Origin of the sequence: Yoonia vestfoldensis DSM 16212 (genome assembly GCF_000382265.1) — a bacterium.
Taxonomy (GTDB): Bacteria; Pseudomonadota; Alphaproteobacteria; order Rhodobacterales; family Rhodobacteraceae; genus Yoonia; species Yoonia vestfoldensis.
In genome coordinates this window covers 1-44,937 of the sequence record NZ_KB907994.1, presented here as the reverse complement: position 1 = coordinate 44,937, position 44,937 = coordinate 1, and the positions used below count along the sequence as shown (strand labels likewise).

49 protein-coding genes are annotated in these 44,937 nt (G+C 62.2%); 21 read left to right on the top strand and 28 right to left on the bottom strand.

The window, feature by feature from the left end; translation table 11 throughout:
* Both tuf and H147_RS0117295 read right to left on the bottom strand, forming a co-directional pair.
* The coding region (gene tuf / locus H147_RS0117305) for an elongation factor Tu (RefSeq protein ID WP_026352648.1) at positions 1-1,094 on the bottom strand (1,094 nt) is incomplete at its 3' end.
* A 154-nt stretch (positions 1,095-1,248) separates the two neighbouring features.
* Positions 1,249-3,552, bottom strand: coding sequence for a DNA topoisomerase IV subunit A (locus tag H147_RS0117295; protein WP_019956657.1), 2,304 nt, complete (start codon positions 3,550-3,552; stop codon positions 1,249-1,251).
* 97 nt (positions 3,553-3,649) lie between these two features.
* On the opposite strand from H147_RS0117295, the gene H147_RS0117290 reads away from it, so the two are divergent.
* From H147_RS0117290 to H147_RS0117270, 5 genes are all read left to right on the top strand, one after another.
* Positions 3,650-4,477, top strand: a complete 828-nt coding sequence (locus H147_RS0117290) for an SDR family NAD(P)-dependent oxidoreductase (protein ID WP_019956656.1) — start codon at positions 3,650-3,652, stop codon at positions 4,475-4,477.
* A gap of 60 nt (positions 4,478-4,537) precedes the next feature.
* A complete protein-coding gene (locus H147_RS0117285) occupies positions 4,538-4,744 on the top strand; it encodes a twin transmembrane helix small protein (protein WP_019956655.1) in 207 nt (68 codons plus the stop codon).
* Between the two features lie 4 nt (positions 4,745-4,748).
* Positions 4,749-5,321: a cob(I)yrinic acid a,c-diamide adenosyltransferase gene (locus H147_RS0117280; protein WP_019956654.1), complete on the top strand. Its 573-nt coding sequence runs from the start codon at positions 4,749-4,751 to the stop codon at positions 5,319-5,321.
* 153 nt (positions 5,322-5,474) lie between these two features.
* The gene (locus H147_RS0117275) at positions 5,475-6,233 is read left to right on the top strand and encodes an electron transfer flavoprotein subunit beta/FixA family protein (RefSeq protein WP_026352646.1); all 759 of its coding nucleotides are present in this window, start codon (positions 5,475-5,477) and stop codon (positions 6,231-6,233) included.
* Positions 6,233-7,159 (top strand): FAD-binding protein, encoded by a 927-nt coding sequence (locus H147_RS0117270; RefSeq protein WP_019956652.1) that lies wholly within the window; start codon positions 6,233-6,235, stop codon positions 7,157-7,159. Before H147_RS0117275 ends, H147_RS0117270 begins: the two co-directional genes overlap by 1 nt.
* 55 nt (positions 7,160-7,214) lie before the next feature.
* On the opposite strand, the gene H147_RS0117265 is transcribed toward H147_RS0117270, so the two are convergent.
* Entirely contained in the window at positions 7,215-8,063 is an 849-nt protein-coding gene (locus H147_RS0117265; RefSeq protein WP_311135628.1) for a DUF6473 family protein, read from the bottom strand.
* Positions 8,064-8,216: 153 nt separating this feature from the next.
* On the opposite strand from H147_RS0117265, the gene H147_RS0117260 reads away from it, so the two are divergent.
* The gene (locus H147_RS0117260) at positions 8,217-9,092 is read left to right on the top strand and encodes a 3-hydroxybutyryl-CoA dehydrogenase (protein ID WP_019956650.1); all 876 of its coding nucleotides are present in this window, start codon (positions 8,217-8,219) and stop codon (positions 9,090-9,092) included.
* A gap of 75 nt (positions 9,093-9,167) precedes the next feature.
* Here the strand turns inward: H147_RS0117260 and H147_RS0117255 are convergent, their stop codons facing one another.
* From H147_RS0117255 to H147_RS0117230, 6 genes are read right to left on the bottom strand one after another with little or no spacing between them, the layout of a single operon-like run.
* Entirely contained in the window at positions 9,168-9,437 is a 270-nt protein-coding gene (locus H147_RS0117255; protein ID WP_019956649.1) for an HPr family phosphocarrier protein, read from the bottom strand.
* Positions 9,434-9,829 carry a PTS sugar transporter subunit IIA gene (locus H147_RS0117250; protein WP_019956648.1) on the bottom strand — a complete coding sequence of 132 codons (396 nt, stop codon included), beginning with the start codon at positions 9,827-9,829 and terminating at the stop codon, positions 9,434-9,436. The genes H147_RS0117255 and H147_RS0117250 overlap by 4 nt, the downstream gene beginning before the upstream one ends.
* Entirely contained in the window at positions 9,826-10,728 is a 903-nt protein-coding gene (gene rapZ, locus H147_RS20030) for an RNase adapter RapZ (protein WP_019956647.1), read from the bottom strand. The genes H147_RS0117250 and rapZ overlap by 4 nt, the downstream gene beginning before the upstream one ends.
* Positions 10,725-11,150, bottom strand: coding sequence for an HPr kinase/phosphorylase (locus H147_RS0117240; protein WP_019956646.1), 426 nt, complete (start codon positions 11,148-11,150; stop codon positions 10,725-10,727). Before H147_RS0117240 ends, rapZ begins: the two co-directional genes overlap by 4 nt.
* 9 nt (positions 11,151-11,159) lie before the next feature.
* A complete protein-coding gene (locus H147_RS0117235; RefSeq protein WP_019956645.1) occupies positions 11,160-12,893 on the bottom strand; it encodes a sensor histidine kinase in 1,734 nt (577 codons plus the stop codon).
* A gap of 3 nt (positions 12,894-12,896) precedes the next feature.
* A complete protein-coding gene (locus H147_RS0117230) occupies positions 12,897-13,598 on the bottom strand; it encodes a response regulator transcription factor (RefSeq protein WP_019956644.1) in 702 nt (233 codons plus the stop codon).
* 296 nt (positions 13,599-13,894) lie between these two features.
* Here H147_RS0117230 and H147_RS0117225 point away from each other — a divergent pair, with 296 nt between their 5' ends.
* Together H147_RS0117225 and H147_RS0117220 are read left to right on the top strand one after the other, a co-directional pair.
* Positions 13,895-15,493, top strand: coding sequence for a phosphoenolpyruvate carboxykinase (locus H147_RS0117225; RefSeq protein ID WP_019956643.1), 1,599 nt, complete (start codon positions 13,895-13,897; stop codon positions 15,491-15,493).
* 71 nt (positions 15,494-15,564) lie between these two features.
* Positions 15,565-16,098: a DUF3859 domain-containing protein gene (locus H147_RS0117220; RefSeq protein ID WP_019956642.1), complete on the top strand. Its 534-nt coding sequence runs from the start codon at positions 15,565-15,567 to the stop codon at positions 16,096-16,098.
* On the opposite strand, the gene H147_RS0117215 is transcribed toward H147_RS0117220, so the two are convergent.
* Complete coding sequence (locus H147_RS0117215; RefSeq protein ID WP_019956641.1) at positions 16,095-16,865, bottom strand: sulfite exporter TauE/SafE family protein; 771 nt, start codon at positions 16,863-16,865, stop codon at positions 16,095-16,097. The two genes, H147_RS0117220 and H147_RS0117215, sit on opposite strands and share 4 nt — an antisense overlap.
* Positions 16,866-17,012: 147 nt before the next feature.
* On the opposite strand from H147_RS0117215, the gene H147_RS0117210 reads away from it, so the two are divergent.
* Both H147_RS0117210 and H147_RS0117205 read left to right on the top strand, forming a co-directional pair.
* Positions 17,013-18,698: an acyl-CoA dehydrogenase family protein gene (locus H147_RS0117210; RefSeq protein ID WP_019956640.1), complete on the top strand. Its 1,686-nt coding sequence runs from the start codon at positions 17,013-17,015 to the stop codon at positions 18,696-18,698.
* A gap of 54 nt (positions 18,699-18,752) precedes the next feature.
* Complete coding sequence (locus tag H147_RS0117205) at positions 18,753-19,772, top strand: NAD-dependent epimerase/dehydratase family protein (RefSeq protein WP_019956639.1); 1,020 nt, start codon at positions 18,753-18,755, stop codon at positions 19,770-19,772.
* Here the strand turns inward: H147_RS0117205 and recO are convergent.
* The 11 genes from recO to folK form a co-directional block, all read right to left on the bottom strand.
* Entirely contained in the window at positions 19,769-20,500 is a 732-nt protein-coding gene (recO, locus tag H147_RS0117200) for a DNA repair protein RecO (RefSeq protein ID WP_019956638.1), read from the bottom strand. The genes H147_RS0117205 and recO overlap by 4 nt on opposite strands.
* A 222-nt stretch (positions 20,501-20,722) precedes the next feature.
* Positions 20,723-21,049, bottom strand: a complete 327-nt coding sequence (locus H147_RS0117195; RefSeq protein WP_019956637.1) for a DUF1491 family protein — start codon at positions 21,047-21,049, stop codon at positions 20,723-20,725.
* On the bottom strand, positions 21,046-21,963 hold the full coding sequence (gene era / locus H147_RS0117190) for a GTPase Era (protein WP_019956636.1): 918 nt from the start codon (positions 21,961-21,963) through the stop codon (positions 21,046-21,048). The genes H147_RS0117195 and era overlap by 4 nt, the downstream gene beginning before the upstream one ends.
* Positions 21,960-22,640 (bottom strand): ribonuclease III, encoded by a 681-nt coding sequence (gene rnc, locus H147_RS0117185; protein WP_019956635.1) that lies wholly within the window; start codon positions 22,638-22,640, stop codon positions 21,960-21,962. The genes era and rnc overlap by 4 nt, the downstream gene beginning before the upstream one ends.
* The gene (lepB, locus tag H147_RS0117180; RefSeq protein ID WP_019956634.1) at positions 22,637-23,473 is read right to left on the bottom strand and encodes a signal peptidase I; all 837 of its coding nucleotides are present in this window, start codon (positions 23,471-23,473) and stop codon (positions 22,637-22,639) included. The genes rnc and lepB overlap by 4 nt, the downstream gene beginning before the upstream one ends.
* Positions 23,474-23,524: 51 nt before the next feature.
* Positions 23,525-23,926 carry a holo-ACP synthase gene (acpS, locus tag H147_RS0117175; RefSeq protein WP_019956633.1) on the bottom strand — a complete coding sequence of 134 codons (402 nt, stop codon included), beginning with the start codon at positions 23,924-23,926 and terminating at the stop codon, positions 23,525-23,527.
* Positions 23,923-24,669: a pyridoxine 5'-phosphate synthase gene (locus tag H147_RS0117170; RefSeq protein ID WP_019956632.1), complete on the bottom strand. Its 747-nt coding sequence runs from the start codon at positions 24,667-24,669 to the stop codon at positions 23,923-23,925. The genes acpS and H147_RS0117170 overlap by 4 nt, the downstream gene beginning before the upstream one ends.
* A 26-nt stretch (positions 24,670-24,695) precedes the next feature.
* On the bottom strand, positions 24,696-25,343 hold the full coding sequence (locus H147_RS0117165) for a DUF2062 domain-containing protein (protein WP_019956631.1): 648 nt from the start codon (positions 25,341-25,343) through the stop codon (positions 24,696-24,698).
* 23 nt (positions 25,344-25,366) lie between these two features.
* Positions 25,367-27,499 (bottom strand): RelA/SpoT family protein, encoded by a 2,133-nt coding sequence (locus H147_RS0117160; protein WP_019956630.1) that lies wholly within the window; start codon positions 27,497-27,499, stop codon positions 25,367-25,369.
* A gap of 40 nt (positions 27,500-27,539) precedes the next feature.
* A complete protein-coding gene (gene rpoZ, locus H147_RS0117155; RefSeq protein ID WP_019956629.1) occupies positions 27,540-27,893 on the bottom strand; it encodes a DNA-directed RNA polymerase subunit omega in 354 nt (117 codons plus the stop codon).
* Between the two features lie 93 nt (positions 27,894-27,986).
* Entirely contained in the window at positions 27,987-28,559 is a 573-nt protein-coding gene (gene folK, locus H147_RS0117150) for a 2-amino-4-hydroxy-6-hydroxymethyldihydropteridine diphosphokinase (protein ID WP_245541173.1), read from the bottom strand.
* A 125-nt stretch (positions 28,560-28,684) separates the two neighbouring features.
* Here folK and H147_RS0117145 point away from each other — a divergent pair, with 125 nt between their 5' ends.
* Positions 28,685-29,257, top strand: coding sequence for a LabA-like NYN domain-containing protein (locus H147_RS0117145; RefSeq protein WP_019956627.1), 573 nt, complete (start codon positions 28,685-28,687; stop codon positions 29,255-29,257).
* Here H147_RS0117145 and H147_RS0117140 read toward each other — a convergent pair.
* On the bottom strand, positions 29,254-29,871 hold the full coding sequence (locus H147_RS0117140; RefSeq protein WP_019956626.1) for a TetR/AcrR family transcriptional regulator: 618 nt from the start codon (positions 29,869-29,871) through the stop codon (positions 29,254-29,256). The two genes, H147_RS0117145 and H147_RS0117140, sit on opposite strands and share 4 nt — an antisense overlap.
* 70 nt (positions 29,872-29,941) lie before the next feature.
* On the opposite strand from H147_RS0117140, the gene H147_RS0117135 reads away from it, so the two are divergent.
* The 6 genes from H147_RS0117135 (at position 29,942) to H147_RS0117110 (ending at position 34,426) form a co-directional block, all read left to right on the top strand.
* Positions 29,942-31,276: an MATE family efflux transporter gene (locus H147_RS0117135; RefSeq protein ID WP_019956625.1), complete on the top strand. Its 1,335-nt coding sequence runs from the start codon at positions 29,942-29,944 to the stop codon at positions 31,274-31,276.
* Between the two features lie 67 nt (positions 31,277-31,343).
* Positions 31,344-32,294: a 4-hydroxy-3-methylbut-2-enyl diphosphate reductase gene (ispH, locus tag H147_RS0117130; protein WP_019956624.1), complete on the top strand. Its 951-nt coding sequence runs from the start codon at positions 31,344-31,346 to the stop codon at positions 32,292-32,294.
* Positions 32,294-32,908, top strand: a complete 615-nt coding sequence (locus H147_RS0117125; protein ID WP_019956623.1) for a LysE family translocator — start codon at positions 32,294-32,296, stop codon at positions 32,906-32,908. Before ispH ends, H147_RS0117125 begins: the two co-directional genes overlap by 1 nt.
* Positions 32,905-33,354, top strand: a complete 450-nt coding sequence (locus H147_RS0117120) for a DUF3429 domain-containing protein (RefSeq protein ID WP_019956622.1) — start codon at positions 32,905-32,907, stop codon at positions 33,352-33,354. Before H147_RS0117125 ends, H147_RS0117120 begins: the two co-directional genes overlap by 4 nt.
* Positions 33,354-33,806, top strand: a complete 453-nt coding sequence (gene rnhA / locus H147_RS0117115) for a ribonuclease HI (protein ID WP_019956621.1) — start codon at positions 33,354-33,356, stop codon at positions 33,804-33,806. Before H147_RS0117120 ends, rnhA begins: the two co-directional genes overlap by 1 nt.
* The gene (locus H147_RS0117110; protein ID WP_019956620.1) at positions 33,803-34,426 is read left to right on the top strand and encodes a trimeric intracellular cation channel family protein; all 624 of its coding nucleotides are present in this window, start codon (positions 33,803-33,805) and stop codon (positions 34,424-34,426) included. The genes rnhA and H147_RS0117110 overlap by 4 nt, the downstream gene beginning before the upstream one ends.
* A 45-nt stretch (positions 34,427-34,471) precedes the next feature.
* Here H147_RS0117110 and H147_RS0117105 read toward each other — a convergent pair whose 3' ends face one another.
* On the bottom strand, positions 34,472-35,446 hold the full coding sequence (locus tag H147_RS0117105) for an NAD(P)H-quinone oxidoreductase (protein WP_019956619.1): 975 nt from the start codon (positions 35,444-35,446) through the stop codon (positions 34,472-34,474).
* Positions 35,443-36,141, bottom strand: a complete 699-nt coding sequence (locus H147_RS0117100) for a COQ9 family protein (protein ID WP_019956618.1) — start codon at positions 36,139-36,141, stop codon at positions 35,443-35,445. The genes H147_RS0117105 and H147_RS0117100 overlap by 4 nt, the downstream gene beginning before the upstream one ends.
* 107 nt (positions 36,142-36,248) lie before the next feature.
* Here H147_RS0117100 and rpsU point away from each other — a divergent pair, with 107 nt between their 5' ends.
* Positions 36,249-36,455 carry a 30S ribosomal protein S21 gene (gene rpsU / locus H147_RS0117095; protein WP_007206547.1) on the top strand — a complete coding sequence of 69 codons (207 nt, stop codon included), beginning with the start codon at positions 36,249-36,251 and terminating at the stop codon, positions 36,453-36,455.
* A gap of 76 nt (positions 36,456-36,531) precedes the next feature.
* On the opposite strand, the gene H147_RS0117090 is transcribed toward rpsU, so the two are convergent.
* The 4 genes from H147_RS0117090 to H147_RS0117075 form a co-directional block, all read right to left on the bottom strand.
* A complete protein-coding gene (locus H147_RS0117090) occupies positions 36,532-36,987 on the bottom strand; it encodes a hypothetical protein (protein WP_019956617.1) in 456 nt (151 codons plus the stop codon).
* 139 nt (positions 36,988-37,126) lie between these two features.
* Positions 37,127-40,051, bottom strand: a complete 2,925-nt coding sequence (locus tag H147_RS0117085) for a DNA translocase FtsK (protein ID WP_019956616.1) — start codon at positions 40,049-40,051, stop codon at positions 37,127-37,129.
* Positions 40,052-40,061: 10 nt separating this feature from the next.
* On the bottom strand, positions 40,062-41,240 hold the full coding sequence (locus H147_RS0117080; protein WP_019956615.1) for an aminotransferase class I/II-fold pyridoxal phosphate-dependent enzyme: 1,179 nt from the start codon (positions 41,238-41,240) through the stop codon (positions 40,062-40,064).
* Between the two features lie 166 nt (positions 41,241-41,406).
* Positions 41,407-42,735, bottom strand: a complete 1,329-nt coding sequence (locus H147_RS0117075; RefSeq protein ID WP_019956614.1) for an amidase — start codon at positions 42,733-42,735, stop codon at positions 41,407-41,409.
* 44 nt (positions 42,736-42,779) lie between these two features.
* On the opposite strand from H147_RS0117075, the gene H147_RS0117070 reads away from it, so the two are divergent.
* From H147_RS0117070 to H147_RS21425, 3 genes are all read left to right on the top strand, one after another.
* The gene (locus H147_RS0117070) at positions 42,780-44,027 is read left to right on the top strand and encodes a UbiH/UbiF/VisC/COQ6 family ubiquinone biosynthesis hydroxylase (RefSeq protein ID WP_019956613.1); all 1,248 of its coding nucleotides are present in this window, start codon (positions 42,780-42,782) and stop codon (positions 44,025-44,027) included.
* On the top strand, positions 44,024-44,296 hold the full coding sequence (locus H147_RS0117065; RefSeq protein ID WP_019956612.1) for a putative quinol monooxygenase: 273 nt from the start codon (positions 44,024-44,026) through the stop codon (positions 44,294-44,296). The genes H147_RS0117070 and H147_RS0117065 overlap by 4 nt, the downstream gene beginning before the upstream one ends.
* Positions 44,297-44,734: 438 nt before the next feature.
* A partial coding sequence (locus tag H147_RS21425) for a transposase (RefSeq protein WP_019956610.1) occupies positions 44,735-44,937 on the top strand: 203 nt, incomplete at its 3' end.

Here is a 44,937-nt window from a genome sequence, read left to right as displayed (position 1 = left end):
GCGATCGGTGCGATCAGCTCGACTTCGAACTTCAGGTTGTCGCCCGGCATCACCATTTCGGTGCCTTCAGGCAGCACAACCGTGCCGGTCACGTCCGTCGTGCGGAAGTAGAACTGCGGGCGGTAGTTCGCGAAGAACGGCGTGTGACGGCCGCCTTCTTCCTTGGTCAGGATATAGGCCTCGGCTTCGAACTTGGTGTGTGGTTTGACCGAACCGGGCTTGCACAGCACCTGGCCGCGCTCCACACCTTCACGGTCCACACCGCGCAGCAGCGCGCCGATGTTGTCGCCAGCCTGGCCGCTGTCCAGCAGTTTGCGGAACATTTCCACGCCCGTGCAGATGGTTTTCTTGGTGTCGCGGATCCCGACGATCTCGATCTCGTCGCCGACGTTGACCACACCGCGTTCCACGCGACCGGTCACGACCGTACCACGGCCGGAGATCGAGAACACGTCCTCGATCGGCATCAGGAACGGCAGGTCGACGGCGCGGGCCGGTGTCGGGATGTATTCGTCGACAGCCGCGATCAGCTTGCGGATCGATTCCTCGCCGATGTCTGGCCGGGTGCCGTTCATCGCATGCAGGGCCGAGCCGGGGATGATCGGAATATCGTCGCCGGGATAGTCGTATTTGGACAGCAGTTCGCGGATTTCCATCTCGACCAGTTCGAGCAGTTCGGCGTCATCCACCTGGTCGACCTTGTTCATGTAGACGACCATGTAGGGAATGCCGACCTGACGGCCCAGCAGGATGTGCTCGCGCGTCTGCGGCATCGGGCCGTCAGCGGCGTTCACCACCAGGATCGCGCCGTCCATCTGCGCGGCACCGGTGATCATGTTCTTCACATAGTCCGCGTGGCCGGGGCAGTCGACGTGGGCATAGTGACGGGATTCGGATTCGTATTCGACATGCGCGGTCGAGATCGTGATGCCGCGGGCCTTTTCTTCGGGCGCGCCATCGATCTGGTCGTAGGCACGGAAGTCGCCGAAATACTTCGTGATCGCCGCCGTCAGCGTCGTCTTGCCGTGGTCAACATGCCCGATCGTGCCGATGTTCACGTGCGGCTTGTTACGTTCAAACTTTGCCTTTGCCATTCTTCAGGACCTTAATTTCAGAGGGGCCGACGCGACCCGTTTCAACATCGCGGGCGATGTATTGGGAAACGGACGGGAAATCAAGCGCAATGCGGCCTGTGCCGTGCTTTTGACTTTCAGGCCTCCGGCGGGGATATTTGAACTCGGAAGATGATCAGGTGAAACGGTTGTCCCGCGGGAAGCCGCGTGGCGCCATCCGCCCGGCGGTGGCGCGTTTGCCGATCCATTCCTCGAGGTCGGTTTGCGTACGCGTGCGCCCCGCGGGATCAAGCCATGTCAGCCCGTCCGCCAGCGTGAATGTCGTGGCATCCGACAGCCCGCCGTCCTTGTATTTTTGCAGGCGCACGCCTTTGCCACGAGTCATTTCGGGTAACTCGTCGATGCCAAAGACCAGCACTTTACGGTTTTCGCCCACCACGGCGACATGATCGCCGGTGATGCGCTTGCACAGCCGCGCGGTGCTGTCGCCAAGGTTGAGAACCTGTTTGCCTGCGCGGGTCTGGGCCACCACCTCGGTCTCGGGTACGACAAAGCCGTTGCCGTCGGCAGAGGCTATCAGCAGCTTTTCACCCGGTTTGTGGATCAGGATGTCGATGATTTCCGCCTCGTTCGGCAGGTCGATCATCAGGCGCAGAGGCTCGCCCATGCCACGCCCGCCCGGCAGGTTGGCGGCAGAGACCGTGTAGAACCGCCCATTGGCACCGAAGACCAGCAATTTGTCGGTGGTTTCGGCGTGAAAGGTGAAACGGGCGGCGTCGCCGTCCTTGAATTTCAAGTCGCGGGTCAGGTCGATATGGCCGGTCATCGCGCGCACCCAGCCCATTTGCGAACAAACGACGGTGATGGGTTCGCGGTCGATCATCGCCTCGATCGGGACATCGGCCACATCGGCGGCCAGCGCGAATTGCGTGCGCCGCACGCCACCGGGGCTGGAGCGGCCGAATTGTTTGCGGGTTTCGCGCAATTCATCCGCGATGCGCGCCCATTGCAGCGCCTCGTCAGCCAAAAGCGCGACGATGGCCTTGCGTTCGGCGGCAAGCGCGTCGCGTTCGGCGATCAGTTCGAGTTCTTCCAGACGTCGCAACGACCGCAGGCGCATGTTCAGGATCGCCTCGGCCTGCACTTCGGTCAGGGCGATTTCGGGGTCCGTGGCTTTTGGCCCGACATAATCCTTTTCGGATGTCGCGCGGATGTGCGGATGCGCCCAATCCTCGGCCATCAGGGCGGATTTGGGGTCGTCGTCGTAGCGGATGATGTCGATCACCCGGTCCAGATGCAGGAAGGCGATGATGAAGCCTTCGAGCACTTCAAGCCGGTGGTCGATCTTGCCCAGGCGGTGACGCGAGCGGCGCTGGAGCACGTCGCGGCGGTGGTCCAGAAAGGCGCGCAGCACCTCTTTCAGCGAACAGACCTTGGGCGTCAGCCCGTCGATCAGCACGTTCATGTTCAGGCTGAACCGGATTTCGAGATCGGAATTGCGAAACAGCATGCCCATCAGCATTTCGGGATCGACGGTTTTGGAACGCGGTTCCAGCACGACGCGCACATCCTCGGCGGATTCGTCGCGCACGTCAGCCAGCAGGGGCACCTTCTTGGTCTGGATCACCTCGGCCAGTTTCTCGATCAGTTTCGACTTCTGCACCTGATAGGGGATCTCGGTCACGACGATCTGCCACTGGCCGCGGCCCAGATCCTCGACCTCCCATTTGGCGCGCAAGCGGAACGACCCGCGCCCTGTGCGATACGCTTCGGCCATGTTCTCGGGCGGCTCGACGATCACGCCGCCGGTGGGGAAATCGGGGCCGAGGATATGGGTCAGCAGGCTGTCATCCGCTGCACCGGGCGATTTGATCAGATGCAGGCAGGCGTCAATCAGTTCGTGCAGGTTATGCGGCGGGATATTCGTGGCCATGCCGACGGCGATGCCGCTGGACCCGTTGGCCAAGAGGTTGGGGAAACTGGCGGGCAGGACGCTGGGTTCGGTCAGGCGGCCATCGTAATTGTCGCGAAAATCGACGGCATCCTCGGACAGACCTTCGAGCAGCGCCTCGGCGGCGGCGGTCATGCGCGCCTCGGTGTAACGAGAGGCGGCGGGGTTGTCGCCGTCGATATTGCCAAAGTTCCCCTGCCCGTCCACCAGCGGATAGCGGACGTTGAAATCCTGCGCGAGACGCGCCATCGCATCATAGATCGCGGCATCGCCGTGGGGGTGGAAATCGCCCATCGTGTCGCCGCTGATCTTGGCGGATTTCAGGAAACCGCCAGTCGGCGACAACCGCAGCCGCGACATCGCATAAAGGATACGGCGGTGGACCGGTTTCAGCCCGTCGCGCGCATCGGGCAGCGCGCGGTGCATGATCGTGGACAGCGCATAGGTCAGATAGCGGTCGCCGATCGCGCTGCGCAGCGATTCGGTCACGTCATTGGGGCCGGGGGCGGTCTCGTTCTCATCATTCATGTTCTGTCGTGTAGCGATCAAGGATTCACCCGTAAAGCGGGGAAATGGGGATGCGGGGCCGCTTGCCCTTTCGTCCGGCATTCGTCAAAGCTGCGCCATGGTGCAGAAATCCATCCTGATCACAGGTGCCTCTTCGGGTATCGGGCTTGACGCGGCGCAGGGCTTGCGGGCTGCGGGCTGGCGTGTGTTCGCGTCCTGCCGCAAGGCCGAGGATTGCGCGCGGCTGGCGGGGCTCGGCTTCGAGAGCCCGCGCATCGACTATACCGACGAGGCCAGCATCGCCGCAGGTCTGGCCGAGGTGCTGGCGGCGACAGGCGGCACGCTCGATGCGCTGTTCAACAACGGTGCCCATGCGCTGCCCGGTGCGGTCGAGGACCTGCCCGTCGACGGATTGCGCGCCTTGTTCGAGACGAACTTCTTCGGCTGGCACGCGCTGACCCGCGCGGTCATCCCCGTGATGCGCGCGCAGGGACACGGGCGGATCGTGAATTGTTCGTCCGTGCTCGGGCTGGTCGCGATCCGGTGGCGTGGCGCCTATGTCGCCAGCAAATTCGCGCTCGAAGGGTTGAGCGATGTGCTGCGGCTGGAAATGGCGGGCACCGGGATCAAGGTGATCCTGATCGAACCCGGACCGATCACGTCGGACATCCGCAAGAATGCGATCCCGCATTTCGAACGCTGGATCGACTGGAAAGCATCCGCACGGTCCGGTGAATATGAAACGCTCCTGTCGCGGCTTTACACTGACAGCGGACCAGATCGGTTCGAGCTGCCCGCCAGCGCCGTGACCGCGAAGCTGTTGCATGCGGTAACGGCGGCCAATCCGAAACCGCGCTATTATGTCACGCGACCCACCTATCTGGCGGGGCTGATGCGGCGGATGCTGCCGACGCGATTGCTTGATGCGGTGCTGTTGCGCGGATAGGGGTTTGCCAACAGGTCAGGCGGCGCTAGGTCGCGCTGACAAGATCAAAGGAAGACACTCATGGCCAACGACCCTCTTTTCTGGCTGGTCGCCGTTGCGGTGCTGCTGGTGCTGGGCATCCTGCTCCTTGGAATCGGGTCCTTCGGCAAAGGCGGCGAATTTTATCGCAAGAACGCCAACAAGATCATGCGCTGGCGGATCGGCGCGCAATTCGTCGCGGTGATCCTGATTGTGCTATTCGTTTATCTGCGCGGACAAGGGGGCTGACCACATGGTGGTGCTGAACAAGATCTATACGAAAACCGGCGACGCAGGCGAAACGGCGCTGGGCAACGGCGACCGCGTGGCGAAATACGCGTTGCGGGTGAATGCCTATGGCACGGTTGATGAAACCAACGCCACTGTCGGCATGGCGCGCCTGCATGCGACCGGCGAAATGGACACCCATCTCGCGATGATCCAGAACGACCTGTTCGATCTGGGCGCGGACCTGTGCCGCCCCGACATGGAAAAGGATGGCGAGGCTGGCTATACCGTGCTGCGGATGAGCGATGCACAGGTCGCGCGGCTGGAAAGCCAGATCGACGCGATGACCGGCAAGGTCGAACCGCTGCGCAGTTTCGTGTTGCCGGGCGGGTCGGCGCTGGCGGCGCATCTGCATCTCTGCCGGACAGTGTCACGCCGCGCGGAACGGCTGACGGTGGAACTGGCACGCGCCGAGGCGGTCAATCCGGCGGCGGCGAAATACCTCAACCGGCTGTCGGACTGGTTCTTTCAGGCGTCGCGCATCGCCAATGACGACGGGCGTGCCGATGTGCTGTGGATTCCGGGGGCGAACCGCTGACGTAGGGTGGGTTCAAACCCACCTGACTTGACGTTCGCGTCAAGAACGTGGCGTCCCTGACACCTGCCGCGTCGATTTTGCACTGTCGCCACCGGGCTGCAGCCGCTAACTACTGCATCAGACCGCATGAAGAATTCTATGGGAGAAACGCAGATGAAGGTGCTCGTACCTGTCAAGCGCGTGATCGACTATAACGTGAAGGTCCGCGTCAAGGCGGATGGTTCCGGTGTCGATCTTGCCAATGTCAAAATGTCCATGAACCCTTTCGACGAAATCGCCGTCGAAGAGGCGATCCGCCTGCGCGAAGCCGGCAAGGTCGAAGAGGTCGTGGCCGTGTCCATCGGCGTCAAGCAAGCGCAGGAAACGCTGCGCACCGCGCTTGCGATGGGGGCCGACCGCGCCATTCTGGTCGTGGCCAGTGAAGACGTGCATCAGGATATCGAGCCTTTGGCCGTCGCAAAAATCCTTGCTGCGATCGTCAAGGAAGAAAACCCCGGTCTGGTGCTTTGTGGCAAGCAGGCGATCGACAACGACATGAACGCGACGGGGCAGATGCTGTCCGCACTGCTAGGCTGGTCACAGGCGACCTTTGCATCGGACGTCAGCATCGACGGCGATCATGCGACCGTGACACGCGAAGTCGACGGCGGCCTGCAGACCATCAAGGTCAAGATGCCGACGATCATCAGCGTCGATCTGCGCCTGAACGAACCGCGCTATGCGTCGTTGCCGAACATCATGAAGGCCAAGAAAAAGCCCTTGGATGAAAAGACGCCTGCCGATTACGGCGTCGATGTCACGCCGCGGCTCAACGTCGTCAAAACTGTCGAACCGGGCACGCGCAAGGCGGGTATCATCGTGAAATCCGTGGACGAACTGGTTGCGAAACTCAAAGAAGCGGGGGCTGTGTAATGGCTGTTCTTTTACTTGCAGACGTGACCAATGGGGCGCTGGCGACCGATGCCGTGGCCAAGGCCCTTGCGGCGGTTGTCCCGCTGGGTGACGTGCACGTGCTGGTCGCAGGACAGGGCGGCGATGCCGCCGCCGCAGAAGCAGCGACCCTGACCGGCGTCAGCAAGGTGCTGTTCGCGCCCGATCACGGGTTTTGCCATACGCTGGCTGAACCTGTCGCCGATCTGATCGTCGGGATGGGCGCGGATTACACCCATATCGCTGCGGCAGGCACTTCGGATGCAAAAAACGTGCTGCCCCGCGTCGCCGCCTTGCTGGATGTGATGATGATCTCCGAAGTCGTCACCGTGATCGATGCAGAGACGTTCGAGCGCCCGATCTACGCGGGCAACGCGATCCAGACCGTGACCTCGTCCGACAAGGTCAAGGTGATGACGATCCGCACCGCCGGGTTCGAAGCTGTGGCGGCAGGCAACGCGGCACCCGTCGAAACAATCGGCACGGCGGCCAGCACCGGCCTGTCCGAATGGGTCGAGGACAAGGTCGCAGCCTCTGACCGGCCGGAACTGACGTCGGCGGGCGTCGTTGTGTCGGGCGGGCGCGGGCTGGGTTCGCAGGCCGATTTCGCCCTGATCGAGAAACTGGCGGACAAGCTGGGTGCGGCTGTCGGTGCGTCGCGCGCCGCCGTGGACAGCGGCTATGCGCCGAACGACTGGCAGGTCGGGCAGACCGGCAAGGTCGTCGCGCCCAATCTTTATGTCGCCGTGGGCATTTCCGGTGCGATCCAGCACCTTGCCGGGATGAAGGACAGCAAGATCATCGTCGCCATCAACAAGGACGAGGAAGCCCCGATTTTTCAGGTCGCCGATTACGGCCTTGTCGCTGATCTGTTCGACGCCCTGCCGGAACTGACCAGCAAGCTTTGATACGGCGGAAGCCTGATCAAGAAAGGGTCGGCAGCGATGCCGGCCCTTTTGCCGTTCAGATCTTGAACATCTCGTCGCGCAAGGCGGTAATCAATTTTGCAGCGGCTTCGGCATGGCACCGCACGCCCAGCATTTCCGCAGCGATGGATTTCTGCGATGGCGGGTAGTGCATGCCCATGGTGCCCTGTCCAAGAGCGAGCTCTGACGGATTGGCCACAACCACCGTCCTGACCAAGGGCCGCAATGTATCGATCATTGTGGCCGTGACGAACAATGGATCGGTCTGGAGCTGCCCCGGCCGTGCAGCCCAGTCGGTATCGTCCAGCGGTTCATCGGAAAACCAAAGCAACATGCTGTGCGGACCGATCTGCCGCAGCATGTTCTGCATCCGGGCAAGCCAGGCCTGGCGCAATTCATGCACGACGATGTCGAACCTTTCCGGCGAAATCTCGAACAGGCGGCCGAGCAGGTGACGGGTGAATGAAAATTCGGTGAAATCCACCTCTGGATAGATGGCTTGCAGGACGGTGGATGCGCGCAGAAACCTGTCGTTGCGGCGCGGATGCACGGAATAAAACCGGTTCGACAGGTTGTTTGCCCCCAACACCTGCACCACCGTCATATCGGCAGCGTGACATATTTCCATGATCGTCGGGTCGTTGACAAAGGCATCAATGCCGCCGTTCACGCAGCCGAAATTCACGCAGATCTGCCGCAAGGCTGTTTCAACCAACGACGGAAACGGTTTTTCGATGAATTTACCATAGGTTTCAGTGCCGCCGATGAACGCGATATAGGGTCGATCAAGCGGCTTGCGCGGTCCCCGGAACAGGATCCGCGAATTGCCATAACGACATGGCGCATAGGACAGATCGCCCATATCAATCGATTCTTGCCGCATCATCGGTCCCGGTGCTGTCATTTCACCCGGAGATTCGCGCAATTGTTTTGCCAAATCGCTAATGATCGGATTTCAGACAAATTTGCTGCATCTGTCCGGCTTGAAGCCTGCCCATGCAGCGGCCTATGGTACGGCGGAACCTGTAAAGGAAAAGTCATGGCGATCGAACGTGTGGGAATTGTGGGCGCGGGTCAGATGGGCAACGGCATTGCTCATGTGTTTGCCGTCGCGGGCTATGACGTGTTGCTGACGGATATCAGCGCCGATGCACTGGCAGCCGCCCTTGCCCAGATCGACCGCAACCTTGAACGGCAGGTTACGCGCGACATCATCACCGCCGATACCAAGGCGCAGGCGATGCGCCGGATCGCGTCCACCCAGACGCTGACAGATCTGGGCGACAGCGACCTGATCATCGAGGCCGCGACCGAACGCGAAACGATCAAGGCCGCGATTTTCGAGGATCTCGTGCCGCATCTGAAACCGCACACGATCCTGACGTCGAACACCTCGTCGATCTCGATCACGCGGCTGGCGTCGCGCACCGACAGGCCCGAACGATTCATGGGGTTCCATTTCATGAACCCCGTGCCGATCATGCAACTGGTCGAATTGATCCGCGGGATCGCCACCGACGAACCCACCTTCCGCGCCTGTCAGGAGGTCGTGGAAAAGCTGGGCAAGACCAGCACCGCATCAGAGGATTTCCCCGGTTTCATCGTCAACCGCATCCTGATGCCGATGATCAACGAGGCCATCTATACCCTATATGAAGGCGTGGGATCGGTGCAGTCCATCGACACATCGCTGAAACTGGGGGCGAACCATCCGATGGGGCCGCTGGAACTGGCGGATTTCATCGGGTTGGATACCTGCCTCGCGATCATGAACGTGCTGCATGACGGGCTGGCCGATACCAAATACCGCCCCTGCCCCTTGCTGACGAAATATGTCGAGGCAGGCTGGCTGGGCCGCAAGACACAGCGCGGGTTCTATGATTACCGCGGCGAGACACCGGTGCCGACGCGCTGAGCCGCGCGGTTCCAGAAAAGATTCTATGCCTCCGGCGGGGATATTTGGGCTCGAAAGATGACTGGTTTTAGGCGGTCAGTCGCCTTCGCCGAACTTGTCCGCGACAAGTGCTGTGATCGCCGCCAGCAGCGGTTCCGCGTCCGGCCCACGGGTTTCGACCTCGATATAGGTGCCGATGGACGCGGCAAGCATCAACAGACCCATGATGCTGTCGCCGCTGGCGGTTTCGCCATCCTTGCGCACGGTAGCCTCAGCGTCGAAACCTTCGACGACCTCGACCAGCTTGGCAGAGGCGCGGGCGTGCAGGCCCTTGATATTCTCGATCTTCAGGACTGCTGTCGTCATTCGGACATGCCGCCGTTGTGGCTGTTGATGTATTTATGCGCCGCCGCAATCGCCGCCTCGGCGGCATCGGGCACCGACCGTTTGCGCGATTTGGCGAGCTTGATCAGCATCGGCAGATTCGCCCCGTAAAGGATCTTGCGATTGGCCGGACTGCAGGCGCGCAGCGACAGGTTCGACGGTGATCCGCCGAACATGTCGGTCACGATGATCACGCCCGCGCCGGTATCGACGGCATCGGCGGCGTCGCAAATCTCGGCCTGTTTGAGGGCGCGGTCATCCTCTGGCCCGATAGCGACACTGACCATGCCGGGCTGACGCCCGACGACATGTTCAACGGCGGACAGGTATTCCTGCGCCAGACCGCCATGCGCGACGATGACTATCCCGATCAAGCCTGTCGTTCCTTGCTGACCAATGTATCGTGCCTTTCCAACTCTCGATGCCGTTTAGACACATGCCACCCGTCTTTCGCAAGGGCCTGTGCCATGCGTTCGACGATCATGACGGAACGGTGTTGCCCTCCGGTGCAGCCAAAGCCGATGGAAAGGTGGCTTTTGCCTTCGTCCTTGTGGGCGGGCAGGACCAGATCGATCAGCGCCTTCACCCGACCGAAGAAGTCTTCGAATCGCGGATCGGCGGCGACATAGGCCGCGACATCGGGGTCGCGCCCGTCTCGCGCGCGCAGATCGGCATCCCAATGCGGGTTGCGCAGGAACCGGCAATCCATGACGATATCCATGCCGCGCGGCAGCCCGCGTTTGTAGGAAAACGAATGCAGCGTGACCCCCAGATTGCGCCCCTCGGCAGTGGCGAACCAGCGGTCGATTTCGGCGCGCAGATCATGCGGCGACAGGCCTGTGGTGTCGATCAGCACATCGGCGCGGCTGCGCACGGGCACCAGCAGGTCGCGTTCGCGGGCGATCCCTGCGAGCGGCGGCCCAGCCGGGGCCAGCGGATGCCGCCTGCGGGTTTCGGAATAGCGTTTGACCAGCTCTTCCTCGGCGGCGTCCAGATAGAGGACCTGCATCACCTGATCGCTGCGCGCGGCCAGCTGGTCGATGGTCGCGATCAGCGCGTTCGTTCCGAAATCGCGGTTGCGCACATCAAGGCCAAGCGCCAGCGGGCGGCTGGGCGGCGGGCCATCGAGCAGGCGCGGCAAAAGCGAAAGGGGCAGGTTGTCGATGACCTCGTAGCCCAAATCCTCCAGCGCGTTGATCGCGGTGGACCGGCCTGCACCGGACGGCCCGGTCACAAGGACCGTGGTCGGCACTGTCCGGGAATCTTCGGTCATCGGTTGCTCCAGCCTGCCCTGAGGATCTGAACGATTATTGCGGCGAAATGTGGTCCGTCGATGCGTTTTATCAAGGGAATGTCGCAGCCACAGATCCGTGTCTTGATCAGCGCAGGTAGGCGCTGGTCCTCGGACTGGTCAAGATCGACGACAAGACTGACCTGCGCGCGCGCCTGGCAGGCCGCGTTCAGGATACCGGCGCCGCGCGCCTCGATCATTCCGACAATGGAGGGCGGACATTCCGCCAGCACTCCATCGCTGACCGGACGCAGCAGCACCCGGTCATCAGCCACCAGCGTGCAGCCCAGCGCCATCAACTGCAACGCGAGGGCGGATTTGCCACGGCCCGAGGCACCGATGATCAATGCGGACCCGTCGCCCCATGCCACACAGGTGCCGTGGCGCGTTTCGGGCTGTGTCATGGCGATCCCTTACAGTGGCAGACCGACGACAAATCTTGCCCCAGCAGGTTCGGAGGTAGGATCGGCGTCGGTCGGGCGGATATTTTCAGCCCAGATCACGCCGCCATGCGCCTCGACGATCTGTTTCGATATGGCCAGCCCAAGACCCGAGTTGTTGCCGAACTGCCCGGCTGGCCGTTCCGAATAAAAGCGCTGGAAGATCTTGCGCAACGCATCATCGGGGATGCCCGGCCCGGTGTCTTCCACGACGACAAGCACGCGGTTTTCGCGGGTACGGGTCCAGACGCGGATCGCATCCCCCTTTTCGCAGAACGAAATGGCGTTGCTGATCAGGTTGACAAAGACCTGCGCCAACCGCCCTTCGAGTCCTTGCACCATGATCGGCGTGCGGGGCACGTCCGCCACGAATTCGATGCCGCGCGCTTCGGCATCCTTGCCAAGATAATCGTTCACGTTCCGCAGCATGTTGATCAGATCGAAGGTCTCTTCGTCCTCCTTGACCAGTTCACTGTCCAGCCGCGACGCGTTGGAAATGTCGCTGACCAGACGGTCGAGGCGTTTGACGTCATGTTCGATCACCTCGAGCATGCGTTCGCGCTGGTCGTCACGTTTGGCAATCCGCATCGTGCCGACAGCAGACCGCAAGGATGCCAGCGGATTCTTGATTTCATGCGCGACATCGGCGGCAAATTGTTCGTTGCTTTCGATCCGTTCGTAAAGCGCCGATACCATGCCGCGCAACGCCCCTGACAAGCGGCCGATCTCGTCGGGGCGCGCTGTCAGGTCGGGGATCCGCACGCGGACGGGCGACATCTTGCGCGCGTTCTTCTGGTGGCTCGCTTCGGCGGCTGTCGCAAGATCAGCAAGCGGGTTCGCGATCGTCGACGCCAGCACGAGGCTCAGCCCGATACTGACGGCGATACCGACGAACAGCAGGCGCAGCACCTCTTCGCGTTCGCGCCGGACAAGGTCGTCGACTTCGCCAGCGGCGGTGGCCGCTGCGATTACGCCGATGGGTTCATCGTTGCGCATGATCGGCGTAAAGACGACATAGATCGAGTTGCCCCCGACCTCGGTGATATTCAGTTGGGTGTCGCCCTGCATCGCCGCCGCGACCAGGGCGGGCGACACGGTGGCCAGCCCCTGCTGACCGGGCTCTGCCTCTGCCCGTTCGAAAAGTCCAAACAAACCGCCTGTCACAGATCCCAGAAAATCGGTCAGAAACGTCTGGCCGATCTGTTCGTTGAGTTCCGCGATCTCGTTTTCGGTCAAGGGGCCGGTCGTGCGTGCAACAAGCGTGGCGTCGGGCGCGAAGACCGACACCTCCAGACCACCGCGCAGGTTCAGGCCCGCGAGGGTCGCGGCGGGGTTGATTCCATCTGCAGTCACAAGATTGACGGGCGCAACGCTCGGCATCTGTGCTTCGAACACATCGGCAATCAGCTGGGCCTCGTAGACCAGACCGTTGGCGCGTTGAAACGCCAGACTGTCGCGCGCGGAGTTGAGATACAGCACCCCTGCGATCATGATGAACATGGCGATCAGGTTGAAGACAACGATCTTGCGCGCGATCGGGGATTTTCGCAGAGCGATGATCCCGCGTTTGGGTGCGTTGATATAAGTGGCGCTGTCGCGTGCCGTGTCCGGGTCGACCCAGTCTTCGCCCAAGACAAGATCGGGCGACAGCGCCGCCTTGCGCACGGACCGCAGGTCGCGCACGTCGATCTTTGGGGCAGAACTCATGCCCTATTCTTCGTTGTAACGGTAACCAATTCCATACAATGTCTCGATCGCGGAAAACTCGTCATCGGTGTTACGCATCTTTTTGCGCAGGCGCTTGATGTGGCTGTCGATCGTGCGGTCATCGACATAGACCTGATCGTCATAGGCCACATCCATCAACTGATCGCGGCTTTTGACAAAGCCCGGACGCTGCGCCAAGGCCTGCAGCAAGAGAAACTCTGTCACAGTCAACGACACGTCGCGGCCTTTCCATTTCACGGCGTGGCGCAGCGGGTCCATGACCAGATCACCGCGGACCATGATCTTGGTCTCTTCGGTTTCCTCGATCTCTTCGCCGGCGATGGCATCCTGCCGCCGCAACAGCGACCGGATGCGTTCCACCAGCAAACGCTGTGAAAACGGCTTTTTGACGTAATCGTCCGCGCCCATCCGCAGGCCGAGAACTTCGTCGATCTCGTCATCCTTGGAGGTCAGGAAAATGACTGGCATCGAGGTTTTCTGCCGCAGCCGCTGCAACAGGTCCATGCCATCCATCCGGGGCATCTTGATATCCAGAACTGCCATGTCCGGCATGCGTTTGTTGAATGCGTCCCACGCCGCTTGACCGTCATTGTAGGTCTCGACCTCGAACCCTTCCGCTTCCAGCGTCATCGCCACAGAGGTCAGGATATTGCGGTCGTCGTCAACCAGAGCGATTCTCGACATGGGTGTCTTACCTCTATTCATTTCACGTGGACTCTTAACAACTACATGATTTGCCGCCCTTTATCTAGGCGAATCAATCCCCAAAGAGTCCTCCGCCACAAATTCGCCGCAATCGGTTCAATTTTGCACCGCCGATCCGCCATGCCGGATGCTTCGAGGGACGTAGGGTCGCAATGGTTGCGCTAACATGCATTTGGTTGCGCTAACGCCCGTTCCTCCCTCTATCAAGGCATGAAAACTTGATGATATGGAAACCTATGTTTGGCTAGATTGCCCTTTTGAAAAGGAACGAACCCATGGACCAAGGTACGGTCAACCCCACGATGAAGCTTGAAGATCAAGGCATCACAGGGCTGGGTTTTGTGTATTACAACAGCTCTGCCTCGGAATTGCACGATGCGGCCATCGCGGCTGGCGAAGGCGTCACGGGCAAGGGCGGAAGCCTGCTTGTGACGACAGGCAAGCATACGGGCCGGTCGCCCAAGGACAAATTCGTCGTGCGCACCCCGTCCGTCGAAGACAGCATCTGGTGGGACAACAACGCCCCGATGGACCCGGCGAAGTTCGACCTGCTTTATGCCGACATGCTGGCCCACATGCAGGGCGGGACCTATCACGTGCAGGACCTGTTCGGCGGTGCCGACCCCGCACACCGGCTGGATGTGCGTGTCGTGACCGAGCTTGCGTGGCATGGGCTGTTCATCCGGCACCTGCTGCGCCGTCCGGATGCAACAGAACTGGCAGGATTCACCCCGGAATTCACGATCATCAATTGCCCGACCTTCAAGGCAGATCCCGCGCGCCACGGTTGCCGGACCGATACGGTGATTGCGCTGAATTTGGACCGCAAGCTGATCCTGATCGGGGGCACCGAATACGCGGGCGAGAACAAGAAATCGGTGTTCACCCTGCTGAACTACCTTTTGCCCGAAAAAGGCATCATGCCGATGCATTGCAGCGCCAACCATGCACCCGGCAACCCTGTCGACACGGCAGTGTTTTTTGGCCTGTCGGGCACCGGAAAGACGACGCTGTCCGCCGACCCCAGCCGCGTGCTGATCGGGGATGACGAACATGGCTGGTCGGATCGCGGCACCTTCAACTTTGAGGGCGGCTGCTATGCCAAGACCATCAACCTCAGCGCCGAGGCAGAACCGGACATCTATGCGACATGCTTTATGCCGCATACGGTGATCGAGAACATGGTGTTCGACCCCGAGACGTTCGAGCTGGATTTCGAGGATGACAGCCTGACCGCGAATATGCGCTGCGCCTATCCGCTGAATTACATCTCGAACGCGTCTGAAACGGCACTGGGCGGGCACCCCAAGAACATCATCATGCTGACCTGCGATGCCTTCGGCGTGCTGCCGCCCATCGCGCGGCTGACACCGGCGCAAGCGATGTACCACTTCCTGTCGGGCTTCACGTCCAAGGTGGCGGGAACCGAACGCGGCGTGACCGAACCGGAACCGACCTTCAGCACCTGTTTCGGCGCGCCCTTCATGCCGCGCAGGCCAGAGGTTTACGGCAACCTGCTGCGCACCAAGATCGCAAGCCATGGGGCCACCTGCTGGCTGGTGAACACCGGCTGGACCGGCGGCGCCTATGGCACCGGCAGCCGGATGCCGATCAAGGCGACGCGCGCGCTGCTGGCAGCGGCGCTGGACGGCACGCTGATCGAAAGCACCTTCCGCAAAGACCCGCATTTCGGGTTCGAAGTGCCGGTGGCAGTGGACGGTCTGGACCCCAAACTGCTCGACCCGCGCGCGACATGGGCGGACAAGGCCGCCTATGACGCGCAGGCAGCCAAGCTTGTCGGCATGTTCAGCGACAATTTCGCGAAATACGTGCCGTTCATTGATGACGACGTGAAGGCGGCGGCAATCGGCTGACAGGCGTCGGGAGAACCTGTTCCAGCCCCGCGCAATCTCGACATTGGCGCAGGACGCGTTATGGTTGCGCCATGCGCATCCTGTCCCTCCTCGTTCTGCTGACGACCCCCCCGCTTTTCGCCCTGGCGCAGGCCATGCAGTCCGAGGCTCTTGCCTCTTTGCGCGCGGGCGTCGTCTGCGGGCCGCCGGTGATTGGGTCGTCACCTGCGCCGGACACGATCGCCGGTAGCACGCATCTCATAGATCAGACCCCGCCCTTCATCGCCGAGATCACACAGGTGCCTGCGGTGATCGGGATCGGCTTTGGCGTAAAGGCCCAAATGCTCGACCCCGACGGGTTGGCCGGCGTCACGATGGTCGTGACACATCCGCCGATGGGCGCGGCCGGGATCACGCAGCAAAGCTATCCATCGTGGATCAGTGGGACAGAGCCGTCCATCATATTCTATCAGTTCGACGAGGATTACGAACGCGTCACCGGCACGTGGACGTTCACGGCGGTCGTCGCCGATCAGGAGCTTTTCTCTGTCGACTTCGAGGTCGTCCCGCCAGAGGCGCTGCCCGGTCTGGCCGAGGCTTGCGGTTACAGCGATCTGCTGTCCTAGCCCATCACGCCGCGGCGGATCAGGTTCACCCCCGCGATCACCAGCACCCAGAGCGTGACCTGCCGGAACCTGTCGGCATCAAAACGGTCGCCCAGCCGGAACCCGACCCACATACCCAGCATCCCCGGCACCACCAGCGCCGCCGAAAACGGCCATGTCTGTGCATTCAGGACACCCGATTGCACATGGCCCAGAAACAGCATCACCGACCCCAAACCATAGATTACGCCCTGCACCGACATCTGCCGGTCACGCGGTGTGCCAAGCGCCAGCAGATACAGCACTGTAGGCGGCCCCCATGTGCCGGTCAGCCCGCCAAGGACACCCGACACGATCCCTGCGAAATATTCGACCGGACGCCGCATCCGCGCGGCGATGACCGGACGCCAGCCCGCGATCTGGATCAGGCACAGGATCACCACAGGCACGCCCAGCACGATGAACAGCGTATCCGTCGGGATGCGCCGTAGGAATTGCGCCGAGACAAGGATCATCACGCAGACTGCCGCGATATAGCGCCAGTGTTCCAACACCGCCTCGCGCGCTTGTCCCAGACCCGCGCGCGCGACTTGCAGGATATTGCTGACCACGATCGGCAGGACGATCCCCGCGATGATCAGTTCGGGCGCGATGGCTATACCCATCCCCGACACCATGATCAGCGGCATGGCGAAACCGACCGCGCCCTTCACGAACCCGCCAAGGAACGTGACGACACAAGCGAAGATGAACAATTCAGGCGTGATGACAGCGAAAAAATGTGACATGCTGCGTCATATGCCGTTCCGCGACGCTTGGCATCAGAAAATCGGAAGCGACATTTTCATTCACTAGTGTCGCAGTCTGCGAATTAATATTGCGCTGCGGCTGCAAAGTGCCTATCTCTGCACCTGCACATAAACCGGAGACTCGCCATGCCCCATGACGGACAGGACCTGCATCTGACCTCAAGCCCGATCCTTGCCGATCTGCTGGACCTGACCGGCGCAGCCTTGCCTGCCGTCGATACGGTGCTGGCGCTGGCCAAGGATATCGTGCGCGCCAAAGTCAGCCGCGATGGCCGCGTTTCCGGCGCGCTGATTGACCAGCATCAGACGGCGGCACACGGCTTGGCGTGGCTTGCGACCTATGCGCAATCCTTGCACCAAATGCAGGACTGGGCGCAGCGTTTGCAAGCGGACGGCAAATTCGGCGAGGTGGAACAGCTGATCCACCAGATCGCATTCGGCGAATACCTTTGGCAGATCTACGGCGGCATCCCGATGAGCCAGGGTGAAATCATGCGCCCGCAAGATATCGGCCTGTCGCAGGACGACATGCGCGCGATGATGGTGCCCGCCGTGATGACGCTTTGCGACCAAGGCAACACGCAGGCCGCGCGGATGCGTCTGGTAGAGCTGATGCAGGATCAGGCGGCAAACCTGACGGTCGGCGCATCCGGCCTTGATGAAGAGCTGGAGATGATCCGCGCGCAGTTCCGGCGTTTCAGCCTCGAAAAGGTGGAACCCCATGCGCATGACTGGCATCTGAAGGACGAATTGATCCCGCTGTCGATCATCGACGAGATGGCGGAAATGGGCGTGTTCGGCCTGACCATCCCCGAAGAATATGGCGGTTTTGGCCTATCCAAAGCGTCAATGTGCGTGGTGTCCGAAGAACTCTCGCGCGGCTATATCGGTGTGGGGTCACTGGCCACACGCACCGAAATCGCGGCTGAACTGATCCTTTGCGGCGGCACCGACGCGCAGAAACAGCACTGGCTGCCCGGCCTTGCCTCAGCCGAAATCCTGCCGACCGCCGTTTTCACCGAACCCAATACGGGGTCCGACCTTGGGTCCTTGCGCACCCGGGCGGTCAAAAAGGGCGATGATTGGGAAATCACCGGCAACAAGACATGGATCACCCATGCCACGCGCACCCATGTGATGACCCTGCTGGCGCGCACCGATCCGGCAACCACCGATTACAGCGGGTTGTCGATGTTTCTGGCCGAAAAGACCCCCGGCACCGAAGAAGACCCCTTTCCTAACCCAGGCATGACCGGTGGCGAGATCGAGGTGCTGGGTTATCGCGGAATGAAGGAATACGAACTCGCCTTCGACGGGTTCATGGTCAAGGGTGACAACCTTTTAGGCGGTGAAACGGGCAAGGGGTTCAAGCAGTTGATGCAGACCTTTGAATCCGCCCGCATCCAGACCGCCGCGCGCGCCGTGGGTGTGGCGCAATCGGCGCTGGATGTGGGCATGCAATATGCGCAGGACCGCAAGCAATTCGGCGCGGCGCTGATCAACTTCCCCCGCGTTGCAGGCAAGCTGGCCATGATGGCGGTGGAAATCACCATCGCACGGCAACTGACCTATTTCAGCGCCCATGAAAAAGACAACGACCGCCGCTGCGATCTGGAAGCGGGCATGGCCAAGCTTTTGGGCGCGCGGGTGGCTTGGGCCTGTGCCGATAATGCGCTGCAAATCCACGGCGGTAACGGCTTTGCGTTGGAATACAAGATCAGCCGTATCCTGTGCGATGCCCGCATCCTGAATATCTTTGAAGGGGCGGCAGAAATTCAGGCTCAGGTGATCGCGCGGCGCTTGCTGGGATAGCTTGCCGGACGGGTCTGCCCTTGGTAATGACCCGCCGAAACAAAGGAACCCGCAATGCCCAAGATCGTCCTGCTGACGGGTGCCTCTGGCTATATCGCCAAACACATCGCATTGCAGTTGCTGCAAGCGGGCTATCATGTGCGCGGGACGGTCCGTGACCTTGCACGCGGCGATGCCATCCGCGCGGCCCTTGCGCCCCATTTCGGCGATACCGACGTTGCGCTTGCTTTTGTGCAGGTCGATCTGACCCGCGATGACGGCTGGTCAGAGGCCTTGGCAGGGGTCGATGTGCTGGTCCATACGGCGTCCCCTTTTCCGATCACCCCGCCTGACAACCCCGACGACCTGATCCGCCCCGCCGTCGATGGCACGTTGCGCGCGTTGCGTGCAGCGCAGGCGGCGGGTGTCGCGCGCGTGGTGCTGACGTCCTCGACCGCTGCGATCAGCGGATCGGCCTTGCCACCGGGCGAGACAGCGTACGACGAAACCAACTGGACCGACCCCGCCGACCCAGACATCACGGCCTATACGAAATCCAAAACACTGGCCGAAAAGGCCGCGTGGGATTTTGTCGTGCAGGAGGCCGCAGACATGCGGCTGACGGTCATTAACCCCGGCTTTGTGGTCGGTGCGCCGCTTGACGCGCGCTATGGGAGTTCGGTCGGCGTCATCGCGCGGCTACTGCGGCGCAAGGACCCGATGCTGCCGAATTTCGGTTTTGCCGCCGTCGATGTGCAGGATGTGGCCGCATTGCATGTGACCGTCATCGACAAGCCCGACACCTATGGCCAGCGGATCATGGCCGTCGACCGTTTCATCTGGTTCACCGAGATGGCACAGGCGATCAAGGCCGCCTATCCCGCGCGCCGGATCGTGACACGGGTTGCGCCTGATTTCATCGTGCGCTTTCTCGCGCGTTTCGACCCCGCGATCCGCACGATCGTGCCGTCGCTAGGGCAGCAGGACAGATACGACAACGCCCGCGCGATGGCGACCTTGGGGCGCGGACTGCGGCAAGTGAACAAATCGGTCGTGGCGACGGCAGGCTATCTGATCGACAAAAAGCTGGTCTAGCGATCAAGCCGCAGGATCGCGTCGATCAGGCGCGCGCGGGCGGCAGGCATCGGGCGGTCGCCCAAGCCCTTGATCAGGCGGTTTTCGATGAAAAACCCCGTGGTACCCAGCGCCTTGGCAATCTCGGACCCCGACGCATCGCCTTTGCCCGCCAGCACGGGCGGCAAAGGCAGCAACCTGTCGGCCCAGACACCCGCCGCATCGCGGCTGACCGCGCGACCGGATTTCGGCGACACAAAGGCCAGATCCTCATTGACGCCGCTGGCCGCACAGGCGGTCAGGTCCATGCCGAACCCCATTTCCTCCAGCAGCGCCTGTTCCCAGCGCAAGTAAGCCAAAGGCCAGACATCGGGTTGGCCCAACAGATCGAGCAGGCCCGTGGTGCGGTGATAAAGCGGCGGGTGCGCCTCGCGTTCAGGCAGGACCATCACCAGCAAGGCGCAAACGGCGTTCAACCCCGCCAGCGACAGACGGTCCCCCATGGCTGCGGCATTGCGCGACCGGACAGGTTCCACCGTGAACGACCCCAGATGATCGTCGAGCCGCGCGGACCAAGTGACCGTCAACTGCGCCCCCGGTTGCAGCATCGGCGCGACCTTGCGGCTGGTCCCGCCGCGCACGACGCCTGCATGACGGCCATGCGCGGCGCTGAACACCTCGATGATGACCGAGGTTTCGCCAAAGGGGCGCACCGCCAGCAAGGCGGCGTCGTCACGCCAGGTGATCATGGGGCGATGTTAGCAATCATGGGGGAATATCAGCCGCTGACGGTCCAAGATGCAAGCAGGCAGAATCTGAGAGGCAAGGCGATGGGAAAATCGCCTTGCCTCTGCGTGATGTGACCGGCTTGAACGGTAGATCACCTAGCCAGATCATTGGCGGGGACACCGCAGACCTTCCTGCTGGGATAGGTTCGAAAAGTTAATAATTTCCAAACGTCCGCGCGGACGTCACGTCAAACCGTCCTGATCCAGCAGATGACGCCCGTCCTTGTCCTCGACCTCGATCACCCACAGGTCGGGGTCGAAACTGCGCTGGCGCTGGATGGACTGATCGACATCATGCTCGGCCCCTTCGGCCAGAACGACCCACGTGCGGTCGCCCGTCATCAGATCGAAACTGCGCTGATAACAACAGGCGCGCCCGTCGAGCGTGTTGAGCTTGACCATCACCGCCCCCGCCGTGGCATCGCCGCGCGCGACGACAAAGGCGGGAATCGCCGCCAGACGCAGCCTTGTCAGATAGGCCGACACCCAGATGTCGGCGGTCAATTTCATGCGTTGCCGTCTTTGAAATCCAGGCCCATTTCGGAATAGCGTTCCTTTTCTTCCAGCCAGTTCGGGCGCACTTTCACTTGCAGGAACAGATGTACCGGACGGCCCAGAAATTCCATGATCTCGGCACGGGCGGCTTGGCTGACGGCTTTGATCGTCTCGCCGCCCTTGCCCAGCACGATGCCTTTGTGGCCGTCGCGCGCAACATAGATCAGCTGGTCGATCCGCGCGGACCCGTCGGGGCGTTCTTCCCAATTCTCGGTCTCGACGGTCAGTTCATACGGCAGTTCCTGATGCAGCCGCAGGGTCAGCTTTTCGCGCGTCATTTCCGCCGCGATCATGCGCATCGGCAGATCGGCGATCTGGTCCTCGGGGTACAGCCACGGCCCTTCGGGCACCTGTTCCACAAGCCAGGCGCGCAGGGCGTCGCAACCATGCCCGCGTTCGGCGGAGATCATGAAGGTTTCGGCAAAGGGAAACGCCTCGTTCATGTCGCGGGTCAGGGCCAGCAGGCTTTCGGATTTGACCTTGTCGATCTTGTTGATCGCCAGCGCCACCTTGGTCTTGCCCATCCGGTCGGGCAGGTTGGCAAGGATCGCCTTGACGCCCTCGCTCATGCCGCGATGGGCCTCGATCATCAAAACGACGACATCGGCATCCGCAGCCCCGCCCCATGCCGCGGCGACCATCGCGCGGTCCAGCCTGCGACGCGGTTTGAACAGGCCCGGTGTGTCGATGAAAATCAGCTGCGCCTGCCCTGCCATCGCGACACCGCGAATGCGGGCGCGGGTGGTCTGGACCTTGTGGGTGACGATGGACACCTTGGCGCCGACCATCCGGTTCAGCAACGTCGATTTGCCCGCGTTCGGTTCCCCGATCAGGGCCACAAAGCCCGCTTTGGTCGGTGCGTCGGTCATGGGTCAACTTTCTTCAAAAGGGCGGCGGCGGCGGCTTGTTCCGCCTGCCGTTTCGACCCTGCGGTCGCTGTCTCGGTCTGGCCGGAGGCCAGTTGCACGGCAATGGTAAAGGCGGGCTGGTGGTCAGGTCCGGTGCGCGCCGTTTCGGTATAGGTGGGCGGGGCTTCGCCACGCGCCTGCGCCCATTCCTGCAAGGCGGTCTTGGCGTCGCGGGCGTCATCGGCGACATCGGTGATCCGCGCGCCCCACAAGTGCAGCACAACCTTGCGTGCGGCATCAAACCCGCCGTCCTGATAGATCGCGGCGATCACCGCCTCCATCGCATCGGCCAGCAGAGCTTCCTTGCGGCGGCCACCCGATTTCATCTCGGACCGGCCCAGCTTGATCACCGCGCCAAGGTCGATCTGGCGGGCGACATCGGCGCAGGTTTCGCGGCGCACCAGTGCGTTGTAGCGCGGGGCCAGCAACCCTTCGGGCGCGGAAGGATCGGCCTTCAGCAGCGCCTCGGCCATCACCAGACCCAGCACGCGGTCGCCCAGAAATTCAAGCCGCTGGTTGTCGTCGCGGTGGACGCTGACCATCGACGAATGGGTCACCGACCGCACCAGCAATTCCGGCTTGACGAAGTGATAGCCAAGACGTTGCGAAAAGGCGGCAAGATCGGCGGACAGTTTCACTCGATCGCCTTGAAGAAACGGTCGCTGCGCCATGTCCAGAAGGCCAGCATCGACCGGCCCGCGGACGAGAACAGCACACGGTCGGCACGGCCCACGATATCCTTGCGCGGCACAAAGCCGACACCGCCCAGCGTTTGCGGCACGCGGCTGTCGATGGAATTGTCGCGGTTGTCACCCATAAAGAAGAAGTGATCCGCAGGCACCGTGAACACGCCGGTGTTGTCGGTCGCACGGTCCGCAATGTTGAGGATGGCATGGCTCGTCCCGTCGGGCAGGGTTTCGATCTGGCGGGTCTTGATGCACTCCGCACCCATACCGACAGGCCCGTTGGCACACATGGGACGCCCGCCCATCGGGCCTTGTGGTTCCATGACCTCGGTGAAAGTGCCGCCATCTTCCAGCCCGACCGCCACATCGTTGATATAGAGCACACCGTCGATCATCTGGATACGGTCGCCCGGTTCACCGATCACGCGCTTGATGAAATCCAGCCCTGTGACCGGATGCCGGAAAACCACGACGTCGCCACGCTCAGGGTCGGACCCGAACAGGCGGTCGTCGCTGTCGGCAAACCAGCCGCAAAAATCATCCGCGCCGATGTCGAGACCCACCGCAGGCACACGGATCGACGGGCAGGACGCATAAGAATAGCCGTAGGCCATCTTGTTGACGAACAGGAAATCCCCGATCAGCAACGTGTCCTTCATCGACCCTGACGGGATCCAGAACGGTTGAAAGAACAGGGTGCGGAACACGCCCGCAATGATCAGCGCCCAAAAGATCGTCTTGATCGTCTCTTTCACGCTGCTGACAAAGCCCGTTTTTTCGGCCATTTTCCGTTCCTTTTAAGGTTTGACGCTACATGATCGCGCAAAGGGGTGGAGTCAAGCGATGGGCCGCGCCTCGATCACGACAAAGGCCTGTGCCCAAGGGTGATCGTCGGTCAACGTGACGTGGATGATGGCCTCATGCCCCGGTGGCGTCATCTGGTCCAGCCGTTCGCGCGCCCAGCCGGTCACGGCCATGACGGGCTGGCCGCTATGCAGGTTCGACACCGCCATGTCTTTCCAAGAAATCCCCATGCGCAGGCCGGTGCCCAGCGCCTTGGAACAGGCCTCTTTCGCGGCCCAGCGTTTGGCATAGGTGCCGGGCGTGTCGTGGCGGCGTTCGGCCTTGGCTTGTTCGGTGGGGGTAAAGACACGGTTGCGGAACCGGTCGCCAAAGCGGTCGAGCGTGCCCGCGATCCGGTCGATATTCGCAAGATCGGTGCCGATGCCCAGGATCATGCGCGCGCGGCGTCCATCAGGCGGCGCATTTCGGCAATCGCGGGACCAAGCCCGCGAAAGATGGATTCGCCGATCAGGAAATGCCCGATGTTCAATTCGGCGATCTGCGGCAAGGCGGCGATGGGCGTGACGCAATCATAAGTCAGCCCGTGGCCCACATGCACCTCCAGCCCCAGGTCGGTGGCAAAGGCGGTCATGTCGGTGATCTTGCGCAATTCGTCGTCGCGCATCTGCCAGTCACCTTCCGCCCAAGCATCGGCATAGGCGCCGGAATGCAGTTCAATGACCGGCGCGCCGATGCGGTGGGCGGCCCTGATCTGGGTCTCGTCCGCGGCGATGAACAGCGACACGCGGGATCCGGCGTCGCGCAAGGGCGCGATATAGGCGGCCAGTGCATTGTCATTTCCCGCCACATCCAGCCCGCCCTCGGTCGTGCGTTCCTCGCGCTTTTCGGGGACAAGACAAACGGCATGGGGTCTGTGCCGCAGGGCAATCACCTGCATTTCCGCCGTCGCGGCCATCTCGAAGTTCAGCGGGATCCGCAGCGCCGCCATCAGGCGTTCGATATCGGTGTCGATGATATGGCGGCGGTCTTCGCGCAGGTGAGCGGTAATACCGTCGGCCCCGGCATCCTGCGCCATCAAGGCCGCGCGGACCGGATCGGGCACGGCCCCGCCGCGCGCGTTGCGCACGGTCGCCACATGGTCGATGTTCACGCCAAGCCGGAGGTTCGTCTGTGTCATTCTGGTTCCCTTTCAGGCGGTGGCGGTCATTTCTTCAACTGGTCCAGCTTGGTCTGCAAGGCCTTGCGACGCCGCTTTTGATAGACCGCAATGATCGGGACGAACAGATAATAGCTGAGCAAGGCACACAAAAGTCCGGGCGCGATCCCGCCGATCAGGTAGGGCACGAACACCTCATGGTAAAAGGCGATCAGGCCGGTCCAGTCGGCAGTTTCCACCGTGAACATGGCGACGAAGTTGTGGACGATATCGGCGAAAGCGTTGCTGAACTGGCAGCCAAGCGTGCAGTAATCTTCGGTCACGCTGTAATCCAGACCGAACAACGCGGCGTTGAACGGTCGCCCCAGCAGCCAATAGCCTGTCCCCAAGGACGCGATCGCGATCGGGATATAGGTCAGCGGGTTCCCCGCAAATGTCCCCAGCAGCGCCGCAAGGATATTTCCGCGCGTGATCCGCGCGAGCACGATAGCGATCACGAAATGCAGCCCGTAAAATGGCGTGAAGGCCGCAAAGACACCCGCCGCGATCCCACGAGAGATTTTCTCTGGCGTGTCGGGCAGCCGCCGCAGCCGGTGTTTCACATAGCCAAAGGCCCGCGCCCAGCCGCCGCGCGGGTAGACGAAGTCCAGCACGATCTTCCAGATCGGCCGCCTATCCCTGCGCTTGAACACCAAACCACGACTTCCCTTCTGGCCCGTCAGCCACGCGTTGTCCCCGCAAGGCCTGGATCACGATGCCGCACGATGGACGACACGTTGCTTTCAGCCTCCAGCGCCGTCATCACCCGGTGCAGATGTTCGGCATCCCGCAGATCGACATCGATCAGCAGGCGGAAATAATCGGGCTTGCGGTCGATGAACTTGAGGTCAGAGATATTGGCGTTCTGTTCGCCGATCAATGTGCAAATGCGCCCCAGCACGCCCGTGTCGTTTGCAATCGTGGCATCAAAGGTCACGGTATTGACGGCGGCATGCGTGCCTTCCTGCCAATGAAGGTCGATCCAGCGTTCGGGCTGTTCTTCGTAATCGACAAGCGCCGCACAATCGATGGCATGGATCGTGACCCCCTGCCCGCGAAACGTGATCCCAAGAATGCGTTCGCCCGGCACCGGCTGACAGCAGGCGCCGCGTTTGTAGACCTGATCGGGACTTAACCCGACCACCGCGCGGCCCTGATCAACCTCATCACCATTGGTCAGGGCCAATTCGGGATAGATCGCGCGCACGACCTCGCTGCCGGTCACCTCGGCGCTGCCCAGTCGGGCCAGCAATTCTTCGACGCTGTCGATGGCAAGCGCCTTGGCGGCGGTGCGCAGCGCCTTTTCGGTTGATTTCTTGCGCACGTTTTCAAAGGCCACGCGCGCCAGTTCGCGGCCCAACCGGACATAGCGTTCGCGGTCTTCTTCGCGCAAGGATCGCCGGATCGCAGTTTTCGCGCGGCCGGTCACAGCAATGTCGATCCATGTCGCCTGCGGGGTCTGGCCTTCGGCGGTGATGATCTCGACCGATTGGCCATTCTTGAGCCGAGTCCACAGCGGCACGCGCAGCCCGTCCACCTTGGCCCCCACGCAGGCCGACCCGATCCGCGTATGGATCGCATAGGCGAAATCGATCGGCGTCGCCCCGCGCGGCAGTTTGATCACCTCGCCCTTGGGGGTGAAGCAGAATACCTGATCCTGATACATCTCGAGCTTGACGGCCTCGAGGAATTCTTCGTGGTTCTGGTCGTCGTCCAGCCGGTCGGTCAGCGATGCGATCCAGCGCACGGGGTCCACGGCAAAGCGGTTTTCGACGCGTTCACCGTTCTTGTAGGACCAATGCGCCGCCACGCCGGTTTCGGCCACCTCGTGCATTTCGCGGGTGCGGATCTGCACCTCGACCCGTTTGCCGTCGCGGCCTGATACGGTGGTATGGATCGACCGATAGCCGTTGGATTTCGGCTGGCTGATGTAATCCTTGAACCGCCCCGGCACGGCGCGCCAGCGCTGGTGGATCGTGCCCAGCACGCGGTAACAATCGCCTTCGGTCGCGACGATGATGCGGAACCCATAGATGTCGGACAGGCGGCTGAACCCCTGATCCTTTTCCTGCATCTTGCGCCAGATGGAATAGGGTTTCTTGGCGCGGCCCGCGACATCGGCAAGGATATTGGCCTTTTCCAGTTCGACCCGCATATCGGCGGTGATCTTTTGCACCACATCGCCGGTTTCACGTTGCAGCGTGATGAAACGGCGGATGATTGAATTGCGCGCCTCGGGGTTCAGGACGCGAAAGGACAGATCCTCCAACTCCTCGCGCATCCACTGCATCCCCATGCGACCGGCAAGAGGGGCGAAAATCTCCATCGTCTCGCGGGCTTTTTGCGCCTGCTTTTCGGGGCGCATGGATTTGATCGTGCGCATGTTGTGCAAACGGTCGGCCAGTTTCACCAGCGTGACGCGCAGGTCACGGCTGGTCGCCATAAAGAGCTTGCGGAAATTCTCCGCCTGCTTGGTCTGGGTCGAGGTCAGTTGCAGGTTCGTCAGCTTGGTCACACCATCGACCAGTTCGGCGATCTCGCGGCCGAATCGGGCCTCCACCATCGCGAATGACGCCTTGGTGTCCTCGATCGTGTCATGCAGCAGGGCGGTGATCAGCGTCGCATCATCCATTTGCTGCAAGGCAAGGATATGGGCGACGGCGACAGGATGGGTGAAATACGGCTCGCCGGAATGGCGGAATTGCCCTTCGTGCATGTCTGCACCAAAGGCGAAGGCATCGCGCAGCAAAGCTTGGTTTGTTTTCGGGTTATAGGCGCGAACCAGAGAGATCAGACTATCAGCATTCGTCATCTGGTTCCGCGCCTATCATTGGCAGGCTGAACAGCCCGCCCTAGCGCTGACCCTGCGCTTCCATCAGCGCGCGCAGCAGTTTTTCCTCGGACATGTCGTCCTCGACCGGACGATCGGCTTCGGCGCCCATCAGCAAGGACATGCTGTCCTCTTCAGGTTCGTCGATCTCGATCTGGGTCTGGTTGGCTTCGATCATGCGTTCGCGGAGATCATCGGCCTGCTGGGTTTCTTCGGCGATTTCACGCAGCGATACGACAGGGTTCTTGTCGTTGTCGCGCGACACGGTGATCGGCGAACCAGCGGCGATTTCACGGGCGCGGTGCGCGGCAAGCATGACAAGCTCGAAACGGTTTGGGACTTTATCAACGCAATCTTCGACGGTAACGCGGGCCATGACAGATCTCCGGACAGGAAGCTTCGGAAGCTGCACCCCTAGTGCGTTCAAAAGGGATTGACAAGGGCCAGTGGCCACGAGTTGCCCGTATTTTCAGCCTTTCGCGGATGAATCGGTCAGGCGGACAACGCCCGCGCGGTCAGCCTCGGGCAGCCGGTCCAGCATTTGCACCACGCTCAGCCCCAGCAGAGGATGGCGCCAGCCGGGGGCCACATCGGCAAGCGGGACCAGTACGAAACTGCGATCTTGCACGCGCGGATGGGGCAGGATCAACCGGTCTGGTGCGGTCGCAGCCTGCAGATCCTGCGGCAGGCCGCGCCAATGATCCTGTGTTGTGGCATCGGGCAGCACCTGATCCGCAACCGCGATCAGGTCCAGGTCAAGGTTGCGTTGCCCCCAGCGCACCGCGCGGCTGCGCCCGGCCTCTGCCTCTATTCCATGCAATGTTTCGAGGATGGCCACAGCGTCCATGCCGGTGACAAAGGCCATGGCCGCATTGACGAAATCCGGGCCGGACCCCGTGGGATAGGCCGGGGTCGCGTAGAATGGGCTGACGCTGACCGGACCCTGCGCAAGCGGGGCGATTCGGCTGACGGCCCACGCGATGTTTGCCGCAGCGTCACCCTGGAACGACCCGTCGTTGCTGCCAAGGGCAATAAGCGTCATCTGGCCGATCATACCGCAACGCGCCTCTTGTCACACGCGCACCACCCTATAATATCAGCGTTTACTTGATCAACCTTCCACTCACATCACATCGATGATCAAGGGAATTAGTCGAAAGGACTTTCATGTTTTATCGGGACGAGCGTCTTGCGCTCTTCATTGATGGATCAAACCTTTATGCTGCGGCCAGATCGCTTGGGTTTGACATCGATTACAAGCTCTTACGCCAGGAATTCATGCGGCGGGGCAAGCTGTTGCGCGCGTTCTACTATACCGCCCTGCTGGAAAACGACGAATATTCGCCGATCCGGCCACTGGTCGACTGGCTGCATTACAATGGCTATTCCATGGTGACCAAACCCGCCAAGGAATTCACCGACAGCATGGGGCGACGCAAGGTCAAGGGCAACATGGACATTGAACTGGCCGTGGATGCGATGGAACTTGCCCCGCGTCTGGACCACGCCGTGATCTTTTCCGGCGACGGCGATTTCCGTCCCCTGATCGAAGCCTTGCAGCGCAAGGGCGTGCGGGTGTCCGTCGTGTCCACGATCCGCAGCCAGCCGCCGATGATCGCGGATGAATTGCGCCGTCAGGCCGATAATTTCATCGAACTGGACGAATTGCGCGAAGTGATCGGCAGGCCCGCCCGCGAACCGCGGTCAGACATGGCCGACACCGACAGCACCAGCAGCTAGTCCCGCCGTTCCAAGCCGTCCAGCAGGACATCGGCAGCGGCAAGGGCGCGGTCAAGTGCCGCGTGCTGTGCTCCGGGTTGGTCGCCAGCCGCTGCCACCCAAAGGGCGGCATCCACCAGCGCACCGTTGATCATGCGCGCCAGCGCCTCGGGGTCGGTGGCGCGGATACGGCCCGACAGCATCAACGCCGCCAGCGAATCGCGGATTTCGACGATGGCGGAAATCTCGTCCAGATCACGCAGCTTCTGGCCCAGCACCGATGGCGCGTCACGCAGGCAGATCCGCTGGATTTCCGGGTCGAGCGCCTGTTCCAGCCAAAGCCTGCAACAGGCCCGAAACCCGACCCACGGATCGGCGTGCCGTTTCTCTTCCATGTCGAGACGGGCCGAGATTTCGGCGTCGATCTGATAGACGACAGCCTCCAGCAATCCTTCTTTGCCGCCGAAATGGTGATAGAGCGCGCCGCGCGTCACACCGGCATCAGCGCAGATCGTATCCATCGCGCTGGCCGCATAACCACTCGTCGCAAAGGCGCGGCGCGCAGCGGCCAGCAGCTGGGCCGTCGTCTGTTCGCTCATTTCGCCACGGCTGCGGCGCGGGGCAGGTTCGCCCATTGACATACACCTCGTATGTTTTTATCTCACTGACATACGAACCGTATGTTTTCCTGCGCGGACTTTCAACATGCCGATGATATCTCGCCCTGCCCTTGCATCCGTCAGGGCAGAAATAGGGCCGCTGATCCGACTCGCGCTGCCGATCGTGGCGGGGCTTGCGGCATCGACGTTGATTGGTGTGGTGGACACGGTGATGATCGCGCCCTTGGGCACCGTATCGCTGGCGGCAGCGTCGCTGACGACGGCGGCGATCATCATCTTTTATTCCGCGATCTATGGGTTCGTCTCTGCCGTGGGGATCGAGGCCGCGCATCGGCACGGCGGCGCGCAGGCGGATGCTGTTGCCGCCGCCTTGCGCGCGGGGCTGGTGCTGGCCGTTTTCGCGGGGCTGGTCGCAGCGACGGCGATGGCGCTGATCCTGTTCATCCTGCCGCTGATCGGCCAACCCGCCGAAGTGCTGGCGATCATCACGCCCTATTGGCTGGCGATGTCGGCACTGCTGGTGCCCGTCGCCCTGCTGATGGTGATCGCGCAGGTGCTGAACGCGATGGACCGGCCATGGACGGCAGCGGGTTTCGCTTTTCTGGCCGTCATCCTGAACATCCCGCTGAATTATGTGCTGATCTGGGGGATCGGCGACTGGCAAGGGCTGGGGCTGATCGGCGCGGGGCTGGCCAGCCTGATTGCCGAGACACTGGCACTTTTGGTCGCCATCGGCTGGCTTGCGCGGCAAGGGCTGTTCCGTGCCTCTGCCGACGGCGCCTTGCGCAAAAGACTGGCGCGCGGCGGGCTGCCTCTGGCGATCGGCTATACAGGCGAAGGGGCGGCCTTTGCGGTGGTTGGTCTGATGCTCGGGATCTTTGGCGCGACCGCTTTGGCTGCGAACCAGATCGTGCAGGCGGTGGGTGGCGTGCTTTACATGCTGCCTTTGGGCATGGCGGCGGCCGTGGCGATCCGCATCGGACAGGCGAGCGGGTCGGGTGATCCGGCACGGCTGCGCCCCATCGCGGTGGCTGCCATCGGCGTCGTGACCGTCTGGATGGTCACCGTAACGATTGCGCTGATCCTGCTCGGGGGCCGCATCGCCGCCGCACTCTCGACTGATATCGACGTTGTCTTCCTTGCCACGGCGATGTTCATCATCGTGGCGCTGATCCAGGTCGCGGACGGAGTGCAATCAACCGCCCTTGGCGCGCTGCGCGGGGCGATGGATTTCGACTGGCCGACGCGGTTCACGCTGGTCAGTTATTGGCTCTTCGCCTTGCCGCTGGCGGCGGTGCTGGGGTTTTGGGCAGGACTTGGGCCGCTTGGCGTCTGGACGGGTTACGGGATCGGGATCGGCTTTGTCGCCGTGATCCTGCCATGGCGGTTCTGGCGGCTGACCGCTGCGGCAAATCGCTGATTGCGAACGGCAAGGGCTGGACCCGCGCGGCGTCAGGCTTTACCTCTGGCACCAGCAGGAGAATGCGATGACCAAACCGCCCCTAACGCTTTATCTGGCAGCGCCCCGCGGCTTTTGCGCCGGCGTGGACCGCGCCATCAAGATCGTCGAAATGGCGATCCAGAAATGGGGCGCGCCGGTCTATGTGCGCCACGAGATCGTGCACAACAAATTCGTGGTCGACGCCCTGCGCGACCAAGGGGCCGTGTTCGTCGAGGAACTGGATGATTGCCCCGATGATCGCCCCGTGATCTTTTCCGCGCACGGCGTGCCCAAGGCCGTGCCAGCCGCAGCCGCCAAGCGCGAGATGATCTATGTCGACGCCACATGCCCGCTTGTCAGCAAGGTCCATATCGAAGCACAGCGCCACGCCGACAACGGCTTGCAGATGATCATGATCGGCCACGAAGGCCACCCCGAAACCATCGGCACGATGGGGCAACTCCCCGAGGGCGAGGTGTTGCTGGTCGAAGCCGTCGAAGACGTGGCGACAGTTCAGGTCCGCGACTCAGCGCGCCTTGCCTTCGTGACGCAGACCACCCTGTCGGTCGATGATACCGCCGATATCGTCGCGGCCTTGCAGGCCCGTTTCCCCGCGATCATCGGCCCGCATAAAGAAGACATCTGTTACGCCACCACCAACCGGCAGGAAGCGGTCAAGGCGATGGCCCCCAAATGCGACGCGATGCTGGTCGTCGGTGCGCCCAATTCGTCCAATTCCAGACGGCTGGTCGAGGTCGGCGCGCGTGCCGGATGCAGCTATTCCCAATTGGTCCAGCGGGCATCGGACATCGACTGGCGCGCGCTGGACGGTATCCGGTCGATGGGCATCACCGCAGGTGCATCCGCGCCGGAAGTCCTGATCAACGAGGTGATCGACGCCTTCCGCGCCCGCTATGACGTGACCGTGGAAATGGTGGAAACCGCCAAGGAGAACGTCGAGTTCAAGGTACCGCGCGTTCTGCGGGAACCGGCCTGATGATCAGCCTGCAATTTCTGGTGACGGCTTTCGTCGTCTGCATCGCTCCTGGCACCGGGGTGATCTATACGCTCGCACTTGGGCTGGGCCAGGGACGGCGCGCCGCGATTGCCGCTGCCGTCGGGTGCACTTTCGGGATCGTGCCGCATATCATGGCGGCGACCGTGGGGCTGGCTGCGTTGCTGCACACCAGTGCGCTGTTGTTCCAGATCGTGAAATTCGCAGGTGTGGCCTATCTGCTGTATCTTGCTTGGCAGGCATTGAAATTCGACGGGGCGCTGGCGATCAAGGCCGATGGCCAAAGGCAAAGCGCTGTCCTGATCGCGCGACGCGGGGCGTTGATCAACATCCTGAACCCCAAGCTGTCGATCTTCTTTCTGGCGTTGCTGCCGCCGTTCCTGTCAGGTGATCCCGCCACGGCGACCGCTGAAATGCTGCTGCTGGGGGCCGTGTTCATGGCGATGACCCTTGCGGTCTTTCTGGTCTACGGCATCTTCGCTGCCGCCGCGCGCGACAGGCTGCTGCAAAGCGCGGCCGTCATGCGCTGGCTGAACCGCAGTTTCGCCGCGATCTTTGCCGCCCTCGGGGCCAGACTGGCGTTCGAGAAAGCATGACAACCATCCCCCGTTCCGCCCTGTTGCTTGGCCTTGCCGGGCTGATCCCGTTTTTCTGGGGCGCGCTGACCGTGCTGCGCCCCGAGCTTGCCGAATGGGGCACGATGACCATCGGGCCACGTTTTGTCGGACCCCATGTGCAGCTCTTCTATGGCGCGGTGATCCTGTCGTTCATGTCGGGGGTTCTGTGGGGGTTCGCCACCAAGGCCACCGGCAGGGCCGCTACCGCCGGATATATCCTGTCCGTGATCCCCGCACTCTGGGCGTTTTTCATGACAGGCGGTGGGCCGACAGGGGCGGCGGTCAACCTGATCGTCGGCTTTCTTGGCTTGCTGATGCTGGATTGGCATTTCTGGCAGATGGGTCTTGCGCCGAAATGGTGGATGCGTCTGCGCGGGCTGCTGACGGCACTGGTCGTGCTGTCCTTCCTGCCGCTGGTGCTGTGATGCCCGAGCTTTACGCCTATACCGACGGGGCCTGTTCGGGCAATCCTGGCCCCGGCGGCTGGGGCGCGCTGCTGATCGCACGTGACGGCGATACCGTGGTCAAGGAGCGACCTCTGTCAGGTGGCGAGGCGCTGACGACCAACAACCGCATGGAACTGCTCGCCGCGATTTCGGCGCTTGAAACGCTGGGGCGGGCGACGGAAATCACCATCGTCACCGACAGCGCCTATGTCAAAGACGGCATCACCAGCTGGATTCACGGCTGGAAGAAACGCGGCTGGAAAACATCCGCAAACAAACCCGTCAAGAACGAGGACCTGTGGCGCAGGCTGGATGCCGCCACAGCCCAGCACAAGGTCCGCTGGGAATGGGTCAAAGGGCACGCAGGCCACCCCGAAAACGAACGCGCCGACGAACTCGCCCGCGCGGGCATGGCCCCGTTCAAGCCATGACGCTGCTGATGGTCCTTGATTACGCGGCGGTCTTTGTCTTTGCGCTGACAGGGGCGTTGGTCGCCAGCCGTGCGCAGCTTGATATCGTGGGCTTTGTGTTCATCGCCAGCCTGACGGCGGTGGGCGGCGGGACGATCCGCGATGTGATCCTGAACCGCGACACCGTGTTCTGGGTGGCCGACCCGACCTATATCGGCGTCGCGGCCATTGCGGCCTTTGGCGTGTTCTGGACAGCGCATTTGCTGGAAAGCCGCTATCGCACGATCCTGTGGCTGGATGCCTGCGCGCTGGCCTTTGCGGTGCCTGCAGGGGTGGCCGTGGCACTGGCGCTGGACCAACCATTCGGGATCGTCATCATCATGGGGATCATCACAGGCTGCATGGGCGGGCTGATGCGCGATGTCGTCTGCAACGAAGTGCCTTTGGTCCTGAAACAGGGCGAGCTTTACGTCACCTGCGCGCTGGCAGGCGGGGTGGCGGCGCTGCTCGCGCTGGCACTCGGCCTTGCGACACCGCTGGCCTTGCTGGTCTGCGCGGGCGTCACCTTCGCGCTGCGCGCCGGCAGTCTGGCCTTTGGCTGGAAACTGGCGGTCTACAAAGCCTATCCGCCACGGCAGTAACGGCCGGAGAGGCAGGTAAAACTTTTCGTCGAAAAATTTTGTGCCTCAGCCGACCTTCAACACGATCTTGCCGATATGCGCGCTGCTTTCCATCCGCGCATGGGCGGCGGTGGCATCGGCCAAGGCAAATTCCTGATCCATGACAGGGCGCACGCGGCCCGAAGCGATCAGCGGCCAGACATGCTGGCGCAAGTCCTGCGCGATCCGCGCTTTGGCAAGGTCCGATTGCGGGCGCAGCGTCGATCCGGTGATCGTCAGGCGACGGGTCATCAACTGTACAAGGTTTAATTCAACCTTTGGCCCTTGCAGAAATGCAATCTGGACCAGCCGCCCGTCATCTGCCAAAGCTGCGATATTGCGCTGGATATACGGGCCACCGACCATGTCGAGGATCAGGTCAGCACCGCCTATGTCTTTCATTTTCGCCACAAAATCGGTATCGCGATAGTTGAACGCGGCCTCTGCCCCCAAAGCCACGCAGGCCGCGCATTTATCGTCAGATCTGGCGGTGGTGAACACCCGCGCACCAAAGACATGCGCCAGTTGGATCGCGGTCGTGCCGATGCCGGAACTGCCGCCATGGACCAAAAACCGCTCGCCCGCCTGCAGACGACCGCGCATGAACACATTGGACCAGACGGTGAAGAACGTCTCGGGCAGGCAGGCCGCCTGCGCCAGCGTCAGGCCACCGGGTACCGGCAGGCAGTGCGCGGCGGGGGTCGCGACATAACCGGCATAGCCACCACCCGGCAGCAAGGCACAGACGCGGTCGCCGATCTTCCAATCGGTCACACCTGCGCCCAAGGCGACAATCTCGCCCGCGGCCTCCAACCCCGGCAGATCGCTGGCTCCGGCTGGCGGATTGTATAGCCCCGCACGCTGCAAGGCATCGGGGCGGTTCACACCCGCATAGGCGACCTTGATCACCACCTGATCATGGGCCGGTTGCGGCATGGGGCGTTCCGTCAGGGCCAGCACCTCTGGCCCGCCTGCCTGCGTGATCTCGACGGCCTGCATCATGTCGGGTCGCGCCAGACGCCCGGCAGGTCGGGGTCCACGTCACGGCGCGGGGCCTTGATCCCTGCCATCAACTTGCCAAAAGGGACCGTCAGCGGTTTCAGCAAGGCATTGTCGCGCATCTGCGCCTTGACCTTTTCGAATTGCATGACGTCGCCGATGCGCCGGTCGATGAACGCATCCGTCGCCTGCCCGCCTGTGCTGTCGTCGCCCAGCCAGTACAAGACGACCGACGCATAGACGCCCGACAGGGTCAGCCGCTTGGTGTACCAGTTCGCATCGTCCGACGTATCGCCAAGCGCCGTCCATATCTGGTCCGCCGTGCCCCAGATCAGCCGCGCGCCATCGGCTGCCATATGCGGCAGCGCGAAAAGCGCCGTGCCGCGGCGCACCGCTTCCTTGTCGGGGATCGCGCGGATGCGCAGGCGGATCGCATGGGCGACCTTGTCGCGAAACCGCATGCCCGTCAGGTCAGCCGCGTGCAGCGCAGCGACCATCGCCTGATCACCCTGTTCATGAAATGCGATGGCCAGATCAACCGCCCCGCGCGGACACAGCGTGCGGGCCAATGCGGGATCAACTCCACTGTCGGCGATGGCCGCGTCAAAGGCTGCGCGCGCCCAGCCATCGAACGCGACATGTGGCACAATGGCGTCCAGCAACTGGAGCTTGACGGGATCGGTGGGGGTCTGCGTCATCGTCTGGCCTCCTGTTCGTGGGCATACTGGACAAACTAGTCCATCTTTGCTAGACGGCCAACTCCTGCAATTTTGCAAATCCAACTTAGAGAGGTGGTGAAAACCACATGCAGGTAAGTGTTCGTGATAACAACGTCGATCAGGCGTTGCGTGCTCTGAAGAAAAAGCTTCAGCGTGAAGGCGTTTTTCGTGAAATGAAGCTCAAGCAGCATTTCGAGAAGCCGTCGATCCGCAAAGCCCGTGAAAAGGCCGAAGCAATCCGTCGTCAGCGCAAGCTGGCCCGGAAGAAACTGCAACGCGAAGGCATGCTGTAAAGCATCCCCGACGTTGAAACGATTGACCCCCGATTGCGCAAGCAGCGGGGGTTTTTTGTTGGCGCCTTCGTGGTTTTCAGTTGAAAAACTGGACGCCGCTGACCAGCAGAAACAGACCAAGGCCGACCATCGTCGCACCGAACAACCAGACATTCCAGAACACCGGATATCCGACCCATGGCGCGCGCGGATTGACGCAGACCTGCAGCCTGGTCATCTGGTCGGTTCCATAGATTGTGCGAAAGGACCGCGCATATTGCTGATTGCCCACCTTGTAAGTGTATCCGGCGCTCTGTTCGCCGTCCCAGGTCCCGCGATACGGGCCGACATGCGCCGGAACCCTCAGCCACCAGAAATATGCGATCACCCGTGGCAGCAAGACGCCGACACCGAGCAGAACAAAAACAACCGCCGCAAGATCATTCGGAGCAGACTGCGGAAGCAAGTCCGGCACGATCAGCGGCAACGCGACAAGAACCGCAAGCGCGTATGACAGATACTCCACCGCTTTCAGCCCATATTTCGCCAACATAAGGGAGTGTCCCGTTTTGACTTACGACAGCCCCATACGACATCTGTTGATGACGTGACGCAACGAAAATGCGATCGCCGCAAGCACCGGGGTCTGCCGCGCCGTGCGCCAAGGCATCTATCGGGTGGCCGACCAACGCCTAGTGCTGCTCGGGCACCAGAATCTCGCGTTTGCCGACGTGGTTGGCGGAACTGACCACGCCTTCCTCTTCCATCTGCTCGACCAGACGCGCAGCCTTGTTATAGCCGATCGCCAGTTTGCGCTGGATGTAGCTGGTCGAACATTTGCGGTCCTTGATGACGATGGCGACGGCCGTGTCATAGAGTGCGTTTTCCAGATCGGATCCGTCACCCAGACCCAGCACCAGATCAATGCTGCTTTCCTGATCGTCGGACGGGCCTTCGACCACACCGGACATATATTCGGGCGGACCGAAACCTTTCAGGTGGTTCACGATCTCTTCGACCTCTTCGTCGCTGACAAAGGGGCCGTGGACGCGCATGATCTTGGACCCGCCTGCCATATACAGCATGTCACCCATTCCGAGCAGCTGTTCGGCGCCCATTTCACCCAGGATCGTGCGGCTGTCGATCTTGCTGGTCACCTGAAACGAGATGCGGGTGGGAAAGTTCGCCTTGATCGTGCCGGTGATGACATCGACCGACGGGCGCTGTGTGGCCATGATCAGGTGGATACCGGACGCCCGCGCCATCTGTGCAAGGCGCTGGATGCAGGCCTCGATTTCCTTGCCCGCGACCATCATCAGATCGGCCATCTCGTCCACGATGACGACGATATAAGGCAGGACTTCGGGCTGGAATTCCTCGGTCTCGAAGATCGGATCGCCGGTTTCGTCGTCAAAACCTGTCTGCACGGTGCGGCTGAACATTTCGCCTTTGCTCAACGCCTCTTTCACGCGGCCGTTGAAACCGTCGATATTGCGCACGCCCATCTTGGACATCTTGCGATAGCGTTCTTCCATCTCGCCCACGACCCATTTGAGCGCGACAACCGCCTTTTTGGGGTCGGTGACAACGGGCGAAAGCAGGTGCGGAATCCCGTCATAGACGCTGAGTTCCAGCATCTTGGGGTCGATCATGATCATCCGGCATTCCTGCGGCGTCAGCTTGTACAGCAGCGACAGGATCATCGTGTTGATAGCGACCGATTTCCCCGACCCCGTGGTCCCTGCGATCAGCAGGTGGGGCATCTTGGCAAGGTTCGCGATGATCGGTTCGCCGCCGATATCCTTGCCCAAGGCCAGCGGCAGTTTCTGGTTGCCGTCGCCGAAATCGCGGTGCGACAGGATTTCGCGCAGGACCACCTTTTCGCGGTTCTCGTTGGGCAGTTCGATCCCGATCACCGACCGGCCCGGCACGGTGGACACGCGCGCCGACAGCGCCGACATCGACCGTGCGATATCGTCAGCCAGCCCGATGACACGGCTGGCCTTGAGGCCAGGCGCCGGTTCCAGCTCGTACATGGTCACGACAGGGCCGGGACGCACGGCGATAATGTCACCCTTGACGCCGTAGTCATCCAGCACGCTTTCCAGCATCCGTGCGTTCTCGCTCAGGGATTCGTCGCTCAGGTGGTGGCGCGTGATCTCGATCGGATTGGTCAGCAGTGACAGTGGCGGGCGTTCGTAATCGGCATAGGGATCATCGAATTTCAGCGCGGGCTGCGCCTCGGCCACGGCCTGACGTGACGGCTGGACAGGGCGTTTGGGAGGGTGCTGCACGACGGCGCGCGGTTCGACGACCGGCGGGGCGGGCGGGATATTGACCTGCGGGATCGGCATATGCGGGTTCGCCATGTCAAATCCAGAAACGGCCTCGTCGTCCTCGAACAAGACGTCGTCCTGATCAGGCTCTGGCGTGACCAGCGGCGGATAGGGCGCATAGACCAGCGGCTTCGGGCCGCGCCCTGCGGTCAGGGACGGCTCGATCCGCACGCCCGTCGGCGATGGCGGGGTCGCCCGGCTGCGGATGGCATCGGCGATGCGCGCGCTGACACGGGCGGTGTCGGGGGCTGCCTCGGTTGCGGTCAGGCGCGGTTCGCGCGTAACGAGTTCGGGTTCCGGCATCGGATCATTGCGGCGCAACAGGCCGGACAGGAAACCACCGCCACCGGGCGCAGTTTCCGGCCCCGCGGGCCGTGTGTGGGCGTTCAACGGCGGTGGAGCCGCAGGAATATGGCGCGTCGTTGTGACCGGCGGTTCATCGGCGTGCATCGTGGGCCGCGCGCGCAGCACGGCGGCGGCGCGCAGGCGGCTTTCGAAATCGGGTGCCACGACGGGCTGCGGGCGGCTGACGGGTTCATCGGCCAAATACGGATCGGCAAACATCTTGGGCTGCGCACGCCGGGCCTGCACGGCGGCACTGGCCGCTTGCGCGCCTTGCGCCGACAGGGCCGCACCCTTGCCGATCATGCGCATCAGGAAATCATAGATCAGCACGGTGCCCAGCATCACGAACCGCAATCCCTTGCGCAGTTCGGGACGTGTGAAGCCCAGCAAGAAAGTCAGCAACGCCACCATCAGGATCGCCGCCAGGAACGACAAGAGCTTGACCCCGAACACGGTGCCGAACGGCAGGACCGTCAGCAGCACACCCAGCACGGTATCGCCGAACAGGCCACCCATGCCGAAATTGGCAGGCCAGTCCTGCGACGGGGCCAGTGTCGCGGCATAGACCGACGCGACAACCACGCCAACGGGTGCGAACATCGCGCGCCCGATCACCCGTTCCTGCCCATAGTGGAACACGAACCGTGCGCCCGCCCCGATCAGCGTCGTGGCGATAATCCAAGACCCCAAGCCGATCACCATCATCAAGGGGGCGGCGATCGACGCACCGAAATGGCCCAGCCAGTTCTGCACCGGCGCGTCGGTTGCGGAAATCCAGCTTGGATCGTCCGGCGAATAGGTCCCGATCACGACAGCGAACAAGGCACCCGTCACGATCAGCGCAAGACCCACCAGCTCGCGGCTGCGTTTTTCCAACGCGGCCTGCGTGGTGCTGTCGAAAAGCGGGTCGCGCTGACGGGACTGGTAAGATGCCATCTGGTATCTCCTATGTGTACAAACAGTCGCGGATCAGTGTCAGACCGCGCTGCATTTCTTGTGTCGGGGCCACCAGGGCGACCCTGATATAGCCGTGGCCGGGATTCTCGCCCGCGACATCGCGGCTCAGATACGCCCCCGGCAGCACCCGCACGCCGGTTTGCTGCCAAAGCGTGACCGCCGCCGCCTCGCCATCCGCCACCGGCAGCCAAAGGAAAAACCCCGCCTGTGGCGACTGGTAGCCGGGCACATGGCCAAGGATATCGTCGGCAATTTCGTATTTGCGGTGATAGAGCGCGCGGTTTTCCACCACATGCCCTTCATCCGCCCAGACCGCCGCCGCGACCGATTGCAACGGGCCAGCCAAAGGTGCCCCTGCAAAAGCGCGCAACTGGCGCAACCGCGCGACGGATTTCGCACCACCCGCTGCAAACCCACAGCGCAGGCCGGGCAGGTTCGACCGTTTCGACAGGGATTGGAAAATCAGCACGCGGTCAGGATCGGCCCCCATAGCGGCCGCCACCGCCAACGCGCCAGGCGGCGGCGCATCGCGGTAAATCTCGGAATAGCATTCGTCGGCAAAGATCATGAAATCATGCTGTTCCGCCAGCCCGATCAGATCGCGCCAATACGCCTCGGACGCGACAGCGCCCTGCGGGTTGGCTGGCGAACAGATATAGGCAATCGCCGTGCGGTCCAGCGTGTCGGCAGGCAGGCTGGCAAAATCCGGCAGATGGCCGGTGGCGGATGTTGCGGCGACATAGACAGGCTCCGCCCCTACGGACATCGCAGCGACGCCGTAGACCGGATAGAACGGATTGGGCATCAGCACGACGGGCCGCTGGCCGTTCTTGGCCTCAGGACATAGCGCCATCGCGGCATTATAAAGCCCCTCGCGCGTGCCGTTCAGCGCGATGATGCGGTCGGTCGGCACATCCAGCCCGTAACGGCGCTGCAGGAACCCTGCCATCGCCGCCAGCAGATCGGTCTGGCCTTCGTTGCTGGGATAGCTGTTGAACCCGCCAAGATGCCGTTCCAGCAACGGCCCGACAAAGGCCGGAAAGGCATGGCGCGGCTCGCCGATCGTCATGTTGATGACGCCGGTGGCCTTGGTTGGCACGTCCAAGAGCGCACGCAGGCGTGGCCAAGTCGCAACCGGAAGGTCCGAAAACCGCGCGGGAAAATCCATAACTGCCTCAATTCGCGGGATCATTTCGCCCCGCTTTGACATCAAACTAACGTAGCAAAGGCGCTTGTGTCCAGAACTAGCCTTGCAGGAACCTGAATTTGTGGCTTTTCAGACGGCTTCTGCCCATCTTCCGAGCCCAAATATCCCCGCCGGAGGCCAGAATCTTTTATCCCAACACCCGTGCCGCCGCTGCCGCCACCCGCAGCAGGCGCCCTTCGGTCCCAGTCTGCCCGTTGAACATGATCCCGCAGGACGCGACACCCGTGGGCAGGGTGATCGAACAGACATCCAGCAGGTTCGCCACGCGTGTGTTGCGCAGGGCGAGCAGGTTTTCGGATTTGTAATAGGCGTCGTCGGTCAACAACCGTTCGGCATTAGGCGGCAGCAGCGGGGCGGTCGGCATGATCACCGCGTCGAACGCTGCGGTTTCGGCCGCATATTCCTGGCGGATCCGGCGCAGCATGTTCCAGCCCGCCACAAAATCGGGCCCCGATACGGTCTTGCCGCCGCGCACACGTTCCAGGATGTGGGGAAACATCTTTTCAGGATGCGCCTCGACCAGATCGCGCCACCAGCCATAGCTTTCGGCGGCATAAAGATTGCCCGCGACGTTGAACGCATCGAAAAGCTGCGAAAAATAGCGGTGTTCGATCTGTGCACCCGCCGCCTGCAATTTTGCCACGCTGGCCTCGAACGCCGCGCGGGGCGCGTCGCGCACATCCTCGGGGACGATGGTATCGAGCACCATCAGCCGTATGCCTGTCAGATCGGCGCCACCCAGATCAACGGGCTGCGACCCTTCCAGCACGGCCAGCAACAGCGCCGCATCCTCGACCGACCGACAAAGCGGGCCGACGGTATCAAAGGTCAGGCAGAGCGGCACGACGCCCTCCAGCGACAGCCGCCCGTGGCTGGTTTTCAGCCCCACAAGGTCGTTCCATGCCGCAGGGATCCGCACCGACCCGCCGGTATCCGTGCCGATCCCCGCAGCCGCAAGGCCGAACGCGACAGACGCCGCCGCCCCCGACGACGACCCGCCAGCTACAGCGCCCGCGTCATTCACACAAGGCGGCGTGGCGGTGATCGGGTTCAGGCCCAGCCCGGAAAAGGCGATCTCGGACATATGGGTCTTGCCAAGACAGACCAGTCCCGCCGAAGTGGCAGTTTCCAGCACGCGGGCATCACGTTCCGGCACACGGCCGGCCATCAGGGCGGTGCCTGCCTCGGTCGCGATACCCGCGCTATCGAACAGGTCTTTCCACGACACCGGCACACCGTCCAAAGGGCCACGCCGGAAACCCGATGCCGCGCGCGCGCTTGCCGCCTTCGCCTCGGCGCGCGCGCGGTCATGTGTGACGCGGGCATAGATCCGGTCGCGGTGTTCATGCGCGTCGATGGCCGCCAGATAAACCTCGGTCAGCGCCACGGGGTTAATGGCCCCCGCCGCAATCCCGCGCCCCAGATCCGCAGCCGTCATCCAGCGCCAGTCTTGCATGTGTCATACTCCTGTTTGGCGGGACCGTAGCGGCGCAAAGGCGCATGGACAATCCCGCGCAAGCGCCCATATTGCGGCTTATGAAAACAGATATCCTTATCGTGGGCGGCGGGCTGAACGGCCCGGCCTTGGCATTGGCGGCAGCACAGGCGGGGTTCACCGTGACGGTGATCGACAGCCAGACCCTGCCGGTCCACAAAGACCCCGCCTTTGACGGGCGCAGCTATGCGCTGGCGCTGACCTCTGCACGGCTGCTCCGCGGTATCGGCATCTGGCCCGCCATTGCCGCGCATGCCCAGCCGATGCTGGAAATCAAGGTCAACGACGGGCGCGCGGGCGAAGGCCCCAGCCCCTGGATGATGCATTTCGACCATGCCGAGATCGAGGAAGGCCCGATGGGATACCTCGTCGAGGACCGGCACCTGCGCCGCGCTTTCTTAGACGCAATGGCGAAGGACGACCGGATCACCCATCTGGCAGGGCAAACCGTGGTCGCGCAATCGGTCACAGCGGGCGGCGTGCAGGTCACGCTGGCCAGTGGCGAGGTGCTGGACGCGCAGCTGCTGGTCGGATCGGACGGGCGCAAATCCGGCACTGCCGAACGCGCGGGCATCAAGCGCACCGGCTGGGATTACGGGCAAACGGCCGTTGTCTGCGCCGTCGCACATGACAAACCGCATGGCGGGATCGCGCATCAATTCTTCATGCCCGACGGCCCGCTTGCGATCCTGCCGCTGACGGAAAACCGCAGTTCGGTCGTCTGGAGCGAAGGGCGCGCCCGCGCGCAGGAATTGGTCGCGATGGATGACGCGGCCTTTCTGGACGCGTTGAAACCCGCCTTTGGCAGCTTCCTTGGCAACATCCACCTGACCGGCGCGCGCTTCAGCTATCCGCTGAACCTTACACTGGCCAATAGCCTGATTGCCGACCGCGTGGCGCTGGTGGGCGACGCCGCCCATGGCATCCACCCGATTGCGGGCCAAGGGCTGAACGCCGGTCTGCGCGATGTGGCGACTTTGGCCGATGTGCTGTCAACCGCCCGCAGCAGGGGCGAGGATATCGGCAGCGCCCAGACCTTGCAGCGCTATCAGGAATGGCGGCGGTTCGACACGGCGACGCTGGCGCTGGCGACCGACACGTTCAACCGGCTGTTTTCCAACGACAACCCGCTGATCCGCGCCGCCCGCGATATCGGCATGGGACTGGTCAACAGCGCCCCCCGCCTGCGCCGCAGCTTCATGCGGCAGGCCGCAGGGCTGAACGGGGATTTGCCACGGCTGATGCAGGGATGATCCGGCTGACAGGCCGGCTGATCTGCGCCGATGCGCATGAGGCGGGTAACGTCACGACCCACCTGCCCGACCATATCCGCCTGTCACGGGCCGAGGCCGGCTGCCTCCACTTCGACATAACACCGGCCGCCGACCCGCTGATCTGGCAGGTGGACGAGACCTTCACCGATCAGGCGGCGTTCGATCTGCACCAGCAGCGCACCCGGGCGTCAGCGTGGTGGACGGCCACCGCTGCCATCAGGCGGGAGTTCAGGGTTTTGGGTGTTTGAGAGAGGCGGGCAAGTCGAAGATGTCTTTACGATTAACGTCAAGCCAACGCTCAATTGCGATGCAGTCGAATTGCGGCTTCCCGCGCCGTTCAAAAAGTTTGGTACGTCAAAGAGAAATCACAAAGTAATAGGGAATGAAGCACCGACATTCGTGTTGTTGTCTGGTGCCCTTTTCAAAGACTTGCTCTCAGTTAGAAAATTTCACACAGTTACTTGGAAATTACTCCTGCGAGACGATTATGAACGAGGTCCTCTTAGCGGTTGCGGCGCTCTCACTTTTTTCCTCGACAAGCATTGCGACCGCTCAGGACATTGCAAATGCAAGAGAGCTCCAGCGCAATGTCGAAATTGCAAGAACTGAGGTGGTCCCCGAAAACTGGACAATGACGTAAGCTCGGATTTGCTGTCTGCTGATCTTCACCACGAAGGAGATCGAAGATGTCGAAACGAAAGCAGCATGCCCCTGAGTTCAAAGCGAAGGTGGCGCTGGAAGCGCTGAAAGGCGAGGCGACCGTGTCGGAGTTGGCGAGCCGGTTCGGCGTGCATCCAACAATGATCAACCAATGGAAACGTGCGCTGCTGGATGGCGCATCGGGCGTTTTTGAGCGCGGCAGCCGCAAAGCGCCGTTGATCGATGAAGA

Excerpts from the sequence above, each read along its gene's own strand:
- ispH (WP_019956624.1), top strand. The coding sequence starts at position 31,344 with ATGACCAAACCGCCCCTAACGCTTTATCTGGCAGCGCCCCGCGGCTTT.
- acpS (WP_019956633.1), bottom strand. The coding sequence starts at position 23,926 with ATGATCCTGGGCATCGGCACCGATCTTGCGAATATCGACCGGATCGCG.
- era (WP_019956636.1), bottom strand. The coding sequence starts at position 21,963 with ATGACCGACGCACCGACCAAAGCGGGCTTTGTGGCCCTGATCGGGGAA.
- H147_RS0117220 (WP_019956642.1), top strand. The coding sequence starts at position 15,565 with ATGCGCATCCTGTCCCTCCTCGTTCTGCTGACGACCCCCCCGCTTTTC.
- H147_RS0117125 (WP_019956623.1), top strand. The coding sequence starts at position 32,294 with ATGATCAGCCTGCAATTTCTGGTGACGGCTTTCGTCGTCTGCATCGCT.
- H147_RS0117260 (WP_019956650.1), top strand. The coding sequence starts at position 8,217 with ATGGCGATCGAACGTGTGGGAATTGTGGGCGCGGGTCAGATGGGCAAC.
- H147_RS0117210 (WP_019956640.1), top strand. The coding sequence starts at position 17,013 with ATGCCCCATGACGGACAGGACCTGCATCTGACCTCAAGCCCGATCCTT.
- rapZ (WP_019956647.1), bottom strand. The coding sequence starts at position 10,728 with ATGACCGAAGATTCCCGGACAGTGCCGACCACGGTCCTTGTGACCGGG.
- H147_RS0117275 (WP_026352646.1), top strand. The coding sequence starts at position 5,475 with ATGAAGGTGCTCGTACCTGTCAAGCGCGTGATCGACTATAACGTGAAG.
- H147_RS0117140 (WP_019956626.1), bottom strand. The coding sequence starts at position 29,871 with ATGGGCGAACCTGCCCCGCGCCGCAGCCGTGGCGAAATGAGCGAACAG.
- H147_RS0117105 (WP_019956619.1), bottom strand. The coding sequence starts at position 35,446 with ATGATGCAGGCCGTCGAGATCACGCAGGCAGGCGGGCCAGAGGTGCTG.
- rpsU (WP_007206547.1), top strand. The coding sequence starts at position 36,249 with ATGCAGGTAAGTGTTCGTGATAACAACGTCGATCAGGCGTTGCGTGCT.
- H147_RS0117240 (WP_019956646.1), bottom strand. The coding sequence starts at position 11,150 with ATGACACAGCCCGAAACGCGCCACGGCACCTGTGTGGCATGGGGCGAC.
- H147_RS0117280 (WP_019956654.1), top strand. The coding sequence starts at position 4,749 with ATGGTGGTGCTGAACAAGATCTATACGAAAACCGGCGACGCAGGCGAA.
- H147_RS0117110 (WP_019956620.1), top strand. The coding sequence starts at position 33,803 with ATGACGCTGCTGATGGTCCTTGATTACGCGGCGGTCTTTGTCTTTGCG.
- H147_RS0117195 (WP_019956637.1), bottom strand. The coding sequence starts at position 21,049 with ATGAAATTGACCGCCGACATCTGGGTGTCGGCCTATCTGACAAGGCTG.
- H147_RS0117145 (WP_019956627.1), top strand. The coding sequence starts at position 28,685 with ATGTTTTATCGGGACGAGCGTCTTGCGCTCTTCATTGATGGATCAAAC.
- H147_RS0117075 (WP_019956614.1), bottom strand. The coding sequence starts at position 42,735 with ATGCAAGACTGGCGCTGGATGACGGCTGCGGATCTGGGGCGCGGGATT.
- lepB (WP_019956634.1), bottom strand. The coding sequence starts at position 23,473 with ATGGCCGAAAAAACGGGCTTTGTCAGCAGCGTGAAAGAGACGATCAAG.
- H147_RS0117265 (WP_311135628.1), bottom strand. The coding sequence starts at position 8,063 with ATGATGCGGCAAGAATCGATTGATATGGGCGATCTGTCCTATGCGCCA.
- H147_RS0117070 (WP_019956613.1), top strand. The coding sequence starts at position 42,780 with ATGGACAATCCCGCGCAAGCGCCCATATTGCGGCTTATGAAAACAGAT.
- folK (WP_245541173.1), bottom strand. The coding sequence starts at position 28,559 with ATGACGCTTATTGCCCTTGGCAGCAACGACGGGTCGTTCCAGGGTGAC.
- H147_RS0117225 (WP_019956643.1), top strand. The coding sequence starts at position 13,895 with ATGGACCAAGGTACGGTCAACCCCACGATGAAGCTTGAAGATCAAGGC.
- rnhA (WP_019956621.1), top strand. The coding sequence starts at position 33,354 with ATGCCCGAGCTTTACGCCTATACCGACGGGGCCTGTTCGGGCAATCCT.
- H147_RS0117270 (WP_019956652.1), top strand. The coding sequence starts at position 6,233 with ATGGCTGTTCTTTTACTTGCAGACGTGACCAATGGGGCGCTGGCGACC.
- H147_RS0117230 (WP_019956644.1), bottom strand. The coding sequence starts at position 13,598 with ATGTCGAGAATCGCTCTGGTTGACGACGACCGCAATATCCTGACCTCT.
- H147_RS0117100 (WP_019956618.1), bottom strand. The coding sequence starts at position 36,141 with ATGACGCAGACCCCCACCGATCCCGTCAAGCTCCAGTTGCTGGACGCC.
- H147_RS0117290 (WP_019956656.1), top strand. The coding sequence starts at position 3,650 with ATGGTGCAGAAATCCATCCTGATCACAGGTGCCTCTTCGGGTATCGGG.
- recO (WP_019956638.1), bottom strand. The coding sequence starts at position 20,500 with ATGATCACCTGGCGTGACGACGCCGCCTTGCTGGCGGTGCGCCCCTTT.
- H147_RS0117255 (WP_019956649.1), bottom strand. The coding sequence starts at position 9,437 with ATGACGACAGCAGTCCTGAAGATCGAGAATATCAAGGGCCTGCACGCC.
- H147_RS0117135 (WP_019956625.1), top strand. The coding sequence starts at position 29,942 with ATGCCGATGATATCTCGCCCTGCCCTTGCATCCGTCAGGGCAGAAATA.
- H147_RS0117160 (WP_019956630.1), bottom strand. The coding sequence starts at position 27,499 with ATGACGAATGCTGATAGTCTGATCTCTCTGGTTCGCGCCTATAACCCG.
- H147_RS0117170 (WP_019956632.1), bottom strand. The coding sequence starts at position 24,669 with ATGACACAGACGAACCTCCGGCTTGGCGTGAACATCGACCATGTGGCG.
- H147_RS0117120 (WP_019956622.1), top strand. The coding sequence starts at position 32,905 with ATGACAACCATCCCCCGTTCCGCCCTGTTGCTTGGCCTTGCCGGGCTG.
- H147_RS0117090 (WP_019956617.1), bottom strand. The coding sequence starts at position 36,987 with ATGTTGGCGAAATATGGGCTGAAAGCGGTGGAGTATCTGTCATACGCG.
- H147_RS0117285 (WP_019956655.1), top strand. The coding sequence starts at position 4,538 with ATGGCCAACGACCCTCTTTTCTGGCTGGTCGCCGTTGCGGTGCTGCTG.
- H147_RS0117085 (WP_019956616.1), bottom strand. The coding sequence starts at position 40,051 with ATGGCATCTTACCAGTCCCGTCAGCGCGACCCGCTTTTCGACAGCACC.
- H147_RS0117205 (WP_019956639.1), top strand. The coding sequence starts at position 18,753 with ATGCCCAAGATCGTCCTGCTGACGGGTGCCTCTGGCTATATCGCCAAA.
- H147_RS0117295 (WP_019956657.1), bottom strand. The coding sequence starts at position 3,552 with ATGAATGATGAGAACGAGACCGCCCCCGGCCCCAATGACGTGACCGAA.
- rpoZ (WP_019956629.1), bottom strand. The coding sequence starts at position 27,893 with ATGGCCCGCGTTACCGTCGAAGATTGCGTTGATAAAGTCCCAAACCGT.
- H147_RS0117065 (WP_019956612.1), top strand. The coding sequence starts at position 44,024 with ATGATCCGGCTGACAGGCCGGCTGATCTGCGCCGATGCGCATGAGGCG.
- H147_RS0117080 (WP_019956615.1), bottom strand. The coding sequence starts at position 41,240 with ATGGATTTTCCCGCGCGGTTTTCGGACCTTCCGGTTGCGACTTGGCCA.
- H147_RS0117235 (WP_019956645.1), bottom strand. The coding sequence starts at position 12,893 with ATGAGTTCTGCCCCAAAGATCGACGTGCGCGACCTGCGGTCCGTGCGC.
- H147_RS0117215 (WP_019956641.1), bottom strand. The coding sequence starts at position 16,865 with ATGTCACATTTTTTCGCTGTCATCACGCCTGAATTGTTCATCTTCGCT.